Source organism: Paraburkholderia lacunae, assembly GCF_003353175.1.
GTDB lineage: Bacteria > Pseudomonadota > Gammaproteobacteria > Burkholderiales > Burkholderiaceae > Paraburkholderia > Paraburkholderia lacunae.
The window spans coordinates 110,667-166,819 of sequence record NZ_QHKS01000009.1; the positions used below are offsets into that span (position 1 = coordinate 110,667).

At 64.3% G+C, this 56,153-nt stretch carries 57 protein-coding genes (1 of these 57 only partly in view); 13 read left to right on the plus strand and 44 right to left on the minus strand.

All coding sequences use genetic code 11. The annotated features are described in order from the left end of the window. The 18 genes from fliQ to flgB form a co-directional block, all read right to left on the minus strand. Nucleotides 1-201 carry the 5' portion of a flagellar biosynthesis protein FliQ gene (fliQ, locus tag DLM46_RS15595; RefSeq protein WP_115101647.1) on the minus strand. It extends 69 nt beyond the left edge of the window, so only the first 201 of its 270 coding nucleotides appear in the window; it begins with the start codon at nucleotides 199-201; its stop codon lies beyond the left edge, outside the window. A 102-nt stretch (nucleotides 202-303) separates the two neighbouring features. Next, nucleotides 304-1,128 (minus strand): flagellar type III secretion system pore protein FliP, encoded by an 825-nt coding sequence (gene fliP, locus DLM46_RS15600; protein ID WP_115101648.1) that lies wholly within the window; start codon nucleotides 1,126-1,128, stop codon nucleotides 304-306. Continuing rightward, a complete protein-coding gene (gene fliO, locus DLM46_RS15605) occupies nucleotides 1,128-1,742 on the minus strand; it encodes a flagellar biosynthetic protein FliO (RefSeq protein WP_115101649.1) in 615 nt (204 codons plus the stop codon). The genes fliP and fliO overlap by 1 nt, the downstream gene beginning before the upstream one ends. After that, entirely contained in the window at nucleotides 1,739-2,197 is a 459-nt protein-coding gene (gene fliN, locus DLM46_RS15610; RefSeq protein ID WP_115101650.1) for a flagellar motor switch protein FliN, read from the minus strand. Before fliN ends, fliO begins: the two co-directional genes overlap by 4 nt. Continuing rightward, on the minus strand, nucleotides 2,190-3,188 hold the full coding sequence (fliM, locus tag DLM46_RS15615) for a flagellar motor switch protein FliM (RefSeq protein ID WP_115101651.1): 999 nt from the start codon (nucleotides 3,186-3,188) through the stop codon (nucleotides 2,190-2,192). The genes fliN and fliM overlap by 8 nt, the downstream gene beginning before the upstream one ends. Nucleotides 3,189-3,253: 65 nt before the next feature. Continuing rightward, nucleotides 3,254-3,760: a flagellar basal body-associated protein FliL gene (gene fliL, locus DLM46_RS15620; protein WP_115101652.1), complete on the minus strand. Its 507-nt coding sequence runs from the start codon at nucleotides 3,758-3,760 to the stop codon at nucleotides 3,254-3,256. A 213-nt stretch (nucleotides 3,761-3,973) separates the two neighbouring features. Then, nucleotides 3,974-5,206 (minus strand): flagellar hook-associated protein FlgL, encoded by a 1,233-nt coding sequence (gene flgL / locus DLM46_RS15625; protein WP_115101653.1) that lies wholly within the window; start codon nucleotides 5,204-5,206, stop codon nucleotides 3,974-3,976. A gap of 10 nt (nucleotides 5,207-5,216) precedes the next feature. Next, nucleotides 5,217-7,193, minus strand: coding sequence for a flagellar hook-associated protein FlgK (gene flgK / locus DLM46_RS15630; protein ID WP_115101654.1), 1,977 nt, complete (start codon nucleotides 7,191-7,193; stop codon nucleotides 5,217-5,219). 100 nt (nucleotides 7,194-7,293) lie between these two features. Continuing rightward, nucleotides 7,294-8,067: a flagellar brake protein gene (locus tag DLM46_RS15635; protein WP_208866282.1), complete on the minus strand. Its 774-nt coding sequence runs from the start codon at nucleotides 8,065-8,067 to the stop codon at nucleotides 7,294-7,296. A 552-nt stretch (nucleotides 8,068-8,619) separates the two neighbouring features. Then, nucleotides 8,620-9,618 carry a flagellar assembly peptidoglycan hydrolase FlgJ gene (gene flgJ, locus DLM46_RS15640; RefSeq protein WP_115101655.1) on the minus strand — a complete coding sequence of 333 codons (999 nt, stop codon included), beginning with the start codon at nucleotides 9,616-9,618 and terminating at the stop codon, nucleotides 8,620-8,622. Between the two features lie 12 nt (nucleotides 9,619-9,630). Next, entirely contained in the window at nucleotides 9,631-10,863 is a 1,233-nt protein-coding gene (locus tag DLM46_RS15645) for a flagellar basal body P-ring protein FlgI (protein ID WP_208866283.1), read from the minus strand. A gap of 2 nt (nucleotides 10,864-10,865) precedes the next feature. Beyond that, nucleotides 10,866-11,564, minus strand: a complete 699-nt coding sequence (flgH, locus tag DLM46_RS15650; RefSeq protein ID WP_115101656.1) for a flagellar basal body L-ring protein FlgH — start codon at nucleotides 11,562-11,564, stop codon at nucleotides 10,866-10,868. Nucleotides 11,565-11,594: 30 nt separating this feature from the next. Then, a complete protein-coding gene (flgG, locus tag DLM46_RS15655; RefSeq protein ID WP_115101657.1) occupies nucleotides 11,595-12,383 on the minus strand; it encodes a flagellar basal-body rod protein FlgG in 789 nt (262 codons plus the stop codon). Nucleotides 12,384-12,567: 184 nt separating this feature from the next. Next, entirely contained in the window at nucleotides 12,568-13,326 is a 759-nt protein-coding gene (flgF, locus tag DLM46_RS15660) for a flagellar basal-body rod protein FlgF (RefSeq protein ID WP_115101658.1), read from the minus strand. Nucleotides 13,327-13,346: 20 nt separating this feature from the next. Further along, nucleotides 13,347-14,858 carry a flagellar hook protein FlgE gene (locus tag DLM46_RS15665; RefSeq protein WP_115101659.1) on the minus strand — a complete coding sequence of 504 codons (1,512 nt, stop codon included), beginning with the start codon at nucleotides 14,856-14,858 and terminating at the stop codon, nucleotides 13,347-13,349. 43 nt (nucleotides 14,859-14,901) lie between these two features. Further along, on the minus strand, nucleotides 14,902-15,645 hold the full coding sequence (locus DLM46_RS15670; RefSeq protein WP_115101660.1) for a flagellar hook assembly protein FlgD: 744 nt from the start codon (nucleotides 15,643-15,645) through the stop codon (nucleotides 14,902-14,904). A 10-nt stretch (nucleotides 15,646-15,655) separates the two neighbouring features. Then, complete coding sequence (flgC, locus tag DLM46_RS15675; protein WP_115101661.1) at nucleotides 15,656-16,081, minus strand: flagellar basal body rod protein FlgC; 426 nt, start codon at nucleotides 16,079-16,081, stop codon at nucleotides 15,656-15,658. A 148-nt stretch (nucleotides 16,082-16,229) separates the two neighbouring features. After that, the gene (flgB, locus tag DLM46_RS15680; RefSeq protein ID WP_115101662.1) at nucleotides 16,230-16,724 is read right to left on the minus strand and encodes a flagellar basal body rod protein FlgB; all 495 of its coding nucleotides are present in this window, start codon (nucleotides 16,722-16,724) and stop codon (nucleotides 16,230-16,232) included. Nucleotides 16,725-16,940: 216 nt separating this feature from the next. Between flgB and flgA the strand changes: the two genes are divergently transcribed. The 5 genes from flgA to DLM46_RS15705 all read left to right on the plus strand — a co-directional run bounded on the left by flgA (nucleotide 16,941) and on the right by DLM46_RS15705 (nucleotide 20,383). Further along, a complete protein-coding gene (flgA, locus tag DLM46_RS15685) occupies nucleotides 16,941-18,380 on the plus strand; it encodes a flagellar basal body P-ring formation chaperone FlgA (RefSeq protein ID WP_115101663.1) in 1,440 nt (479 codons plus the stop codon). Between the two features lie 186 nt (nucleotides 18,381-18,566). Continuing rightward, the gene (flgM, locus tag DLM46_RS15690; RefSeq protein ID WP_115101664.1) at nucleotides 18,567-18,926 is read left to right on the plus strand and encodes a flagellar biosynthesis anti-sigma factor FlgM; all 360 of its coding nucleotides are present in this window, start codon (nucleotides 18,567-18,569) and stop codon (nucleotides 18,924-18,926) included. A 94-nt stretch (nucleotides 18,927-19,020) separates the two neighbouring features. After that, nucleotides 19,021-19,467, plus strand: a complete 447-nt coding sequence (locus DLM46_RS15695; RefSeq protein WP_115101665.1) for a flagella synthesis protein FlgN — start codon at nucleotides 19,021-19,023, stop codon at nucleotides 19,465-19,467. A gap of 326 nt (nucleotides 19,468-19,793) precedes the next feature. Further along, a complete protein-coding gene (locus DLM46_RS15700) occupies nucleotides 19,794-19,976 on the plus strand; it encodes a type II toxin-antitoxin system HicA family toxin (protein ID WP_115101666.1) in 183 nt (60 codons plus the stop codon). Beyond that, on the plus strand, nucleotides 19,973-20,383 hold the full coding sequence (locus DLM46_RS15705; protein WP_115101667.1) for a type II toxin-antitoxin system HicB family antitoxin: 411 nt from the start codon (nucleotides 19,973-19,975) through the stop codon (nucleotides 20,381-20,383). Before DLM46_RS15700 ends, DLM46_RS15705 begins: the two co-directional genes overlap by 4 nt. A gap of 64 nt (nucleotides 20,384-20,447) precedes the next feature. Here DLM46_RS15705 and DLM46_RS15710 read toward each other — a convergent pair whose 3' ends face one another. The 20 genes from DLM46_RS15710 to flhD form a co-directional block, all read right to left on the minus strand. Beyond that, the gene (locus DLM46_RS15710) at nucleotides 20,448-21,182 is read right to left on the minus strand and encodes an RNA polymerase sigma factor FliA (RefSeq protein WP_007179960.1); all 735 of its coding nucleotides are present in this window, start codon (nucleotides 21,180-21,182) and stop codon (nucleotides 20,448-20,450) included. 28 nt (nucleotides 21,183-21,210) lie between these two features. Next, nucleotides 21,211-22,080: a nucleotide-binding protein gene (locus DLM46_RS15715; protein WP_115101668.1), complete on the minus strand. Its 870-nt coding sequence runs from the start codon at nucleotides 22,078-22,080 to the stop codon at nucleotides 21,211-21,213. After that, nucleotides 22,073-24,043 (minus strand): flagellar biosynthesis GTPase FlhF, encoded by a 1,971-nt coding sequence (flhF, locus tag DLM46_RS15720; RefSeq protein WP_115101669.1) that lies wholly within the window; start codon nucleotides 24,041-24,043, stop codon nucleotides 22,073-22,075. Before flhF ends, DLM46_RS15715 begins: the two co-directional genes overlap by 8 nt. 341 nt (nucleotides 24,044-24,384) lie before the next feature. Further along, the gene (gene flhA, locus DLM46_RS15725; RefSeq protein WP_115101670.1) at nucleotides 24,385-26,487 is read right to left on the minus strand and encodes a flagellar biosynthesis protein FlhA; all 2,103 of its coding nucleotides are present in this window, start codon (nucleotides 26,485-26,487) and stop codon (nucleotides 24,385-24,387) included. Continuing rightward, nucleotides 26,484-27,695, minus strand: coding sequence for a flagellar biosynthesis protein FlhB (flhB, locus tag DLM46_RS15730; RefSeq protein WP_115101671.1), 1,212 nt, complete (start codon nucleotides 27,693-27,695; stop codon nucleotides 26,484-26,486). The genes flhA and flhB overlap by 4 nt, the downstream gene beginning before the upstream one ends. Before the next feature lie 456 nt (nucleotides 27,696-28,151). After that, nucleotides 28,152-29,444 carry a DUF3443 domain-containing protein gene (locus tag DLM46_RS15735; protein WP_115101672.1) on the minus strand — a complete coding sequence of 431 codons (1,293 nt, stop codon included), beginning with the start codon at nucleotides 29,442-29,444 and terminating at the stop codon, nucleotides 28,152-28,154. Between the two features lie 15 nt (nucleotides 29,445-29,459). Further along, nucleotides 29,460-30,002, minus strand: a complete 543-nt coding sequence (locus DLM46_RS15740; protein ID WP_115101808.1) for a DUF2844 domain-containing protein — start codon at nucleotides 30,000-30,002, stop codon at nucleotides 29,460-29,462. 269 nt (nucleotides 30,003-30,271) lie between these two features. Beyond that, nucleotides 30,272-30,982, minus strand: a complete 711-nt coding sequence (gene cheZ, locus DLM46_RS15745; protein WP_115101673.1) for a protein phosphatase CheZ — start codon at nucleotides 30,980-30,982, stop codon at nucleotides 30,272-30,274. A gap of 1 nt (nucleotide 30,983) precedes the next feature. Beyond that, nucleotides 30,984-31,379, minus strand: a complete 396-nt coding sequence (gene cheY / locus DLM46_RS15750; RefSeq protein WP_115101674.1) for a chemotaxis response regulator CheY — start codon at nucleotides 31,377-31,379, stop codon at nucleotides 30,984-30,986. A gap of 64 nt (nucleotides 31,380-31,443) precedes the next feature. Then, entirely contained in the window at nucleotides 31,444-32,532 is a 1,089-nt protein-coding gene (locus DLM46_RS15755; RefSeq protein ID WP_165847984.1) for a protein-glutamate methylesterase/protein-glutamine glutaminase, read from the minus strand. Between the two features lie 5 nt (nucleotides 32,533-32,537). Continuing rightward, nucleotides 32,538-33,368, minus strand: coding sequence for a chemoreceptor glutamine deamidase CheD (gene cheD, locus DLM46_RS15760; protein WP_115101676.1), 831 nt, complete (start codon nucleotides 33,366-33,368; stop codon nucleotides 32,538-32,540). Continuing rightward, a complete protein-coding gene (locus DLM46_RS15765) occupies nucleotides 33,365-34,318 on the minus strand; it encodes a CheR family methyltransferase (RefSeq protein WP_115101677.1) in 954 nt (317 codons plus the stop codon). The genes cheD and DLM46_RS15765 overlap by 4 nt, the downstream gene beginning before the upstream one ends. Nucleotides 34,319-34,521: 203 nt before the next feature. Further along, nucleotides 34,522-36,375 (minus strand): methyl-accepting chemotaxis protein, encoded by a 1,854-nt coding sequence (locus DLM46_RS15770; RefSeq protein WP_115101678.1) that lies wholly within the window; start codon nucleotides 36,373-36,375, stop codon nucleotides 34,522-34,524. Nucleotides 36,376-36,419: 44 nt separating this feature from the next. Continuing rightward, entirely contained in the window at nucleotides 36,420-36,956 is a 537-nt protein-coding gene (gene cheW / locus DLM46_RS15775; protein ID WP_115101679.1) for a chemotaxis protein CheW, read from the minus strand. Nucleotides 36,957-37,016: 60 nt separating this feature from the next. Further along, nucleotides 37,017-39,353 carry a chemotaxis protein CheA gene (gene cheA / locus DLM46_RS15780; protein ID WP_115101680.1) on the minus strand — a complete coding sequence of 779 codons (2,337 nt, stop codon included), beginning with the start codon at nucleotides 39,351-39,353 and terminating at the stop codon, nucleotides 37,017-37,019. A gap of 98 nt (nucleotides 39,354-39,451) precedes the next feature. Continuing rightward, nucleotides 39,452-39,829, minus strand: a complete 378-nt coding sequence (locus tag DLM46_RS15785; protein ID WP_115101681.1) for a response regulator — start codon at nucleotides 39,827-39,829, stop codon at nucleotides 39,452-39,454. A gap of 84 nt (nucleotides 39,830-39,913) precedes the next feature. Next, nucleotides 39,914-40,915, minus strand: coding sequence for a flagellar motor protein MotB (gene motB / locus DLM46_RS15790; RefSeq protein WP_115101682.1), 1,002 nt, complete (start codon nucleotides 40,913-40,915; stop codon nucleotides 39,914-39,916). A gap of 21 nt (nucleotides 40,916-40,936) precedes the next feature. Further along, nucleotides 40,937-41,797 carry a flagellar motor stator protein MotA gene (gene motA, locus DLM46_RS15795; protein ID WP_006050895.1) on the minus strand — a complete coding sequence of 287 codons (861 nt, stop codon included), beginning with the start codon at nucleotides 41,795-41,797 and terminating at the stop codon, nucleotides 40,937-40,939. 216 nt (nucleotides 41,798-42,013) lie between these two features. Continuing rightward, the gene (flhC, locus tag DLM46_RS15800) at nucleotides 42,014-42,574 is read right to left on the minus strand and encodes a flagellar transcriptional regulator FlhC (protein ID WP_115101683.1); all 561 of its coding nucleotides are present in this window, start codon (nucleotides 42,572-42,574) and stop codon (nucleotides 42,014-42,016) included. Nucleotides 42,575-42,623: 49 nt separating this feature from the next. Further along, nucleotides 42,624-42,944: a flagellar transcriptional regulator FlhD gene (gene flhD / locus DLM46_RS15805; protein ID WP_279635197.1), complete on the minus strand. Its 321-nt coding sequence runs from the start codon at nucleotides 42,942-42,944 to the stop codon at nucleotides 42,624-42,626. Nucleotides 42,945-43,696: 752 nt separating this feature from the next. Here flhD and DLM46_RS15810 point away from each other — a divergent pair. Beyond that, entirely contained in the window at nucleotides 43,697-44,761 is a 1,065-nt protein-coding gene (locus DLM46_RS15810; RefSeq protein WP_115101685.1) for a glycosyltransferase family 4 protein, read from the plus strand. A gap of 19 nt (nucleotides 44,762-44,780) precedes the next feature. Here DLM46_RS15810 and DLM46_RS39065 read toward each other — a convergent pair whose 3' ends face one another. Beyond that, the gene (locus DLM46_RS39065; RefSeq protein WP_133300345.1) at nucleotides 44,781-45,041 is read right to left on the minus strand and encodes a hypothetical protein; all 261 of its coding nucleotides are present in this window, start codon (nucleotides 45,039-45,041) and stop codon (nucleotides 44,781-44,783) included. Between the two features lie 28 nt (nucleotides 45,042-45,069). Next, on the minus strand, nucleotides 45,070-45,372 hold the full coding sequence (locus DLM46_RS15815; RefSeq protein ID WP_115101686.1) for an H-NS histone family protein: 303 nt from the start codon (nucleotides 45,370-45,372) through the stop codon (nucleotides 45,070-45,072). Between the two features lie 290 nt (nucleotides 45,373-45,662). Here DLM46_RS15815 and aqpZ point away from each other — a divergent pair, with 290 nt between their 5' ends. The 3 genes from aqpZ (at nucleotide 45,663) to DLM46_RS15835 (ending at nucleotide 47,945) form a co-directional block, all read left to right on the plus strand. After that, nucleotides 45,663-46,403, plus strand: a complete 741-nt coding sequence (aqpZ, locus tag DLM46_RS15825; protein WP_115101688.1) for an aquaporin Z — start codon at nucleotides 45,663-45,665, stop codon at nucleotides 46,401-46,403. A 144-nt stretch (nucleotides 46,404-46,547) separates the two neighbouring features. Further along, complete coding sequence (locus DLM46_RS15830) at nucleotides 46,548-47,243, plus strand: histidine phosphatase family protein (RefSeq protein WP_115101689.1); 696 nt, start codon at nucleotides 46,548-46,550, stop codon at nucleotides 47,241-47,243. Between the two features lie 378 nt (nucleotides 47,244-47,621). Next, nucleotides 47,622-47,945 (plus strand): PXPV repeat protein, encoded by a 324-nt coding sequence (locus DLM46_RS15835; protein ID WP_115101690.1) that lies wholly within the window; start codon nucleotides 47,622-47,624, stop codon nucleotides 47,943-47,945. Nucleotides 47,946-48,108: 163 nt separating this feature from the next. On the opposite strand, the gene DLM46_RS15840 is transcribed toward DLM46_RS15835, so the two are convergent. Beyond that, entirely contained in the window at nucleotides 48,109-48,930 is an 822-nt protein-coding gene (locus DLM46_RS15840) for a Cof-type HAD-IIB family hydrolase (RefSeq protein WP_115101691.1), read from the minus strand. An 80-nt stretch (nucleotides 48,931-49,010) separates the two neighbouring features. Next, nucleotides 49,011-49,898, minus strand: a complete 888-nt coding sequence (locus DLM46_RS15845) for a glucosamine kinase nucleotide-binding domain-containing protein (RefSeq protein WP_115101692.1) — start codon at nucleotides 49,896-49,898, stop codon at nucleotides 49,011-49,013. Between the two features lie 139 nt (nucleotides 49,899-50,037). Here DLM46_RS15845 and DLM46_RS15850 point away from each other — a divergent pair, with 139 nt between their 5' ends. Next, a complete protein-coding gene (locus DLM46_RS15850; protein WP_115101693.1) occupies nucleotides 50,038-50,634 on the plus strand; it encodes a DNA-3-methyladenine glycosylase I in 597 nt (198 codons plus the stop codon). A 173-nt stretch (nucleotides 50,635-50,807) separates the two neighbouring features. Here DLM46_RS15850 and rpsU read toward each other — a convergent pair whose 3' ends face one another. Continuing rightward, nucleotides 50,808-51,020 (minus strand): 30S ribosomal protein S21, encoded by a 213-nt coding sequence (gene rpsU, locus DLM46_RS15855; RefSeq protein ID WP_006050883.1) that lies wholly within the window; start codon nucleotides 51,018-51,020, stop codon nucleotides 50,808-50,810. Nucleotides 51,021-51,380: 360 nt separating this feature from the next. Next, nucleotides 51,381-52,322: an aldo/keto reductase gene (locus tag DLM46_RS15860; protein ID WP_115101694.1), complete on the minus strand. Its 942-nt coding sequence runs from the start codon at nucleotides 52,320-52,322 to the stop codon at nucleotides 51,381-51,383. Between the two features lie 268 nt (nucleotides 52,323-52,590). Between DLM46_RS15860 and DLM46_RS15865 the strand changes: the two genes are divergently transcribed. From DLM46_RS15865 to DLM46_RS15875, 3 genes are all read left to right on the plus strand, one after another. Further along, nucleotides 52,591-54,006, plus strand: coding sequence for a flagellin N-terminal helical domain-containing protein (locus tag DLM46_RS15865; protein WP_115101695.1), 1,416 nt, complete (start codon nucleotides 52,591-52,593; stop codon nucleotides 54,004-54,006). A 143-nt stretch (nucleotides 54,007-54,149) separates the two neighbouring features. Next, entirely contained in the window at nucleotides 54,150-55,664 is a 1,515-nt protein-coding gene (gene fliD / locus DLM46_RS15870) for a flagellar filament capping protein FliD (RefSeq protein ID WP_115101696.1), read from the plus strand. Between the two features lie 20 nt (nucleotides 55,665-55,684). After that, nucleotides 55,685-55,984, plus strand: a complete 300-nt coding sequence (locus DLM46_RS15875; protein ID WP_115101697.1) for a flagellar protein FliT — start codon at nucleotides 55,685-55,687, stop codon at nucleotides 55,982-55,984. Nucleotides 55,985-56,153 lie beyond the last annotated feature (169 nt).

The window sequence follows — 56,153 nt, forward strand, 5'->3', positions numbered from 1 at the left end:
CGGCCCGGCGATCACCATCGTGACGGCAATCGCGAGCAGCTTCGGAATGAACGAGAGCGTCGTCTCGTTGATCTGCGTGGCAGCCTGGAACAGGCTCACCACCAGACCGACAACCAGCGCGACCAGCAGCAGCGGTGCGGCGAGCAGCAGGCCGACATACATGGCCTGGTGCGCCAGCGTCATGACGGATTCGGAATTCATGATGGTTCGACCGGAAGCGTGAAAGGTTGGACGAAATCGCCAGGCGGGGCCGATGAGCGATGCCGATCGGCGGCGCCCAAACGAATCCAGTCAGCGCGGCGCTTAAACAAAGCTCTGCGCGAGCGAGCCGAGCAGCAACTGCCAGCCGTCGACGAGCACGAACAGCATCAGCTTGAACGGCAGCGAGATGGTGGCGGGCGACACCATCATCATCCCCATCGACATCAGCACGCTCGCCACCACCATGTCGATGATGAGGAACGGGATGAAAATCGTAAAGCCGATCTGGAAGCCTGTTTTCAATTCGCTGGTGACGAACGACGGCACCAGCAGTGACAGCGGCACGTCTTCCGGACCTTGCATCGGCGCGGCATGCGAGATGCGGGCGAAGAGGGCGAGATCGCTTTCGCGGGTCTGCCGCAGCATGAACGTCTTGAACGGCGCAAGGCCGCGCGACACCGCCTGCTCCATCGGCATCGAGCCGTCGGAGAACGGCTTGTAGCCTTCGGTATAGGCCTTGTCGAGCACCGGCGACATCACGAACAGCGTGAGAAACATCGCGAGGCCGACCAGCACCTGATTGGGCGGCGTGGTGGTCGTGCCGAGCGCCTGGCGCAACAACGACAGCACGATGATGATGCGCGTGAAGCTCGTCATCATCAGCACCATGGCCGGCAGGAACGACAGCATCGTGAGCAGCAGCATCGTCTGCACGCTCAGCGAGTACGTGGTGCCGCCGTTCGGGCCGGGGCTCGTGTTGAAGGCAGGCAGGCCGGCGGTTTGCGCGAACGACAGCGTCGGCAGCGCGAGCATCAGCGCCGGCAATGCAACAGGGGCGATACGGCGCAGCACGGGGACGATTGTCGAAGCGGCGGACGGCACGCGTGCGGCTTGCGCGTCACGCGCTGATTGAAGGCTGAACTGCATTACCGATCCCCGCTGCCTTGCCCGTTGAAGCTGTTGAAGCGTTTGCCCATTTCGCCTTTCAAAGCGTCGCGAAAGCGTTGGCCGAAGGTGCCGGGCAACGATGCGGCTGAGCCCGTTGCGGCAGGTTGCGTGCTTGTGGCCGGATCGATCGCGACTGAGCCGGCCGGCATCGTATGCAACAGACGCACATTGCCGGGCGCCGTGCCGAGCACGAGCCACGTATCGCCGATCTCGACCACCGCGACCCGCTCCTTGCCGCCGAGCGAAGCGCCGCCGATGGTCTTCACCAGAGCGCCGCGCTTCGCCGGCTGCCAGCCGAAGCGGCGCGCGAGCCACGCACAACCGAATACCAGACCGATCACGACCAGCAGGCCGACGATCGTTTGCAGCACTGCGCCGACGCCGAGCGCCGGAACGGCTGTGCCTGCACCGACACCCGACGCGATGTTCGCGGCGTTGTTGACCGCGTTCATGTCGGCCGCGTGCGCGGCGGATGATACGAAGGTCAGCGCGAGCACGGCCGCCGAAGCGCTCACGGTCCTCACCGCGAGCATTGCGCGATCGGGAACATGGCGCGACGCATCCCGCACGGCGCGACCGGCAATGCATCTCATCGATTCAGCTTCCGGATGCGCTCGGACGGCGTGATGATGTCGGTCAGGCGAATACCGAATTTGTCGTTGACGACCACGACTTCACCCTGTGCGATCAGGCAGCCGTTGACCAGCACGTCCATCGGTTCGCCGGCCATGCCGTCCAGTTCCACGACCGAACCTTGCGCGAGTTGCAGCAGGTTGCGGATCGCGATCTTGGTGCGGCCGAGTTCGACGGTCATCTGGACGGGGATGTCCAGGATCATGTCGATGTCGTTGCGCGTCGATGTCGGCTCGACCTTCGACAGCGGCTGGAACACGCCGGCTGTCGTGGCGCTGACTTCCGTGTTGTCGTTCTGCTCGGCGAGCGCGCTGGCCCAGTCGGCCATCGCCGCTTCGTCCTCGGCGGATTGCTCGGCAGCCAGCTGTTCGGCTTCCGGCAGTTCCGTCTCGGGCTTTGCTTTCAGGTCACTCATATCCACCTTCCTTCATCGATTCGGTTGCGCTGATCATTTTCTGGACCCGCAACGCGTACTGACCGTTGAAAATTCCGTAGCCGCATTCCATCACCGGCACGCCGTCGACCTTCGCCGTGATGTGTTCGGGGATGTTGATCGGCAGAACATCGCCTTTGCGCATGTTCAGGATCTGCTCGAACGTGACCGGTACCTGCGCGAGGTCGGCGGTCAGTTCCACTTCCGCGGCCTGCACCTGTTGCGACAGCACACGGACCCAGCGGCGGTCGACTTCGAGCGCCTCGCCCTGGATCGGCGACGACAGGATGTCGCGGATCGGTTCGATCATCGAATACGGCATGCAGATGTGCAGCGTGCCGCCCGTGGTGCCGAACTCGATCGAGAACTGCGTGACGATGACGATTTCGTTCGGCGTCGCGACGTTGGCGAATTGCGTGTGCATTTCCGAGCGCACGTATTCGAACTGCAGCGGGCGCACGCTTTTCCACGACATCGTGTAGTGCTCGAACGTGAGATTGAGCAGCTTCATGATGATGCGCTGCTCGGTCTGCGTGAAATCGCGGCCTTCGACGCGGGTATGGAAGCGCCCGTCGCCGCCGAACAGGTTGTCGACCACGAAGAACACCAGGTTCGGGTCGAACACGAACAGGGAGGTGCCGCGCAGCGGCTTCACGTGGACCAGGTTCAGGTTGGTCGGGATCGGCAGGTTGCGGGTGAACTCGCTGTATTTCTGGACTTTCACCGGGCCGACGGAGATTTCCGCCGAGCGCCGCATGAAGTTGAAGATGCCGACGCGCAACAGACGAGCGAAGCGATCGTTGATGATTTCGAGGCCCGGCATCCGGCCACGGACGATGCGTTCCTGCGTCGCGATGTTGTACGGGCGAACGCCCGAACGATCCGCGTGGTCGGCGACCGAGTCGGACTCGCCGGTTACGCCCTTGAGGAGGGCATCGACCTCCTCCTGGGACATGAACTCTTCGTGGCCCATTCCTTATTCCTCGTGCGTCCCGTGGCGGTTGATGATGGCAGCGCTAGATAACGTCACTGCGGACGTCACTGCACGACGAATTCGGTGAACAGGACGTCCTGCACGTGGGCCGGCGTGGCGCCCTTATCGGTGGGCTGTTCGATCAGCGTACGGAGTTCGGTGGCGAGGGCGCGTTTGCCTTCGAGCGGCGCCAGGTCGTCAGGATGCTTGTTCGACAGTGCGAGCAGGATGCGGCTGCGCACTTCCGGCATGTGCTCGGTGAGTTCCTGCTGGGTTTTCGGGTCGTTCAGCTTGAGGGTGAGACCGATACGCAGGAAGTGTTGCTGGCCGTCGTCCGACTGCAGGTTGACCGTCATCGATTCGAGCGGGAAGAAGAGCGGCGTTGCCGGTGGCGCCGGCGTGCTGGCGGTTTCCACTGATGCGGGGGCGGAGGCGCGTTTGGACATATAGAACCACACGCCCGCGCCGGCGGCCGCTGCGGCGAGGATCGCAATGAGGGCGATCAGGATGATTCGCTTCAACGGGCCCGGCGAGGCGGGCGCGGGTTGCTGGTTTGCGGTCGTGGATGCCATGAGGTTTGCTTTACTTGCCGTTAGTGCTGGTGATGATGATTGTTGTTGATTTGCCTGCGGCGCGATGGGTCGAAAAGAAGGGTTAATGCTGGCTATCTCTTGTTTTTGCCTTTCAGGCGGTCGGTTTTTTGCCTACGGCGCCGGCCACGCAAATAACAAGGGCGGAACCGGCTCACGCCGGTCCCGCCCCTGGTTCCTGCCCTGCTCGCCCGCCTAGTTCAGGTACTGGAACAGCGACATGTTCTGCACCTTCGCGAACGCCTGCTGCGCCGCTTGCAGCGAAGCCTGCGTCATCGTGTACTTGCTGATCGTCTTGGTCATGTCGGTCTGGGTCAGATTCGACAGATCGTTGGAGGTCTGCAGCGTGTTGGTCTGCGTGACCGTCTGCAACGCCTGCACTTCCTGCTCACGACCGCCGACCGCGGCCTGGGCCGTCACGACATTGTTCATCGTGTTTTCGAGCTGGGTCAGGCTGGTGACCATCGCGCTCTGGAAACTGGCAGTCGCGGCTGCACCCGACACCGGCGTTTGCAGCGTCGTGATCAGCTGGCTCAGGTTGGCGAATACGTCCGTGCTGCCTTGCGTGGCCGGCGTCACGGTGAAACTGTCGCCCGCGTTCGGCGCGCCGGTGATCGTCACCGATTGGCCGCCGAGCGCGATCGCGGAGCCCGATGTGAAAGCCTGCGGCGCGCCCACCGTGACCGCGCCGGTGGCCGGATCGGTCGAAGTCACCGTGTAGGTGGTCGCCGCGCCGGCGCCCGCGAAGGCGATCGAGTAGGTGTAGGCGTTGGCCGGGTTGGTCGGATTAGTCAGGCTGACGCCGCTGATCACGCCGGTGCCGCTGTTGCCCGCGGTCGCGGCGGGGACTGCGCTGGTGCCGATCGACGCCACGCTGCTGAAGATCGCGATGCCGTTGTCGGCGGTCTGAACGGTGTGCGAGTCGGTGATCTGCACGGCGCGGGTACCGGTGTCGCCCGAATAGGTCACGACGCCGGCGGAGTTGGTGGTGTACGGCTGCGCGGTGCTCTGAAAGCCGGCAAACAGGTAGTTGCCCTGCGAGTCGGTCGAGTTGCCGAGCGTCATCAACTGGCTGCGCAGGCTTTGCAGCTGCGTGGCGATCGAGCCGCGGTCGCCGTCGTTCAGCGAGCCGTCGCCGGCGCGCAGCACCAGCGTGTGAATGCTTTGCAGCGCGGAGGTGACGCTGCCGAGCGTGGAGTCTTCCTGTTGCAGCGACGTGAGCGCAGCGCCCTGGTTGCTCGTGTACTGCGACAGGATCGTCGCCGTCGCGCTCAACTGCACGGCCTGCGCCGCGCCGAGCGGATTGTCCGAGGGTGTGGAGAGGCTCACGCCGCTCGAAATCTCTGCGTACAGTTGCGACAGCTGAGCTTGCTGATCGCTCATCGTCGCCACGTTCATGTTGAAGTACTGCGTGCTGGAAATACGCATGTTCAACGCCTCACTGAATAATGCCGATCAACGTCTGGAACAGGGTCTGCGCGGTCTGGATGACCTTGCTGTTGGCCTGATAGAGCTGCTGATACTGAAGCAGGTTGGCTGCTTCCTCGTTGATGTTCACGCCCGAAACCGACTGCTGCGCGGTGGTGATCTGCGTCACCAGCGAGGCCTGGGCGGTGCTCGAAGTCTGAATCTGATTGGTCTGGTTGCCGATCTCGTTCACGTAGTTCGCGTACGCGCCCGTCAGCGTGACCGTGCCGCCCGCCATCACCTTCGCAGTGGACAGGTTCGACAGCGCCAGCGCATTGCGGCCGTCGTTGGTCGCGCCGGTGTTCGGGCCGATCGTGAACTTGTCGCCGGCAGCCGGCGAGCCGCTGATCGTCACCGACACGTTGTTCATCTGGCCGGCAGTCGCGTTATTGATCGTGAGCGTGGCGCCCGTGGCCGACGAATACGGCACCACGGTCGCCGTGCTGGCGATCGGGTAGGTGGTCGACGGCGAGCCCGCCACCGTGACCGTCGAACCCGCCGCGAAGCCGGACAGACCCGCGCCGGTGTACGACAGCGTGGTGGTCGCATTCGGCATCGTGTAGCCGGCCGACACCGTGCCCTGCGTGATCGTGCCGGTACCGGTGTTGGTCGACGCGGCCGCGCCCAGCACCGGCGCCGCGGCGGCGATCGCCGAAGCGGCGGTGGTCGCGGTGGCGAAGCTGTTCAGCGCGCCACGGGTCGGTTCGACCGTGAACGAATCGCCCGGGTTCATCGTGCCGGTGGTCGAGAACTGCAGGCCGTTGATCGGCGAGGCCAGACTGGTGGCCGCACCCACTACGGTGCCGGTCGAATTGTCAGTCAGCGTGTAAGCGGTGCCGTTGTAGGCGAGCGTGTAGTCGCCGGTGGTCGGCTGCGAGGCATTCGCGAACGACACGTTCAGCGACGCATTGCCGGTGTTCTGCGTGTTGGCGTAAACCGTCGCGCCGCCCACCGAGAACAGCGCGCCGCCCTGGCCGCCGCTCAGCGTCACGCCGAGCGCGTTCTGCGCGTTCACTTGCGAGGCGAAGCTCACGGCGATCGCGCCGAGTTGCGCTTCGCCCGGATCGAGCGTCTGGCTGCGGAACGCAAGCAGTCCGCCAAGCGTGCCGCCCGTGACCTTGCTGTCGGGCAGATCCTGCGGCGCAGCTGCCGGATTGGCGCCGGCCTGGCCGAGATATTGCACCGACAGTTCGCTGGTGTCGCCCGTCGAAGGCGCCGTGCCGAGGTTATAGCTGTTGCCGCCGCTCACCAGCGGCTGGCCGTTGCCCATGAACACGCTGTAGCTGCCGTTGGACTGCACCACCTGAACGCCGACCAGTTGCGACAGATTCGACACCGCGAGGTCGCGCTGATCCAGCAGCTGATTCGGCGGCTGGCCTTGCGTGCTGGCCGCGGAGATCTGGCCGTTCAACTGCGCGATCTGTTGCGTGTAGCTGTTGATCTGCGAAACGGTGTTCGAGAGCTGCGTGTTGACGCTCTGGCGCAGCGCATCGTATTGCTGGCCTGCGGCGTTGATCTGGTTCGCGAGCGTCTGCGCGCCGCTCATCGCGGTCTGGCGGGTGGCGAGGCTCGAAGCGTTGTTCGCGACGTTCTGCATGCCGGTGAAATAGCTCGTGATCGCGGTCGCGATGCCGGCGGTTGGGCTGCCGATCACATTGTTGAGCTGCGAAATCATCGAGTTGTAGGCCGACAGCGAGCTGCTCGACGACTGCGCGTTGTTCAGCTCAGTGGTCAGATACTGGCTGTACTGGCGCGTCACGGTCACGGTCGAAACGCCTTGCGGCAGATAGCCGGAGCCCGTGTACTGGCCGCCGGCTTCCGCGTAGACGGGCCGTTCGATCGTATAGCCCGCGGTCGACGCGTTGCTGATGTTCTGGCCGGTCGTCGTGAGTCCCCACTGGGCTGCGTTCAGTCCACTGAGGCCAAGATTGATGAGGGTGCTGGACATGCGTCATCCTGAAGGGCGACACCGGACACATGCCGCCGCGTTACTTGAACTTCCTGTTTAACGGCCCGCGCGGGGAAAAATTGAGGGCCGTTTCCGTTGCTCAGCGCACCAGCGAGCGACGCTTCATTTCGAGTTGCGTGATCAAGCGTTGCAGCGTGTTTTCCGCGCTGCCGGGCAGCGTCAGAAAACGGAAGCCGAGCTGATAGCGCTGCGTGCCGTTCGGCAACGCGGTCGAGCGATGCGACACCAGCTGCAGATCGAGCGACAGACGGCCGAGCGCGCCGAGCACCAGTTCGCAATCGTGCAGCCGGGTGCCCATCGGCAATTCGGCCACGCGTTCATCCGAAGTGCGCATGCCGACCCCGCCGAGCGACAGGTCGTGCACTTCGAAGCGGAACGTCTCGCCTTCAGGCAGGCGGCCGCTGCACATATACGGATCGAGAATCGGCGCATCGACGCGGAAATACTCGCGGCGCTGCACGTAGAACAGCACCTCGGGGAAGTCCGCCTCGAATGCGGGCAGTCCTTCATAGCGGGTTTCGCGCGGCGTGCCCGTGGCGAATTCGACCCGCACGCCGTCCGGCGACGCGTGGAACTGGCAACGCGGCGCCGCCAGCAAACCTCGGTTCTGGTCCGGCAACGCGCCCCAATCGAAAGTGAAAGTGCGTCCGCGCACATCGACCTCGAGCAGGCGCGTGACGATCTGGCCGCCCGCATATTGCGCGGTGAGGAAGTCGCCGCGATTGACGAGATTGCGCAACTGAACGCCGATCTCCAGCGTGTTGCGACGGCCGAAGTCGTGAGCGTCTTCGTCTGGCGCGGCGTGCGGCTGGCCGGGGGCTTCGGTCTGGCCGTGCGACTGGTTAGTATCCATGGGCTTGCCGGTATGCATGTTCTTGCGGGCGCGTGCCCAAGGCTTCTGCCGGGGCTTTCGCGCGGTCTTCATCGAGGCCGCGGCACGCGCATTCGACCGGACGTTACAGCATCTTCCGGTATCGGGTCTAACCTGATTAGCGGCAGCGTCCGGCCAAAATTTAGGGGCCGGTCATGAAAATATTTGCCGCAAACGTTAAAACACCGATACGCATCCGGTGCGAGCCGGGCGCATCCAATACGGGCAACGATCGTTCAGACAACGGATAAACCATGAATCAGCCGCGAAACAAGACACTCGATTTCCGATATTGCGGCTCGGCCGACCGCCCGGGGGCGATCGGCCTGTTCCGTCTTGTTATGCACCTGGCCCCGTCGCGTGCATGGATTTGATGCGGGGAAAATCAAACTGCATGAACCGGCGTTATTGAAGCGGCGCGCATTTCATCTCACCGCGTTCACTCGACCGCGCTCACCCAGCCGCGTCCGCGCAATTGCGCCCAACTGCGGCGCCCAACCGCGCGCCTCCGCCTGCTTCTGCATTAACGGCCGCTCAGGCCATTTTCTGCATGATCGACATCAGTTTTTTCGCGTAATGCGGATCGGTCGCGTAGCCCGCGCGCTGCATGCCGTTGGCAAAGCCGTTCACATCGTGCGAGGAATTGATGACCTGTGCATAACGCGGATTGCCTTTGAGCAGGTTCGCATAATCGGTCATCGCTTCCTCGTACGAGTCGTACGCGCGGAATTTCTCGACGGTGCGCTGCGGCTTGCCGTTCACATATTCGGTCGTGACGGTCGAAACGGTCTTGCCGGTCCAGTCCTTGGACGCCTTGATGCCGAACACGTTGTGACTGTTCGAGCCGTCGGCCTTTCTGATCTCGTTCTTGCCCCAGCCCGATTCGAGTGCGGCCTGGCCGATGATGAAGCGCGCCGGAATGCCGGTCGCGGCGCTGGCGGCCTGGGCAGGCGCTGCCAGCTTGTCGACGAACGCGTCGATTTTCGGCGAGCTGCCGTCGCCTTTGAGCGGCGGGGTCAGCGCGCTGTTGGCCGAGTAGCCCTTGCCCATCGCCAGCTGGCCGTTGGCCTGCGCATTGCCGTATGCCTTGGCGAGCGCGTTCAGCGCGGCGGTCTGGCCATCGTCGCCGCCGCTGCCGCCGCCGAGCGCATTGGCCATGCCGGCGAGGCCGCCCGCACCGCCTGCTGCGCCGCTCACCTGCATGCCCTGGTTGCGCATCATCTGCTTGAGCATCGCGTCGGCCACGCCGATGCCCTTCTGCGACAACTGCTGCGACAACTGCTGATCCATCATCGACGTGAAGGTGGCGCTGTCGTGCGAATCGAACGGGCCGTCCTGCGGCGTCGCATCGCGCATGCTCTTCAACATCATCTGCGTGAACACCGCGTCGAACTGCTGCGCGGCCATCTTCATGCCGGCCTGCGGCGAAGCCTTGGCCTGCGCGCTCAGCTTGCCGAAGCCCTGCACGTCGAGCGCAAAGCGTTGGGTCAGGTCGTTCGCCGCGTTAGCGGAGTTGGTCGTATCCGAATTCATCTTCTGTCTTCCTTAGATGATTTCCAGGTCGGCGCGCAAAGCGCCCGCCGCTTTCATGGCCTGCAGGATCGACATCAGATCCGCGGGCGTCGCACCCAATGCGTTGAGCGCCTTCACCACTTCGGCGAGGTTCGCACCGGCGGTCACGAGCTTCAACGCGCCGTTGTCCTGCTTCATCTGAATCTGCGACTGCTGGGCCTGCACCGTCTGGCCGTTCGAGAACGCGCCCGGCTGGCTCACCACCGGCTGCGTATTGATCACCACCGACAGATTACCGTGCGCCACCGCGCAGTTCTGCAGCGTGACCATCTGGTTCATCACGATCGAGCCGGTGCGCGCGTTCAGGATCACCTTCGCGGCGGCTTGCGCCGGCTTCACGTCGAGGTTCTGCAAGCGCGCCATGAAGGAGACCTGCTGTTCCGGATCGGGCGGCGCCTGCAATTGAATCGTGCGGCCGTCGAGCGCCATGGCGGTGCCGCCGCCGAACGCGTTGTTGATCGCCGACACCACACGCTGCGTGGTGTCGTAATCCATGTCGTTCAGTTCGAGCTGCATGACGCCCGCTTGCGACACCGAGGTCGGCACCGCGCGTTCGACGATCGCGCCGCCGGCGATGCGGCCCGCAGCCAGCGTGTTCACCTGCACCTTGCTGCCGTTCGCGCTCGCGCCGGCGCCGCCGACCGCGAGGTTGCCCTGGCCGAGCGCGTACACCTGGCCGTCGGCGCCCTTGAGCGGTGTGAGCAGCAGCGTGCCGCCGCGCAGGCTCTTGGCGTTGCCGAGCGACGACACGGTGATGTCGATTGCTTCGCCCGGACGCGCGAACGGCGGCAGCACCGCCGTCACCATCACCGCGGCAACGTTCTTGAGCTGGATGTTCGACAGCGACGATTGCGAGTTGCTCGAACCGGCGGCCTGGTTGTTGATCGAGATGCCGAGGTTCGCCAGCATGTTGGCGAGCGTCTGCGTGGTGAACGGCGTTTGCGTGGTCTGGTCGCCCGTGCCGTCGAGGCCGACCACGAGACCGTAGCCGATCAGCGGGTTGTCGCGCACGCCCTGAATCTGCACGAGGTCCTTCAGACGCTCGGCATGGGCGGGTGTCGCCGCCGGCAGCGCCGCGCAGGCGAGCGCGGCGAAAGCGAACGCGCGGCCGAGCTGGCCGGGGTGAATGTGCCGCACGAAGCGCGCGAAGCGTACGAAGCGCAAGAGACGCACGAGCAGGCCGGGGCGGGAGAAGACGCTGCGCATGATCACCACGGCGACACGTTGAGGAAGAAGCGCTGCAGCCAGCCCATGTTCTCGGCTTCGTTGAGATAGCCCTTCGCGGAGTACTCGATTTTCGCGTCCGCCACCTGGGTCGAGTACACGGCGTTCAGGCTGGAAATCGTGTTCGGATTCACCACGCCGGAGAAGCGCACGAATTCGTTACCCTGGTTGATCAGCATCTGCTTTTCGCCGCTGACCACCAGGTTGCCGTTCGGCAGCACGCCGGTCACCGTGACCGTGATCGTGCCGTTGAAGGTGTTCGAGGCGTTGGCGCCGCCGGTTCCGCTGAACACGTTCGCGCCGTTGGCACTCAGGTTGGCCTTGGCGAACAGGCCGCCGAGAAAGCCCGCGGTCGGCACGGCCATCGAGGTGCTGCCCGAGCGGTTGGCGTTGGCGCCGGACGACTTCGTCGCGTTGACGTTTTCCTGAATCACGATCGTCAGAATGTCGCCGACATTGCGCGGCCGCTGGTCTTCGAACAGCGGCCGGCCCGCATAGCCCGGGTTGAAGATCGAGCCTGGCGATTGCGCTTGCGGCGGAATCGGCGGCATGGCCGTCATCGGCTGCTGGGTGATGGGCTCTCTCGGCACGAGACCGCAACCGCCCAGCGCCGCGAGCAGCGTGAGCTGCACCAGCGCCTGAGCCGTGCGCGAATGAACCGGAGTACGTGTGAAGTGCGACATCTTGATTACCGCCTGTTAATTCCCGGCCGCTCAAACCTGCATCTGGCTGAGCGTCTGCAGCATCTGGTCGGAGGTCGTCACGGCCTTGCTGTTGATTTCATACGCGCGCTGCGTCTGGATCATGTTCACCAGCTCCTGCACCACGTTCACGTTCGAGGCTTCCACGTAACCCTGATTCAGCGTGCCGGAGCCGTTCAGGCCAGGTTGCGCGACGTTCGGCGCGCCCGACGAAGCCGTTTCGGCGAACAGGTTTTCGCCCTTCGCATCCAGACCGGTCGGGTTGATGAAGGTGGCGAGCTGCATCGTGCCGAGCTGCTGCGTGTTGCTCGATCCGGCGACGGTGATCGACACCACGCCGTCGCTGCCGATCGTCAGCGAAGTGGCATTGGCGGGGACCGTGATGGCCGGAATCACCTGGTAGCCGCTCGACGTGACGAGCTGGCCCTGCGCGTTGGTCTGGAACGAACCGTCGCGGGTGTAAGCGGTCGTGCCGTCGGGCATCTGCACCTGGAAGAAGCCCTGGCCGTTGATGGCGACGTCTTTCGAGTTGCCGGTTTGCTGCAGGTTGCCCTGGGTGTACAGACGCTCGGTGGCGACCTGTTGCACGCCGGTGCCGAGCTGGATGCCGGAGGGCAGTTCGGTTTGCTGCGTCGAGTTCGCGCCGGGCTGGCGGATGGTCTGATACAGCAGGTCCTCGAACACCGCGCGCGAGCCCTTGAAGCCGTTGGTGCTGACGTTCGCGAGGTTGTTCGAGATCACGTCCATCTGCGCCTGTTGCGCATTCATGCCGGTAGCGGCGATGTAGAGCGAGCGATTCACAATTTTTCTCCTGTATCGATGGGAGTTAGCGCTTTAGCGCTTACTCCCGTCCTATGCAACGCTGTCGATGGGGGTTGGCGCTTTAGCTGTCGACCAGAGTTCGCGCTTTAGCGCGTTACTCCGGTCCCATGCAAAGCACTTACTCCCATCCCATGCAACATGGTTGCTATGCCGGGGCGACCCGTTAGCTGAAACTGAGCAGCTGATTGGCGGACTGGTCGTTCTTGTCGGCGCTTTCCAGCATCTTGGTCTGCATCTGGAACTGGCGGGCGTTGGTGATCATCGAGACCATCGCGCTGACCGGATTCACATTGCTGCCTTCGAGCGAAGCCGGCGCCAGCGTGACGGCCGGGTCGGCGTCGGCGGGGTTGCCGTCGGCGGTGCGAAACAGGCCGTCGTTGCCGCGCGTCATGGTTTGCGGATTCGGATTCACCAGTTTCAGCTGATCGACCGTCACCACCGCCGTGGGCGGATCGCCCGGCGTGAGCGCGGTCACCGTGCCGTCCTTGCCGATCGTGATCTGCGCACCCGGCGGCACCGACACCGGACCGCCGTTGCCGAGCACCGTCTGATTCATCGCGTTCACCAGCTGGCCGTTCTGGTCGATGTGAAGATTGCCGGCGCGCGTGTAAGCCTCGGTGCCGTCGGCGGCCTGCACCGCCAGCCAGCCCGGCCCCTCGACCGCGACGTCGAGCGGGTTGCCCGTCTGCTGGATCGGCCCCGGCGTGTAGTCGGCGCCCGGCGTCGACGACAGCACGAAAGTGCGCGTGGTGTTGTCGTTGACCGAACTGCCGTCGCCGAACGACATCGGCACGGCGCGGAACGTCTCGAGCTGCGCGCGAAAGCCGGTGGTCGAGGCATTCGCGAGGTTGTTCGCAACGATGGCCTGCTGTTCGAGCGCTTGTGTGCTGCCCGACATCGCGGTGTAGATGAGCCGATCCATGATGGGTCAGTCCCGGTGGCTTACAGGTTGATCAGGGTCTGGTCGACCGCTTGCTGAGTCTTGATCGTCTGCGCGTTCGCCTGATAGTTGCGTTGCGCAGTGATCAGATTCACCAGTTGGCTCGTCAGGTCGACGTTCGAGTTTTCCACCGCGCCGCCTTGCAGCGTGCCGTGGTTGGTCGCGCCCGGCGCCGAAATCTGCGCGACACCCGATTGGGAGGTCTGCTGGTACTCGTTGTTACCGAGGTTCACGAGACCGTTCTGGTTCGAGAAGTTCGCGAGCACGATCTGGCCGAGCGCGGAGGTTTGCTGGTTCGAATAGTTGCCGGTCAGCGTGCCGTCCGCACCGATCGTGAAGCTCGTCAGCGTGCCGGCCGCGAAGCCGTCGGGCTGCAGCGAGTTCACGCCGTCCTTGCCGCCGTACTGCGTCGTGCCGCCGATGTTCAGCGTCAGGTTCTGCGGCGTCGACGAACCGTCTGTGTTCGGCACCGAGAAATTGAAGACGAACGGCGTGGCGGTCGCGACGCCGGCCGCGTCGGTCGTGCCGAGCAGCGTGCCCGACGAATTGAAATTCGCATGGCCGATCAGCGATGCCGTGCCGGTCGACGGGCCCGCGTACACGTCCCACGTCCCGGCCCCGGTCTTGGCGAAATACATGTTGACCTGCTGCGAGCCGCCGAGCGAGTCGTAGACCGTCGTGCTGGTCGAGTAGTTGTACGTCGTCGAGCTGTTCTGGTTGAACGCCACCGCGGTCGGCGCGACCGTGTAGCTGTCGTTGACTGCCGGCACGCCGGTGAACGTGATGGTCTCGCCGTTGCCGAGCTGGATCGCGGTGCCGGCCGTGTACGTCGCGGCGGCGGTCGTCGTGCCGAGGGTGTTGTCGGTGACCGTGTAGGTCGTCGGGGTCGGGAACGTGACGGTGAAGTTGTCGTTGTTCGTGCCCGAAGCCGTGTTCGTGATGGTCGCGCCGGTCGTCGTGAGCGTGCCGGCGTTGGTGGCGCCGGCCGTCACGGTCGGCGTGCCGAGCATCAGCGGATCCTGGGCGTTCAGGTTCAGGCCGGCAGTGATCTTGGTGGTGGCCTGCGGCGCGATGTTCGCGGTCGGCACCGAGAGCGGCACGGTTTGCGCGGTGTTGACAACGCCCGCGCTACTCGCGGCGTAGCCCATCAGTTGCAGGCCTTGCGCGTTGGTGATGAAACCGTTCTTGTCGAGCTGGAACACGCCGTTGCGCGAGTAGACCATCGAACCGTTGTTCGACAACTGGAAGAAGCCATTGCCGTTGATGGCGACGTCGAGTGCCTGATTGGTGCTGGTGATCGTGCCTTGCGCGAACTGCTGCTGCACTTCGGCGAGCTTTGTGCCGATGCCGACCTGGTTGTTCACCGCGGTCGCCACCGAGTTGGCGTACATGTCCGCGAATTGCGCTGCGCCGCTCTTGAAGCCAACCGTATTCGCGTTGGCAATGTTATTGCCGATCACGTCGAGATCGCTCGACGATGCCGACAAACCACTCAAACCTGTTTGGTAACCCATGACGGTCTCCGTATCTGGAAGGTCGTAACTGACTGAATCTGAATCAGAGGATGGCGGCGACGCTGGTCAGCCCCACGGTCGTGCCGTTCGACAGCACGAGGCCCGGCGTGCCGCTGCTCTGCGTGACGACGCTTTGCACCGTCGCGCCCGCGAGCGTCGTGGCGGTGGCCTGCTGGCCGTTGATGGTGCCGACCGCGCTGATCGTGTAGGTACCGTCGGGCAGCGTGTTGCCGGCCGAGTCGGTCGGCGTCCAGCTGCTCACCGGAATATTGCCGGCCGACTGCTTGCCGAGGTCGATCGTGTTGACGATGTTGCCCGCCGCGTTCTTCACGACCACCTGCAGGTCGCTCACCGAATTGGCGAGCTGCACGCCGAACGAGCTGGCCTTGCCGCTCGCGACCGTCACCGAACTGCCCGGCGCGAGCACCGTCGAGCCGATCAGCAGCGCGGCTTGCGACTGCTGGCCGGCCGTCAGTTGCGTCGACAACGAGGTGAGCGTCGTATTCAGCTGGCTGATGCCCGACACCGTGTTGATCTGCGCCAGCTGCGAGGTCATCTGCGAGCTGTCCATCGGATTGGTCGGGTCCTGATTCTTCATCTGCGCGACAAGCAGCTGCAGAAAGGTATTCTGCAGATCGGTGCCCGACGTGCCGCTCGACGAACTTGTGGAGCTGGTCGAGGTGGAGCTGGTCGAGCTCGAGGCACTCTTCTTCGTGCCGTTCATCGTATCGAGCAGCGTCTGCGACACGGTCGTGCCGGTGCCGCCGATGGTGGTGTTGGTGGTCAAGGAGCTCTCCTCAGGTTCCGATCGTGAGCGTTTTCAGCATCAGTGTCTTGGCGGTGTTCAGGGTCTCGACGTTGGCCTGGTACGAGCGCGAGGCCGAGATCATGTTGACCATTTCCTGCACCGGGTCGACATTGGGCAGCGTGACGTAACCGTCCGCGTTGGCGGCCGGGTTGCCCGGGTCGTAGGCGGTCTTCATCGGCGTCGGGTCGTCGACCACGCCGGTGACCTGCACGCCGCCGACCTGCTGGCCGGAGCCCGAGCGCGCGCCGCCGATCGGGTTCACCGCGAACACGACCTGCTTGGCCTTGTACGGCTGGCCGTCCGGACCCGTCGTGCTGTCCGCGTTGGCGAGATTGGACGCCGTCACGTTGAGCCGTTGCGACTGCGCCGACATCGCGGAGCCCGCAACACCGAAAATATTCATCAGGGATGGCATGTTTCCTGACCTCTCCTACCGGTTCGACCCGGCTTGCGTTAATCCCGTAGCGTTTCTTTCTGCGTTTCTTGCTGCGCTTCTTCCAGCGTTGCTGCCCCGGCTGCCCTGACTGCCCCGCAGCCGCCTTTGAGCCGTTCCTGCAACCGAATTACGAGCCCGACGTGATCGCCGCCAGCATCGTTTTGATCTGGCTCGACAGCACCGTCATGCCCGATTCGAAATGCAGCGTGTTGTCGGCGAACTGCACACGCTCGGTATCGATATCGACCGTGTTGCCGTCGAGCGCGGGTTGCGTCGGAATGCGGTATTGCAGATTGCCGTAGTCGTCGGGCGCACCGCCGGTCGGCGTGAGCGTCGTCTTGCCGGACATGTGGCCCGGCGCGGTCGAGGCCATCGACATGCCGCTCGTCACCCCGGCAGGCTGCGTCATCGCCAGCGTCGAAGCGTTCGGTGCACCCTGGCCGGCTCCGCCACCGCTCTTCTTCAGCGCGCCCGCGAGCGACGAAGCGAAATCGACGTCGCGCGCCTTGTACCCGGGGGTATCGGCATTGGCGATATTCGAAGACAACAGCTCCTGACGGTAAGCGCGTACGTCGAGCGCCTGGCGGCCAAAGGCGAATTCGGCATCGAGTTTGTCCAGCATAGAAATCTCCGGAGAACGTTCCCGAGGTTCCCGTGAGCGCCTCGCGTGAGGACGGCCTCGGCCGGGAAGACCTTTTTGCATGAGGTCCATCTTAGGGGCCGAACGCAAGCGGCAATCGGACGAATAACCGGGAAAGGGGGCTTCTATTCAACGTTTGCGCAATGGGTGCGCTGACTAGAATGCATTACGTACTGATGCATTTGATGGAGAAACGCGATGGGCCTGCCCGCTTTCGATCTGACGCACCGCGCACGCCGCGCGGCGGCGGCGCATCGCGCGGCGGCGGGCGCGCTGCGGCTTGCTGGGCGGGTTTTGGTGAGCGCGGCACTGTGCGTCATGGCCGGCGCCGTTCTGTTGCCGGGCGCCGCGCAGGCCGAAGATGCCGGTGGCCCGATCGTGATTCCCGGCCCGGGTGAGAAGAATCCGGCCGCACTCGCCGATCTGGCCGAGCACATGCAGGCGGCGCCTGCCAAACGCGCGGGCTCTGCCGCCACGCTGGCCACGGCCACTGCGCGGTCGCTGACACCGGGCCCGGTCGCACGCGATGCAGATCAATTCACGCGCGCCGCCAATACGAGCGGCTCGATCGTCATTCCGGGCGCGGGCGAAGCGCCTGCCGCGCCGGCGATGATCCGCACCCGCTTCAAGCCCGACGCGAACGGTGTCGTGACGATTCCCGCGCCGGTCAATGCCAATGCGGCGGCGAGTTCACCCTCGAATGGCGCTGCCGGCACATCCGCTGCGAGCGGCTTCGATACGCTCGCGTCGCGCGGCGAGCCACCGCAGCTAGGCGCGAACGGCAAACCGGTCGCGACGACGGCAGTGCCCGCACGGGTATCGGCCCCAACCGCTGCGGCGATGCCCGCGCCGCCCGCCATCATTGCCCGCACACCGCCGATGCGCCCGGTGGCGCCGGCCGTCGCGCAACAGAATCTGGGCGCCGCGGGGGCGATGCAGCCCGTGACGCAACCCGTAACACAGCCCGTAACACAGCCCGCGACACCGCCCGTGGCTCAAGCCGCTCCGCTGCCTGGCCAGCAGGATCCCGAAGCGATCCGCAGCGCCGCCCTCGCCTTTCTTCAACAGCAAGCCGCCGGCCTGCCCGGCAAGGTCGACATCACCGTCGCACCGGCGTTTCCGCGGGGTCTCGCAGCCTGCACGATGCTCGATCCGTTCATGCCGAGCGGCGCGCGCCTGTGGGGCCGCACGACCGTCGGCGTGCGCTGCGCGGGCGAACGGCCGTGGACCCTCTATCTGCAGGCGCGCATCTCGATACGCGCCACCTACTATCTGGCCGCCCGCGCGATGTCGCCTGGCGAAGTGCTCACCACCGCCGACCTCGTCGCCCGCGACGGCGACCTGACCGGCTTGCCGCAGGCGATCGTCACGGACCCGTCGCAGGCGGTCGGCTCGGTCACGCTCACGCGCGTCGCCGGCGGCATGCCGCTGCGCCGCGACATGCTGAAAAGCGCGTCGGCGGTGTCGGTCGGACAGACCGTGCGGGTGGTCGCGGCCGGCGAAGGCTTTGCGATCTCGGCCGAAGGCAGCGCGCTGAACAACGCGTCGCCGGGTCAGCAGGTACGGGTGAAGACGGCCAACGGCCAGATCATCTCCGGCATCGTCAAGGACGGTTCGACGGTGGAGATTCAGCTGTGAAGCGGCTCGGCGGGATGCCGGCCGACGCTGTGGATGCAGCGGCAATGGCGGGCTTCGCGGGCGGGAGGTCCGTGCGGCTCGTGGGGCCGGATCGCCCCGACCGACAAGGCAAGACCTCGAACGATTGCGCTAAAGTTTTGATCAACGGTTGCCGTTATCAGAATCAAATCGTTCAGGAAGCCAATCGTGAAAGTCGATTCCACAACCAATTCGAATCTGCCGACGTTGAAAGACGCCCTGTCCCGCTCGCAGCAAAGCGACGCGACGACGGCCGCGACCAGCAACGCGCAGAGTGCGGGCACGGCCTCGCAAAGCACCACCAGCAGCGGTTCCGGCGATGCCAGCGTCAGCCTGTCGGGTCTGTCGCAGCATCTGCGCAGCCTCGCGGCGTCCGGTTCGGCCGATATCGACACGGCGCATGTCGAATCGATCAAGCAGGCCATCAAGGATGGTTCGCTGACGATGGATTCCGGCAAGATCGCCGATGGCGTGCTCAATACGGCGCGCGACCTGTTGCAAAGCAAAACCTCGTCGACCGGCAACTGATCGGCGCATCGAAGTACGGTGAATTGCCGGGCGGCATTCGACCAACCCGGCTCGTGAATCACCCGCGGGCCGTCGTGTTCAGCGAGTTGTTGAGATGAAAGACGCCCTGCTTGCCACCCTGATCGAAGAATATTCGGCCGTCGAGGCGTTCGCCTCGATTCTGGTGCTCGAAACCAAGGCCTTGACCGCCTTGTCGCCGCTGGAACTGTTGCCGCCGATCGTCGAGAAAAAAACCGAACTGATCGGCATGCTCGCCAGGCTCGAAAACGAGCGGGACGCGCAACTGGCCGAACTCGGCTTTCCGGCCGGCTGGCCCGGCATGGAACTCGCAGCCAGCACCGACGCGCGGCTCGCGGCGCAATGGTCGCTGCTGCAAAAAGCCGCCGATCGCGCGCGGCGCTTCAATACGAGTAACGGCGAGCTGATCCGCGTGCGGATGGACTACAACCAGCGTGCGCTGAAGGCGCTGCAAGTGGCCGTGCCGCAGAAGACCGGCTTCTACGGACCGGACGGACGGATTCCGGCGCGTCCCACGGCGTAACGACTGTCCGAGGACTGGCGCGTTTCGGGCGCCGCTCCGGCTGAGTCGATTCTGTTGAACCGAGTTGTGTCGAACGAAGGGCTCGCTTTTGACGAGCCCTTTTTGTTTTTCTGACGCCCGCACCAGGCCATTCAAGGCCGTCTCCATTACGCGTTGGCCATCCGGCCAGCTAGCGCGGATTTGTCCGCCGCGTTGAAATCACCGGTTCCCCCCACTGAGGTTCTTCGCCGCCCTGGGCAGCTTCAACGCTGCCCAGGCCGAGCAGGCGGCGAAGCACATTCACTAGCGAGGTTGTGTAATCGTGTGTATAGTTCGAGGAGTGCAATATGAACAGTGCCGAGGTCGTCAAACTGATTCAAGCGGATGGCTGGCGGCTGATCCGGACATCGGGCAGCCACCATCATTTCCGGCACGCGGTAAAAGCCGGTCTCGTGACCATCCCGCATCCGAAAAAGGATCTTCCGCCCGGCACACTGAACAGCATTTTGAAACAGGCAGGCCTGAAATGAAGAACCTGATTTTCCCGATCGCGATCGAACCCGGTGACGAGCACCATGCGTTCGGCGTGGTGGTGCCCGACGTTCCGGGTTGTCACGCAGCGGGCGATACGCTCGAGGAAGCCTACGCGAATGCGAAGGAAGCGATCGAAGCGCATCTCGATACGCTGCTCGACGAAGGGTTGCCGATCCCCGAACGGCTGACGCTCGAGGAGCATCGGCGCAATCCGGACTATGCGGGCTTTACGTGGGGTTTCGTGACCACCCGGAATATCCCGGCGCTGAAGAAAGCCGTGCGCATCAATATCTCGCTGCCCGAGGCGCTGGTCCACGACATCGACGCTTACGCACAGGCGCGCGGCATGTCGCGCTCGGCGTTTCTCGCGCTGGCCGCGGAGCATGAGATGGCGGATGCCTGAGTGAGCGGATGCCTGAGCTGACGTAGGCTGGTGCGCCGCCGGCCGACCCTCGACTCTTCAAAACTCAAGTTGCCTCGGCATTCGCCCAGGCCATCTCCCGCAGCCGCGTGCGCAGGCGTGCCACCGCCTGGCTATGCAGCTGGCACACGCGCGATTCGCTGACCTCCATCACCGCGCCGATTTCGCGCAGGTTCATGCCGCGTTCGTAATACAGCGACATCAGCAGCTTCTCGCGCTCCGGCAGGCGGTCGATCGCCTCAACCAGCGCCGAACGCAGGCTGTCGTCGAGCAGCGCCGAGAGCGGGTCCGAATGATCGACGCAGTAACGGTCGAGAAACGGCTCGTCGTCCGCGGAACGGTCGAAGTCCTCGTAGTAGATCAGCTGGCTGCCGTGCAGGTCCTGCAACATCGACTGATACTCGTCGAGCGGCATTTGCAGATGCTCGGCGATCTCGGTCTCGCTCGCCGAGCGGCCCAGGTTCTGTTCGACCTTGTGCACGGCGGTTTCGACTTCGCGCGAGGTGCGCCGCAAGCTGCGCGGCAGCCAGTCGTTGCTGCGCAATTCGTCGAGCATCGCGCCGCGAATCCGCTGGCTGGCGTAGGTCTCGAACTGCGCGCCCTGGTCTTCCTTGTAGCGGCTCGCGGCGTCCAGCAGTCCGATCATGCCGGCCTGAATCAGATCGTCGAGATCGACGCTCGCCGGCATCTTGGCGACGAGCTGCAAGCCGAGGCGACGCACGAGCGGTGCGTACTTCGTCAGAACGTCGGCTTGGGAAATCTTTCCCTGAGCGTTATACATCGTGCTCCCCTTGTCCCCGTGCCGCCTCTCAGGCGTGCTGCGCAGACGGTTGGTCGGCGTGTTGCGCCGCTGTAACTGTCGCAGGCGCCAACCAGGGCGCTCGCGACGACATCGCTGGCCGCATCGGCCAGTACTGCAATTCAGCGGCAAGGTGCCGGAAGTCCCGCGCAGCCGGCGTCGACGGAAACGCATCGACGACGCAACGCGACAACTCCAGGGCTCGCGCCATCCGCGCATCGGCGGCAATGCAACCGGCGTCTTCCAGCGCCACCGTCAGATAGCGCCCGGCCACGCCGGCCAGGTTGGCAAACGCGGTATGCGCGTCGTCCACGCTCTGCACGTGGTTCACCAGCACGCGAAACTGCGCGGTGGCGTGCGCGTAGTGCAGACGTTTCATGCACGCGTACGCGTCGGTGATCGCCTGCGCGGCCACGCGCGTGACGATCATCAGCTCGTGCGCCTGCATCGCGAGCGGCGACAGACGGCCTTGCGGATCGAGTTCCGCGTCGATCAGCACGATGTCGGCAGAGCCGTTCAGCACCACGCCGAACTGCGCGGCCGTCAGGCCTGCGCTGCTCTGGCGCGTTGCGGCCAGCATCGAGAAGCCGAGCGCATGCCGCGCGGCGGCGGCGTCGAGCGTCATCTCGCCGCGCATCACGGCCGCAAAATTGCCCTCGCCGCGCACGCCGCCGAGCATCGCGCTCACTGAGTTCCCGTCGAGGCATTCGTCGATCACGAGCACGTCCTTGCCCTGCTGCGCGAGCGCCGCGGCGAGGTTCACCACGGTCGTCGTACGGCCGACGCCGACCGAGCCGCCCGTCACCGCAATCACGCGCGAGCCGCTCTTCGCCAGCAACCGCCGCAGTCCTTCTGCCTGATCCGAGATGAATTTATCCAAAGCGGACCTCGTGCAGTTCAGCCGTCGACCGCGCGGAAAGTGCCGACAGCAACGCCGGAATATCGTCGTCGTGCGGCACGAACGGCGAGTTGTCGCGGGGAATGCAGAACGCACTCTTGATCAGGAATTTCCTTGTCGCCACGTACAGGTTCTCCGGCACCTTCTGGCCGGTCGACACGTAATGCACCGGCAGCTTGTAGCGGATCACCGTGTCGAGCACGCCGCCGAGATTGGTGGCCTCGTCGAGCTTGGTCAGGATGCAGCCTGCGAGCGGCTGCTGATCCGGCGCGCGCTGGTAGGCCTGCACGACTTCGTTGAGCGTGTCGCCGTGGCTGGTCGCGTTCAGCAGCAACAGGCGCTGCACCGGCTGGCCGGCGCGGCACAGCATCGCGATCTGGTCGGACACGAGGCGGTCGCGCTGGCTCATGCCGATCGTGTCGATCAGCACGATGTGCTTGTTGCGCAATTCCGAGAGCGCGAGCTGCAGATCGGCGCTGTCTTTCACCGCGTGGACCGACACGCCGAGGATCTTGCCGAAGATGCGCAGTTGTTCGTGGCCGCCGATCCGGTAGCTGTCGGTGGTGAGCAACGCCACCTTGCTGGCGCCGAAACGCATCACGCAACGCGCGGCGAGCTTGGCGGTAGTGGTCGTCTTGCCGACGCCCGTCGGGCCCATCAGCGCGAAGACTCCGCCGCGCTCCATCAGCGCGTCTTCGTCTTCCATCACCGGCAGGTTCGATTCGAGCACCGAGCGGATCCACTCCATGCCGCCTTCCATGTCTTCGATGTTCTCCGGCAGGTTGTCGACCATCATCTGCACGAGCTGCGCGGAGAAGCCGGCGGCGAACAGACGCTTGGTCAGCGCGGCGCGCGCCGGGTTGCGGCGCTGGCGATCGCCCCACAGCAAACCGGCGAAGTGCTCTTCCATCATCCCGCGCATCGACGCGAGTTCGTTCATCACGGTTTCTTTGACGACCTGCTCCATGCGCGCCTTGACCGCTTCGGCGACCGCGGCGGGCGCGCGGGCCTCGTCGCCGGCGGGCGACGGCGGCGCGACCTTTTGCGCGGCGCGGCGCGCTGCGACTTGCGCAGCTTCGCGCGCCCATTCGGGCGTGTCGGCGGTGTCGGGCGCGTTGCCGGCTTGCGCTGCGGCCTTGCCCGGCTCGACCGCGGCGCCGAGGCCCTTGGCCATCGCGGCGGCGGGCGTCATCGCTGCGGGGCGCGCGCTGTAGGCGCCTTTTTGTTGCTGTTGCTGTTGCTGCTCGGCGGCGATGCGGCGGGCGTGATCGATCAGCCAGGGATTCGATTCGGCCATCGTGCGCGGCGCTTCAGCGGCGGCTGGCAGCGCAGCGGGTGCGGCCGGCACGCCGGCGGCCTTGAGCAGATCGGCGCGGATGTCTTCGGTGAGACGGGTCGCCGCGGCGCGGGCGCTGGGCTCGGCAATGGTGATCGGCTGTGCCGAAGCAGGCATGGCCGGCGCCGTCGGCGCGGCTTTCGGCACAGCGGCGTTCTTCGATGCCGCAACCGGCGCATCGCCCGCGGCGTTGTTCGAAGCGGTGTTCGAAGCGGTGTTCGAAGCGGTGTTCGAGGCGGGGTTCGAAGCGGGGTTCGAGGCGGTATGTGCGGCCATGGTCTCAGCGCCGGCTTCCGGGCTGGCGCCGAACACCGATGCGAACACATCGGGCATACCGCTCGCATACGGATTCGCCGACATGGCGCGCGGCGCCGTCAGCAAAGGCTGTCCAGCCGCTGCATTCATCGGCGCGAGCTGCGGCGCACCTGCTCCGGCGCGCGGAGCCTTAGGCGCGATGGCGGCCAGCTCGCTGTCGGCCAGCGCGACGATTTCGACGCTGCCGTCGCCCATCGTGCGATTGGACAACACGACCGCATCGGAGCCCAAGGCTTCGCGTACGAGACGCAGTGCATCCCGACTGGTAGCACCGACAAATTTACGAATGTTCAAGCTGGACCCCCGATGAGGTAAACGGACTGACGGACCGGCAACACACCGCTTCCCATTGAGATCAATTATTGCGAAAGCCGTCGCGCGACCATCGATGGATAAAGACGGGTAAAGGCGGGCAATTCGGGCGATGGACGTGCGGCCGGCGCCACGCGAAAGCCGGTTTTAAACAGGCCTTTCGGAACCGCCCGGTAACCGTTTTGAGCTCGGGGGGTGTCCGCCTCCGTATGCCGCAGTCCGCGCACGGCGAGAGAAAACGCGAGCCGGAAAGAAAACCGGCGCTCGAATGAGCGCCGGCAAGAGGTATCGACCCGGTGAGCAGCGGCGTTCAACCGCGCCGTTCAGCTATGCGCGCCGATCAGATTCACGACCTTGACGTTGCGCGTATCCGGCACTTCCGCATACGACAGCACCTTCAGCTGCGGCAGACTGCGGCGCAGGAAACGCGCGAGCATCGGCCGCAACGCGTGCTGCACCAGCAGCACCGGCGCGAGCCCGAGGTTCTGCTGACGCGTCATCGCCTTCTGCGTTTCGGTCATCAGCGTATGCGCGAGCCCGGGCTCCAGACCCGGATTGGCGCCGGTCGACAGCGCCTGCGACAACACCCGTTCCAGATTCGAATCGAGGCCCATCACCTGCATGTCGCCGGCGCCCGGGAACCACTGCTGCGTGATCGCGCGGCCCAGCGCGAGACGCACGGCGGCGGTGAGATCGTGCGCGTCGGTGAGCTTCGGCGCGTGTTCGGACAAGGCTTCGAGAATCGTGCGCAGGTCGCGGATCGGCACGCCCTCTTCCAGCAGGTTTTGCAGCACCTTTTGCAGCGTGGTGAGCGGCAGGCTCTTCGGCACCAGATCGTCGACCAGCGACGGCGTATCTTTCTGCATCCGCTCGATCAGCGCCTGCACTTCGCGGCGGCCGAGCAATTCGGATGCGTGCGTGACCACGAGGTGATTCAGGTGCGTCGCCACCACGGTGCTCGAATCGACCACCGTGTAGCCGTACACCTGCGCCTGTTCGCGCAGATTCGTGTCGATCCAGATGGCCGGCAGACCGAACGCCGGGTCTTGTGTCGGCGTGCCCGGCAGCGCGGCGGAAACCTGCCCCGGATTGATCGCCAGCCACTGTCCCGGATACGCTTCGCCGACGCCGACTTCGACACCCTTCAGCGCAATCCGGTAACCGTTCGGCCGCAGTTCGAGGTTGTCGCGGATATGGATCACCGGCGGCAGGAAGCCGATTTCCTGCGCGAACTTCTTGCGGATGCTCTTGATCCGCTTGAGCAGTTCGCCGTCGGAGTTCTTGTCGACGAGCGGGATCAGCCGGTAGCCCACTTCGAGGCCGAGCGTGTCGATCATCGTCACGTCGTCCCAGCTGGCTTCGGTGTTTTCCACCGGGGTCATCGCGGCCGGCGCGACGTCGATCAGGGCAGTGCTGCTCTTGCGTTCCTCGGCGCGCTTTTTCATCGTGCGACCGAGCTGAATCAGGCCGCCGCCGAGAATCAGAAACGCGAAGTGCGGCATGCCCGGAATCAGACCCATCAGCACGAGAATGCAGCCGGTGATCATCAGCACGCGCGGATTCGTGAATAGCTGGCCGGTCAGCTGCGTGCCGATGTCTTCGTTGGTAGCGACGCGCGAGACGATCACACCGGCCGCCGTCGAAATCACCAGCGACGGAATCTGCGCGACGAGCCCGTCACCGATGGTCAGCAGCGTGTAGGTCTTGCCTGCCGACGCGAAGTCCATGCCGTGCTGCACCATCCCGACGATCAGGCCGCCCAGGATGTTGATCACCATGATCAGCAGACCGGCGATCGCGTCGCCGCGCACGAACTTGCTCGCGCCGTCCATCGACCCGTAGAACTCGGCTTCCTGGGCGACTTCGAGACGCCGCTTGCGGGCCTGTTCTTCGTTGATGAGGCCGGCGTTCAGGTCGGCGTCGATCGCCATCTGCTTGCCGGGCATCGCATCGAGCGTGAAGCGCGCGGACACTTCCGCGATCCGCCCCGCGCCCTTGGTGATCACCATGAAGTTGATCACCATCAGGATGACGAAGACGACGATACCGACCGCGAAGTTGCCGCCCACGAGGAAGTGGCCGAACGACTCGATCACCTGGCCGGCGGCGTCCGGGCCGGTGTGGCCTTCGAGCAGCACGATCCGCGTGGACGCCACGTTCAGCGACAGGCGCAGCAGCGTCGAGAACAGCAGCACGCTCGGGAAGGCCGCGAAGTCGAGCGGCTTCATCGTGTACATGCTGACGAGCAGCACCATCACCGAAAGCGCGATGTTGAAGGTGAACAGCATATCCAGCAAAAACGGCGGCAACGGCAAGATCATCATGCCGAGGATCATGCAGATCAGCACCGGCCCGGCGAGGGCGCGCAAATTGGTGCTGCTCAAGGCATCGGGCCGTCGGGACAGGAATCCGGCGCGAGCGTTCATGCGGAGGCTCCTGAAGCGTCTTCGTTAGCGTTGTTGAGCGTGTCGGCGGCTTCCTGATCGGCTTCATCATCCGATACGCCGCCCTTGTCGAGTTCAGCCGGCACGTCGAGTTCGGTCGGTGCGACCGGCGCGACGCCGCCTTCGGTGTTAAAGCGCCGCAACTGATAGACCCACGCGAGCACCTCGGCGACCGCGCCATACAGCGGGCCGGGAATCTCACGGTCCAGTTCGACGTTGTGATACAGCGCGCGCGCCAGCGGCGGCGCTTCGAGCAGCGGCACATTGTTTTCCGCGGCGATTTCGCGAATCCGCGCGGCCACCAGGTTCACGCCCTTGGCGACGACCTTCGGCGCGCGCATCTCGCCGTCGGCGTATTGCAGCGCGACCGCGAAGTGCGTCGGGTTGGTCACCACCACGTCGGCCTTCGGCACCTTCGTCATCATGCGACGGCGGGCAATCGCCCGCTGCTGCTGGCGAATCCGGCCTTTGACATGCGGATCGCCTTCGCTTTCGCGATGTTCGCGCTTCACTTCTTCCTTCGTCATGCGCAGTTTCTTGTGGAACTGCCACAGCTGATACGGCACATCCAGCGCCGCCACGACGAACATGCCCGCCACCGTCATGCCGCAGCACACGGCGATCAGATGCATGGCGTTGGCAAGCGCAATCTGCACGGGCTGGGTGGCCAGCGCGAGAATCTCCTCGCGGCGATTCCAGATCGCCGTGCCGCCGATGATGCCCACCACGAGGGTTTTCGCGAGCGACAAGCCGAGCTGGATCGGCCCGTTGATCGAGAACATCTTGCCGAGGCCGGCGATCGGGTTGAGCCGGTCGAACTTGGGCTCGAATCCTTTGGCGGACAACTGCCAGCCGCCCAGCGCCATCGGTGCGAGCAAGGCGGCCAGCCCGGTAAAGGCGAGAACCGGCAACAACGCGTACAGCCCTTCGCGGCTTGCCGCGCCCGCGCCGATCATCATGCGGCGCGTTTCGAATACGCTGGCGTGATCGAACGTGAAGGCCGCGCGCAACATGTTCATCAAATGCTCGCCGATGCTGCCTGACATGGCCCACACGCCGAAAAAGCCTGCCGCCAGCAGCGCAAACGTCGACAGCTCCCGCGAACGCACGATCTGCCCTTCCTCGCGCGCCTTCTGCAGGCGCCGGGGAGTGGCTGATTCGGTTTTTTCGAGGTCGCTGTCCTCTGCCACTAAAGCTCTCCAATCGGTCGAGGCGCGATGCCTGGTTCCAGTGAGAGCGATTATTCCCGTTGGGCGCAACCGACGATCGGCGGATAAGCGCAGGGAAAGGGGGGCATTTCGGGGGATGGGACAGGCGGCAAACCACCGCGGGGCTTGCTGGAGGCGCGCTGGCGGCCTGGATGGACCGGCAGCGCGGGGTCGCCGGCGGACGGTCGATAGCGAGGGGCCGCGAGCGGAGGGTCGCGCCGGAGGACGCTCGATAGTAAGGGGTCGGCAGCGCAGGGCCGCTGGAGGACGGTCGATAGCGAGGGGCCACCAGCGCAGGGCCTCAGGCGGACGGTCGATAGCGAGGGGCCGTCGGCAGACTGCAGCTAGCGGGGGGGCCGCCGGCGGAGGATGCGTGGCGGGCACCCGCGCGGCTTGCACGCAAGTACCCGGCCGGTTGTCATCCTTGCGTCATACGCATCAAAACGCGACGTAAGGCGCCTGGCCGCCCGGCGTCTGATCGATGCCGAAGTACACATAACGGCCGTAGAAGAACGGCAAGCCGAGGTCGAAGCTGCTGCTGCCGCTGAGCTGCCCGGCCAGGTCGTTGAACGCGTAGTTGCTGCCGCTGCCGAACAGGGTGGCCGCGCTCAGGATGCCGATATTGGCGGTCGTTTTCGCGCCGTTCAGCCCGACCAGGCTGATCGAGCGCGTTTGCGCCGACGACGGGCAGTAAAAGCCCGCGTAGGTGCTGCCGCACTGCGCGAGGGAACTGTCGGAGAAGAAGTAGGCGTTCGAGCCCGAGTCGAGAAACGCCTGCACCGTCGTGCCGTTGAAGACACTGTTGTTCAGATCGCCCCAGGCATTGGTGGTGAAGGTCTGCGCGGCGGCCAGCGCATTGTTAGACTGCGTGCCGATACCGAACACCAGCGTACCGGTCGCCGACGACGCGCCGGTGTTCCCCACCGGCGGCATCTGCACGATCACGCCGTTGTTGTCGGTGGCGAACTTGGCGACCGGATTGGTGACCTGCTGCGCCGTCGGCACGGCGGTGCGCGTGCAGGACGTGCCGCTCGGGCAGGCGAAGTAGTTGCTGTTGTTGGCGGCCGTCGACGCGTTCGCGCAGGTGGCGCCGCAATCGTTGGGCGCCGTGCCGATGCCGAGAATGCCGTTGGCGCCGAGAGCGCTGGCCGTGTTTTGCGCCACGCCGGTGCAGCCCGCCGGCACCGTGCTCGACGCCATGTCGCCGATGATCTGCACCGGAATGCTCGTCGTGGTCGTCTCGCCGCCGATCGTCACGCTTGCGGTACGCACCGAGCCCCACGTATAGCCGTCGGCGAAAGTCGCGCACTCGGCGAGCGCGCCGCCTGCCACCTGAGTTACCTGCAAGGAGCCCAGCACCGAGCTCAGCTGCGAGCTCACCACGCGCAAGCCGAACGAACCGGTGTCGACCTGGATGTTGTCGACGGTCTGGCAATTGGTGGTCGAGCCGGGCGCGCACACCGTTACGCTAACCGTAGGAATGTTGATGACGCCTTTCACGCCGAAGCCGACCGTAATCGCCACCGTGTTCGCCGCATTCGCGGCGATCGGCTGCTGAGTCGGGCTCGCCGGCAGCGAGCCGCCGTTCAGCACGGACGACGAGCTGGAGCTCGAACTGGAACTGTCGCCGCCGCCACCACCACCGCAAGCGGCCAGAACCGACACCAGCGCCACCGCCGCGACGGACTGGGTCCAGGCTTTGAGCTTTATCGCAATCTGCATGGTTCGCATCGTTCGTCTCCGCCCTTACTGGATGTCGGAACCGCTGACGCCTGAGGGCAGCGCCTGCGGCAACCACGCCTGACCGTTGAACGCGCCCATGTGGCCGCCGGAATGGACCACGAGGCTGCTCTGCTCGACCGCCACCGGGCCGCGTCCGCCGCGCGCCGCGCGCACAGCCTTCAGGCCGGCGACATATTGCGGAAAGTAGCTGCCGAGCAGATCGCTCAGATCCGGCATTTGCGGGCCGCGCCACGCGAGGCCGAACACCGTGCCGTCCGCCGCCAGGTATTCGCGCACGACAGTGCCGCTGCCGAGCGTGGTTTCACGCACGGTGTAGGACGCAGAGGCGGTAGTGGAGGAAGCGGCGCTGGATGCGGAATGCATCACGCTTTGCGCAGCCGCTGCTGCGCTGCTGGCGGGCTGCATGGTGCGGGAAGAAACCGACGCATCCCCGGGCGGAGTCATCGGCGCGCCGCCCAGTCCCGCATGAGCGGACTGCACGGCCAACAGCAAACAGGGCAAGGCAAGCGCTGTAACCCACCCAGCGCGGCGGATATGACTCGACATGACGAGGCTCCTCCCGAGCGGCTGTTGCTCGGTCCGCACACCGTGCGAACCGGCCACAAGTCTGCAGATCATACGGCACCGTCGCGGCCGCACAATGGAGGTATTCCTCACCGTGTGGCCGCCCGACGCCGTTGCGCGCCGGAAGGCCGTGCCGCTGCTTGAGGTCGTAGTATGCCTGCGGTTACGTCCCGGTAGGAAGCAGGCCGCGCAAGCGCGCGGCTTGTTATGTATACAGCATCGGCCTGCCGCCTTTGACGGCCGACCGTGCGTCAGAAGCCAAGGCTCGCCAGCAGATCGTCGACCTGCGACTGGTCCTGCACCACGTCCGTTTTGCCTTCCGGATTGATCTGCGGACCGTTCAGCAGATGTTCGGGGCTGCCGGTCGACGACGGCTCGGCCGCCAGCGCCGCCGCGGTCGCCGCGAACTGCTCGCGCCGCTCGAGCGCGATGTTCTCGACCAGCACGCCGAGCAATTGCTGCTCGATCAGGTACACGACGTCCGTGATCTTCTTGATGACCTGGCCGGTCAGATCCTGGAAGTCCTGCGCCAGCATGATTTCCATCAGCTGCGAATTGGTCGCGGTGGTGGCTTCCGGCACGCCGCGCAGGAACGCGCGCGTGTCGTTCATCAGCGCGCGCACTTCTTCGCGCTCGATCGGCGCCGCGTACCATTTTTCCCAGCGCGCATCGAGCTCACCCGCATCCTTCTGCAACTGCTCCTGGATCGGCTTGGCGATGTCGATCGAGGACAGGACGCGCTCGGCGGCCTGCTCGGTCATGTTCGCGATGTACTTCAGGCGGTCGCGAGCATCGGGTACGGCTTCCGCCGCGCGCTCGACATGCTTGTCGAGCCCCAGCTCACGCATCGAGTCGCGCAGCGTGCGCGTCAACTGGCCGATGCGGGCGAGGATGCGGTCGGACGCGAAGTCGCCGCTGTCGTTGCCCGCTTCGGCGCCTTGCGCGTTGGTCGGCAGATTCACATCAGCTCCCGGTCTTGGCCATCTTCTCGAGAATCTTGTTGAGCTTCTCGTCGAGCGTCGCGGCCGTGAACGGCTTGACGACATAACCGCTCGCGCCGGCCTGAGCCGCCGCGATGATGTTTTCCTTCTTCGACTCGGCCGTCACCATCAGCACCGGCAGATGCGCGAGGCTGGCGTCGGCGCGGATTTCCTTGAGCATGGCCAGACCGTCGAGGTTCGGCATGTTCCAGTCGGAGATCACGAACTCATAGGCGCCGCTGCGCAAGCGCGCGAGACCGGCCGCGCCGTCTTCGGCTTCGTCGACGTTGCTGTAGCCCAGCTCTTTGAGCAGGTTGCGGACAATCCGGCGCATCGTCGGAAAATCGTCAACCACCAGAAATTTCATTCCCTTATCCATTTCATTCCCTTTGCTTGATCCATGATGCGGCGCATGTCCGCCTGTTCAACCTACCCCGCGCGCATCATACCCGCTGAACGCGATCGCCCATCGACGACAGACGCGCCATCACGCGCCGGCTCATTTCCGGCAGCGAGGCGATCTCGTCGGCGGCGCCCAGCGCGATCGCTTCGCGCGGCATGCCGAAGACGATACAGCTCGCCTCGTCCTGCGCGAGGGTATACGCCCCCGCCTTTTTCATGTCCAGCAGGCCGGCGGCGCCGTCGCGCCCCATCCCGGTCAGGATCACCCCGACCGCATTCTTGCCCGCGTGCTGCGCGGCCGAACGGAACAGCACGTCGACCGACGGACGATGCCGGTTGACCGGCGGCTCGTCGGAGAGATGCGCAATATAGTTCGCGCCGCTGCGGGCCAGCAACAGGTGAGCGTGGCCGGGCGCGATATACGCATGTCCGGGCAGCACGCGTTCGCCGTGCTCTGCCTCTTTAACGGTAATCCGGCACAAACCATTGAGGCGTTGCGCAAAAGATTTTGTGAAACCCGGCGGCATATGCTGCGCGATCAGCACGGCGGGTGCATCCGGCGGCAGCGGCAGCAGCACCTCGCGGATCGCTTCGGTGCCGCCCGTCGACGCGCCGACGATGATCAGCTTCTCAGTACTGAGAAGCGGATTGTTGAAGAGCGGCGCGGCGGCGGCAGGCGCCTGCGCGGCGTGGGCCGCCGCATGCTGCGCCGGCGCGGCCTGGCGCACCCGCGCGCGGGCTGCGGCGCGAATCTTGTCGGCGAGCTTTTCCGCGTAGTCGAGCATGCCGTCGCGAATGCCGACCTTCGGCTTGGTGACGAAATCGACCGCGCCCAGTTCCAGCGCGCGCAGCGTGATTTCGTTGCCGCGCTCGGTCAGCGACGACACCATCACGACCGGCATCGGCCGCAGACGCATCAGCTTCTCGAGGAAGTCGAGGCCGTCCATGCGCGGCATTTCGACGTCGAGCGTCAGCACGTCCGGATTGTGTTGCTTGATGAGATCGCGCGCGACCAGCGGGTCGGGTGCGGTCGCCACGACGGTCATGTCCGGCTGGCCATTGATGATTTCCGTCATCAGGCTGCGGATCAGCGCCGAATCGTCGACGCACAATACTTTGATCTTTTGCACAGCGCTCACGCCTCCTCTGCGGTTCTGGCGTTGTTTGAATTAAGGGGACGCGGGCTCGCGCCAAATAGTTCGATGCGCGGCTTCGCTGCGCCCGCGGTCGCACCGCTTCCCGCAAATGTTGCGGGGTTGCCAGTGGGGTTGCCGGCGGGGTTGCCAGCGGCGCCACCGGCTTTCGAGCCGAACAGTTCGACCTTCGGCCTTGCCGCGACCGGCGTCGAAAACAGCTCGACCCGCTTGCGCGCCGCCGCGAGCCGCTCGGCGCGCGCTTCGGCGCTTTGCCGCATCAGCGCCTGTTCGCGTTCGGCGACGCCGGCTTCCTGCTGCAGGCGGAGTTTCTTCACCATTACCTGGCCGGTACGCGGCATGAAGGCGACTTTGCGCGGGTGCGAGCCCTGCAGGTCCTCGGCGACGATGCGGATCTTTTCGAGCGCGAGGTAGCGGCGCACGAATTCCGAATTGCGGTCGCCGATGTTCATGGTCGTCATGCCGGCCAGCACCGCGCCGCCGCCGAACACCTTGGCTTCGAAGCGCTCGCGCCGGCCACCCGCCTTGATGAGCTCGTTGATCAGCACTTCCATCGCGTACGCGCCGTAGCGCATCGAATCCGAAGCGGCTTGCGCGACGTCGGCGCCGTCGTCGGGCAGCATGAAGTGATTCATGCCGCCGATGCCCGCCGTGCGGTCCTGGATGCAGGCCGCGACGCACGAACCCAGCACGGTGACCAGCACCATGTCTTCGCTGGTCGTATAGAACTCGTTCGGCAACAGCTTCACGCCGGGGCGTTGGAAGTGGTTGTCGAAGTACAGATTGGTGGCGATCGGCAGGGCGCTGCTCATACCGTCACCCCGCCAGCCGGCGTGCTGCTGGAGTGGCCCGCCGGGCGGGACGGCGTGCGGGCGGCGCCGGCGGCGTCGCGTGTCAGTTCATAAACGGTCTGGCCGCGCAGCTTGAACGCCTGCGTCACGTACGTGAAGTTTTCCGAGTGGCCGGCAAACAGCAGACCGCCCGATTTCACCAACGGCTCGAAGCGCGCGAGTACTTGCGCCTGGGTCGGCTTGTCGAAATAGATCATCACGTTGCGGCAGAAGATCGCGTCGAACTGCGAGCGCAGCTGGTAATCGCGGTCGGTCAGGTTCAGCTGCTCGAAGCGCACCATCGCGCGCACTTCCGGGCGCACCTTCACCATGCCGGCGTGCGCGCCGGTGCCTTTCAGGAAGAAGCGCTTGAGCCGCTCCGGCGACAGATGCTTGACCTGGTCGAACTGGTACATGCCGGCTTCGGCTTTTGCCAGCACCTGCGTGTCGATGTCGGTGGCGAGCACGCTCGCCTGGCGCGCGCCGCTGTCGCCGAGGGCTTCGATCAGCGTCATCGCGATCGAATACGGCTCTTCACCGGTCGATGCCGCCGAGCACCACACCGAAACCGGCTGCGGCCGGCGCGGCACGAACTCGGCGAGGATCGGAAAGTGGTGCGCTTCGCGAAAGAATGCGGTCAGGTTGGTGGTCAGCGCGTTAGTGAACGCCTCCCACTCGGCCGGATCGTTTTCCGCTTCGAGCAGATCGAGATACTGCCTGAAGGTCTCGATGCCGCGCGCGCGCAAGCGGCGCGCCAGACGGCTGTACGCCATGTCGCGCTTGTGATCCGACAGCGAGATGCCCGCGCTGCGATGAATCAGTTCGCGGATACGAGCGAAATCCGCCGACGTGAATTCGAAATCCCGTCCTTGTTCGACGGATCTGGCCGGTTCTGCCCGCTCGGGACGTTGTTGTGCGCGCGTTGCCATCATGAAAGTTCCTGCCTGCGATACGAGCCATTCCGCTTTCCGCCGGAGGTGCGGCCTCCGGCCAAAGGGATTGTGTTCGCGGGGTCGCGCCCGCCCGCGAGTTCCGCCCACCTGCAGTCGGCCCGCGACACGCCATCGAGGCGTGCTTCGATGATTCGCCCCTCAGGAAGCGAGATGCCGAATGACTGCATGTCTTCTTCTGTTTCCTAGAACGTTTCCCAGTCCGCATCCGAACCCGCCTTGGCCGCGCTTGCAGCGGCCGGGCGTGCTGCGGATTCGGACGCGGCTCGCGCCGTCTTGGCCTTAAGCGCCGGCTCGACGCGTGCGGCACCTGCATCATGGGCGGCCGGAGCCTGCGCCGCGCTGCTGCTTGCCGGGTGCACCGCCGGGTTTGCCACCGCGTGTGGCGAAGCCTTGGCTACCGGGGCCGCCTTGACACCCGCGCTGCGCGCCGTGTGTGGACGCGCTGCCGCCGCTACGCTGTGCGTTGCCACGCGAGCCGGCCCGCCGGCCACTTTCCAGCCATTCACCACGGCTTGCAGTTGACGCGTCTGGTCTTCGAGCGATGCCGCCGCAGCCGCCGCCTGTTCGACCAGCGCGGCGTTCTGCTGCGTGACTTCGTCCATCTGCACGACCGCGCGATTCACCTGTTCGATACCGCCCGACTGCTCTTCGGAAGCCGCGCTGATTTCGCCCATGATGTCGGTCACGCGGCGCACGGCCTGCACGATCTCGTCCATCGTGGTGCCGGCGCGGCCGACCAGCGTCGAGCCGCTTTGCACCTTGTCGACCGAGTCGCCGATCAGTTCCTTGATTTCCTTCGCGGCGCTGGCGCTGCGCTGCGCGAGGCTGCGCACTTCGCCGGCGACCACCGCGAAACCGCGGCCCTGTTCGCCCGCCCGCGCGGCTTCGACCGCCGCGTTCAGCGCGAGAATATTGGTCTGAAAGGCAATCCCTTCGATCACGCCGATGATGTCGACGACCTTGTTCGAACTGGTCGCGATGTCCTGCATCGTCGTCACAACCTGGCTCACCACGTCGCCGCCGCGGGTCGCGATATCGGACGCGTTCACGGCCAGCTGGCTCGCCTGACGCGCGTTCTCGGCGTTCTGCCGCACGGTGCCGGTCAGCTGCTCCATGCTCGACGCGGTTTCCTGCAACGAAGCGGCTTGCTGTTCGGTGCGCTGCGACAGATCGGTGTTGCCCATCGCGATTTCACGCGCGCCGGTGTCGATCGATTCGGTGCTGCCGTGAACCGCCTTCACCATCGTCGCCAGGCTTTCCTGCATCTGCTTGATGCCGCTGAACAGCCGGCCGATTTCGTTGCGGCTGAACACTTCGATCGTCTCGGACAGGTCGCCCGAAGCGATCCGCTCGAAGCAGGCGGTGGCGTCGGCGAGCGGCTGCACGATCAGGCCGCGCAGCGCGAAGCGGATGCCCACCACGAGCAGCAAGGCCAGCGCGGTGATGGCGATGATCAGCGTCGTCATCAGCGAGATGTTCGATTGCGCGCTCGCCTGCTGGTCCACCGCGTGCTGCTGAAGTCCCTTGACGACGGCGGACGCGGCGTTGTCGTACGCAAGGAACATCGGGCTGATCTTCGTATCGGCGATCGCGTGATAGGCCGCCAGATCGTTCGCGCGCAATGCGGCGAACTCCTGGTCGACGCCGTCTCGCGTCACGGCCGCGCGGCGCGTCGCCAGTTCGTCGAGCTGCGCCTGCTCGGCGCCGTTCTTGGGCGCGTCGAGATACGCCTGCCAGCTCTGGTTGCCGATGCCGTAGAGTTCCTGCGCACGATCGAGCGCCTTCTTCGCCTTCTCGGTGTCGCCGGCGGTGTTCAACGAGATGAAGCGGTCCAGCGTCACGCGCGTGCGCAACAGGTACGCCGACGCCTCGTCGAGCGCGTGAATCGCCACCAGATCGCCGCGTGCAATGCGATCGAGCGACTGGCTGGCGCGGTTCAGCGCCGTCAGTCCGAGCGCGCCGACCGCCACGGTCAGCGCAACCAGAATGATCCCCACCATCGTCAGCGACGTGCGAATCGACCACCTGCTCAGCATCTCAATGCTCCCTTGTTCCAGTCTCTCGTTCGTGCCGTCAGCGCTTAGCCGGCGAGCGTTTCGATCAGCGCCATTTCACGGCTGGTCATCAGCTTCTCGATGTCCATCAGGATCAGCATGCGGCCGTCGACGGTGCCCAGCCCCGTGAGATATTCGGTCGTCAGCGTGGCGCCGAATTCCGGCGCCGGCATGATCTGGTCGGTGGCGAGCGTCAGCACGTCCGACACGCCGTCCACCACCATCCCGACCACGCGATGCGCGACGTTCAGGATGATCACCACCGTCTGATGGTCGTACTCGACGCGGCCCAGATGGAACTTGATGCGCATGTCGACGATCGGCACGATGATGCCGCGCAGATTGATCACGCCCTTGATGAACTCAGGCGCATTGGCGATGCGCGTGACGTTGTCGTAGCCGCGGATTTCCTGCACCTTGAGGATGTCGATGCCGTACTCTTCGGCGCCGAGCGTGAAGACGAGGAATTCCTGCCCGCCGGCGTCGGCCTGCTGCGCGTCGCGGCGGCCATTCGTACCGCTCGCGTTCGCGACGCTCGAATTGATGGATTGGACTTCTGCCACGTTAGCCCCCAAACGGTTGGGATGAAATGAGTTGAGTAAGTGTTACGGGTGTTATGACTGTCACGCAAGGCTCATCGCGCCGTGCGCGTTGCGCGTCTCGCGGTTCAGCGCCGCCACGTCCACGATCAGCGCGACACTGCCGTCGCCGAGAATGGTTGCGGCGGAAATGCCGTGCACCTTGCGATAGTTCGTTTCCAGATTCTTCACGACCACCTGCTGCTGCCCCACCAGCTCGTCGATCAGCATCGCAAAGCGGCGCCCCTCGGTTTGCATGATGGTGACGATGCCCTGGGTCGGTTCGCGCTTCGCGTCTTCGACCGAGAACACTTCGTGCAGCGCGACGAGCGGCAGATATTCGCCGCGCACGCGCACCACGCGTTCGCCGTTGGCCACCGTGTAGATGTCCTCGGCTTGCGGCTGCAGCGACTCCATCACGAAGTTCAGCGGCAGAATGAAGATCTCGTTGCCGACCTTCACCGACATGCCGTCGAGAATCGCCAGCGTGAGCGGCAAGACGATCCGCGTCGTGCTGCCCTTGCCCGCATGCGAGGTGATCTCGACGTGACCACCCATCGACTGGATGTTGCGCTTCACCACGTCCATGCCGACGCCGCGGCCGGAGACGTCCGTGACCTGCTCCGCCGTCGAGAAGCCCGGCAGGAAGATCAGGTTCCAGACCTCTTCGTCGGTCATGCTTTCGCTGACCTGCATGCCCTGCTTGGCCGCCTTCGCGAGAATCTTGTCGCGGCGCAGACCGGCGCCGTCGTCGCTCACTTCGATGACGATGTTGCCGCCGTGATGCGCCGCCGAGAGCACCAGCTGGCCGGTTGAATCTTTGCCTGCCGCGCGCCGCGCTTCCACGGTTTCGATGCCGTGGTCGAGACTGTTGCGCACGAGGTGAGTCAACGGATCGATGATCCGTTCGATGAGGCTCTTGTCGAGTTCGGTCGCCTGACCGAAGGTGACGAGTTCGACCTCCTTGCCGAGTTTCGCCGCCAGATCGCGCACGAGACGCGGGAAGCGGCTGAACACGTAATCCATCGGCATCATGCGGATCGACATCACCGCTTCCTGCAGATCGCGCGCGTTGCGCTCGAGCTGCGCCATGCCGTTGAAGAGCCGATCGTGCAGGGCCGGGTCGAACGTGCTGGTGGTCTCGGCCAACATCGCCTGGGTGATCACCAGTTCGCCGACCAGGTTGATCAGCTGATCGACTTTTTCGACGCCGACGCGAATCGAGCTGCCTTCCGCGCCGCCCGCTGCCGCGGCCGGACGCGCCTTGCGGTCCTGTTCGGCAGGAGCGGCTGCGGTGGGTGCCGGTGCGGTAGGTGCCGGTGCGGTGGTCGCTGCCGGCGGCGGCGCTGCTGGCGTGCTCGCCGCGCTAACCGCAGCAGCGCTGGGCGCTGCCGCAGCGCCGGCTGCCGCGGCATCCGCGCGCGGCGCCGGCGCATCGAACAGACCATGCGTGGCGGCGTTGGCGGGCGCAGCGACGCTGGCCGCCGGTGCTGCCGGTACTTCGTGTGCTGCTTGCGCCGACGTCGACGGCTCAGCGTCCGGCGTTCCAGGTTCGCCTTGCTGAGTGTCGCCGGTCGGCGCGGCACCGCGGCCGATCGAGATCTGGCTTTCGTCGATCACGAAACAGCACACGGCAATGATGTCGTCGGAGGTCACATCGGTCGCGAGCCACAGCGTCAGATCGCCGCCGCTCTTGACCTGCCCGACAATGTTCCCCAGGTTGCCGAGCTCTTCGGCCAGCAGTTCCTGGTCCTTCTCACCTACGCCCCGTAGCGTAATTTTCAGATGGGGGCCGGCGCCAGCGCTTGCCTCGCCGCTTCCCGCGGCCTGGCCGGTCTGCGCCGGTTCGCCGTCAACCAATTCGCCCGCCGCCTGCACCGCCTGTTCGACGACGTGCTCCGGCGGAGTGCCGCCTTGTACTGCCTGTGCTGCCACTGCGGCCGGTGCTGCGACGGCCGCCGGCGCCGCTTCAGCCGGCGCGCCGCCGAGGCGGCTTTCCGCGTGCAACTGTTCGAGCTTCGCGCAGATCGCCTTGGCGACCACCGCATCCGGTTCGGCGCTCGCGCGGTAATCGGCGAGCTGGCCCGACAACACGTCCTTGGTTTCGAGGAACGTGTCGATCATGTCCTTGCGCAGCACGAGTTCGTTATTGCGCGCGCGGTCGAGCAGCGATTCGAGAATGTGGGTGGTTTCCGTCAGCGCGGTAAAGCCGAACGTCGCCGCGCCGCCCTTGATCGAATGCGCCGCGCGGAAAATCGCCGCGAGGTCTTCGGGGTCCGGGTGCGCGATATCCAGATTGAGCAGCAGCTGCTCCATCTGCGCGAGCAGTTCGTCCGCTTCGTCGAAGAACGTCTGATAGAACTGAGTGATGTCGAGTGTCATGCCTGGTTCACCGCGAGAGTTCCTGTCTAGGCTTGGGCTGCCGTGCCGCCGCGTCGATAGCTTCGATAACTTGTGTCAAGGTGGCGCTCATTTGTCGTTCATGCCTGGTCCGGCTCGGCCAGCACCGCCACCAGTTCGGTCAACATGTCGGGGTCGAGCGGCTTTTCGATCCAGCCGGTCGCCCCCGCAGCCCGTGCCGCCTCCTTGAACGGCTCGCCCGATTCCGTCGTCAGGACGAGGATGGGCGTGGCCTGGTAGGCCGGGTTGCCGCGCAGCTCGGCGATCAGATCGAGGCCGGTCTTGCCCGGCATATGCTGGTCGGTCAGCACGAGGTCGAACGGCATGGCGAGCGCGTTTTCGAGCCCTTCGTTGCCGTCCGCCGCGAGCGTCACTTCATAGCCCGCCGACGTCAGCGTGGCGGCGAGAATTTGCCGCATCGATGCCGAATCGTCGATTGCCAGAATGTGCCTGATCATGAAAACCTCGCTGCACTTACGCTATGAATCGCCGGGCCGTCCGCGCCGCTCGGGCGCGTGAACCGGCCAGGCGATCGCTGTCTGTTACTGGGCCGCCGTTGCCGGCGCCTTCGGCGCAACCGTCACCGGTTGCACAAGCTTTTGCAGCAGCGGCTTGGAGCCGGCTGCGTCGTCCGACAAGGTGGTGGTGGTGGAGTCGTCATGGTCAAGCGCCTCCTCCGACTTCCTGTTCAACACGATGATGCTGATGCGGCGGTTTTCCGGATCCATCGGGTCCGCCTTGTTCAGGTTCTGCGTCGACGCGAGGCCGAGCACACGCATCACCTTCGCTTCGTCCATGCCGCCGGCGATCAGCTCGCGGCGCGACGCATTGGCGCGGTCCGCGGACAGTTCCCAGTTGCTGTAGCCCTTCTCGCCACCCGCGTATTGCACCGCGTCGGTGTGACCCTGCACGATGATGCGGTTCGGCACGTCGTTCAGCGTGTGGCCGATTTCGCGCAGGATGTCGCGCATGTACGGCTCCACCACATCTCTCGCGGTCGCGAACATCGGCCGCTTCTGCGAGTCGACGATTTCGATGCGCAAGCCGGTCAGCGTCGAATCGATACGGATCTGCTGCTTGAACTGGCGCAGCACCGGATTCGCCTCGATCGCGGCCATCAGCTTGACCTGCAGATCGTGCAGGCGGACCTGCTCGCGCCGCTCCAGCTCGCCCTTCAACTGCTTCATCGACTCGTCGTCGGCATGCGAGACGGTGCGCTCGGCGCGGCTGTTGGTGCCGTCCGTCGAGCGCGTCACGCCTTGCGAGTCGGTCGAGATGTCGCGGCCGCCGCCCTTCAGAATGCTCGAATCCTCGGCGCTGCGATCGCCGCCCCACAGCGTGATCTTCAACGGCTGGTTGAAGTAATCGGCGATGCCCTTCAATTGCACGGTGGAGGCCGAACTCAGCAGCCACATCAGCAGGAAGAACGCCATCATCGCGGTCATGAAGTCCGCATACGCGAGCTTCCACGCGCCGCCGTGGTGGCCCTTCTTGGCCGGTGCGGAGCGCTTGACGACAATGGCGCGGTCTTTGTCCTTGCTCATCGAATCGGTTCCCGGCGCCCGTTACTTGGCTTTCACGCGACGCACGTGCTCTTCCAGCTCGGCGAACGACGGGCGTTCGGTCGAGAAGAGCACCTTGCGGCCGAATTCGACGGCGATGGCCGGCGCGTAGCCGTTCAGGCTCGCGAGAATCGTCACCTTGATGCACTGGAACATCTTGGTCGACTCGGTCACGCGCTGTTCGGCGACGCTTGCGAGCGGCCCGATCAGCCCGTACGAAAGCAGAATGCCGAGGAAGGTGCCGACCAGCGCCTGGGCGATCATCTCGCCGAGAACCGCGGGCGGCTTGTCGGCGGAGGCCATGGTGTGCACCACGCCCATCACCGCGGCGACGATCCCGAACGCCGGCATCGCGTCGCCGACCTTGTTCAGGGCGTGCGCCGGCGCTTCGCCTTCCTGGTGATGCGTCTCGATCTCCTCGTCCATCAGGCTTTCGATCTCGAACGCGTTCATGTTGCCGCCCACCATCAAACGCAGGTAGTCGGTCAGAAACTCGATGATGTGATGGTCGGCGAGGATCTTCGGGTATTGGGTGAAGATCGGGCTCTTCGACGGGTCGTCGATATCGGCTTCCAGCGTCAGCGTGCCTTCCTTGCGCGCCTTGGCCAGCAGGACGTAGAGGAGCGCCATCAGCTCCATATAGACGTCCTTGTTGTACTTCGCGCCCTTGAAGAGGGTCGGAATGACGCGCAGCGTTGCCTTGATCGTCTTCATCCCGTTGCCGAGAATGAATGCGCCAACGCCGGCGCCGACGATCATCAGCACTTCGACGGGCTGCAACAGCGCGCCGAGATGGCCGCCTTCCAGCGCATAACCGCCGAAGACAGACAACAGCGTCACGAGTGTTCCCACGAAAATCAGCACTGCCGAGCCCTCACAAAGAAGCGACGGTGACCGTCGTTAATCTGGTTTACGGCAACGGGGCAGAAAACTTTGACGGAAATGCGGCGTGTCGCGACGGTGTAAACCAGAGGCGCGTCAAACCGGAGCGGCGCCGCGCGATCGGGCTGAGAAGCGCACCGGGCGGGACTACGCTTGCTGGACGGGGGTTGGCGCCGGCCTCGCGGCCGGCGCGCTCGCTCAAACCGCGAGGGCGGCGAGACTCTCGCGGGCCCGGGCGTCGGCGAATTTCTTTGTCTTACCGGCGCGCGAGGGCGGCTGGCACAGCCCGCAGACGAACGCGTGCTGCGGATCGTGCGCATGCGCGACGAAGTGACCGCCGCAACGGCAGCAGGGGGTCATCTGCAGCATCCTGGAGTCGAAAAAGCGCACCAGCGTCCAGGCGCGCGTGAGGCTGAGCACAGGCTCGTCGTCGTGCAACTGGACGTGTTCCAGATAGAGCCGGTAGCTCTTCACAATCGACTGGATCGTCAGGCAGCCGCCGTGGTCGGCCATGAAGCGGTAGATGTTGTAGAACAGCGAGGAGTGAAAGTTCGGCTGCCAGGTCATGAACCAGTCGGTCGAAAACGGCAGCATGCCCTTGGGCGGCGACACCCCTTTCAGTTCCTTGTACAGCTTGATCAGCCGGTCGCGCGACAGACTGGTTTCTGCTTCCAGCAGTTGCAGGCGCGCGCCGAGCTCAATCAGCTCGATTGCCAGAGTGATTTCCCTGACTTCGAGCACCACGCTTTTATAAGCCATCCGTTTGCCTGTCCCGCGTCCTGGGTGTTGATTGAGGTACAACCTGCCATCAGCCGAGTTGCTCGACTGGCTGGCTGGCCATCAGGATCGCGGAATGCGCCTGTGCCACGGCGCTGTGTTTGCCTTTATCGGCTAGAGCGGACAGAACCGCATGGTCATCGAAACGGAAACGGCACAACACCTGATTGGACGCCGCCAGCTTGACGGTCTGCGCCAACGACAAACTGGCGAGCACATCGGCTAACTGGTCCGAAATCCCCATGCGGAACATGCCCATCGGCTTGTCTTCGCGCAAAAGGCGCTGCGCGAGCAGGAGATAAGACAGGTTTACTTCTCTGATCTCATTGAGCATTTCGCTTGTCGCGCTCATGATTCCCCCGGGGTGTATCTGGCTGGTCAGGCCGTTACGGAAACGTTTGCTCGAACGCGCGCACTTAAACCGCGCGAACCGGCTCGTTTCTGGTCTTGCCAGCATTGTCTCGAAAGGGGGAGCGGACGAAAATCGGACAGACACCCTGCCCGTTTGACGGATTAATCCGTGATTGATGTAGGAATTTTTCCTACAAGAGGCCGATCCGAAAGGACAAGGAGATGACGAAGAAGCGCGTACCTGGCAAATTATGACGTGCTTTGGATGGACGTGCTTTGGATGTTTCTTCGCAAGGCGCGAACCAAATGGTGAGTCCGCAAGGATGCATGGCTCGCACCGTACAACGGTGAGTAAGAATTATAAGAGATTTTCACTTCTGTGCAACGCGCCTCGTGCACGCACCGCTTTCCCGCCCGCCGGACCCAGTTCCGTCGCTTCCCGAGGCGTCTGTGAAACGCTTGTGAAGCACTTGTGAAGCGCCTGGTTACCCGGCCCGTCTCGCTTCCCGGCCATCGAGACGACTATCCCGCCGACCCGTTACGCATCATGTTTCGCGCTGTAACAACATTAAGCGTTTGAAAAATAACTCGAATTGGCGCGATCAATCCCGATAATGAGCCTCAGGGATTTCCCGATGCAGTTTCGGAGCAACCCCGGGCGGCGGCTTACCGCGCCCAACCGTCCGCCTGGCATTCGCTCCTCGCTCCATTCGAGCGTCGTCGTGCGAAGCCGTTCTGAATAGGAGAAAACGCATGCGAATCGCGCAAATTGCACCGTTGTACGAAGCCGTCCCGCCGAAATTTTACGGTGGCACCGAACGTGTCGTGTCTTACCTGACCGAAGCGCTGGTCGACCTCGGCCACGACGTGACGCTGTTCGCAAGCGGCGATTCGGTCACGTCCGCGAACCTCGACGCCTGCTGGCCGCGAGCACTGCGCCTCGACCCCACGATTCGCGACGCGCTGGCGCCGCATGTCCTGATGATGGAAAAAGTGCGCAAGGTCGCGCATGAGTTCGACGTGCTGCATTTCCATCTCGACTACATGCCGTTCCCGCTGTTCACGACGATGGACACGCCGTTCGTGACCACGCTGCACGGCCGCCTGGACCTGCCGGAGCTTCAGCCGGTGTTCGACGCCTTCTCGCACGTGCCGGTGGTGTCGATTTCCGACTCGCAGCGCGTGCCGCTGCCGCAGGCGAACTGGCTGAACACGATCTATCACGGCCTGCCGGACCAGTTGCTCACGCCGCAAACGCACAAGAAGCCGGAATATCTGGCGTTCCTCGGCCGGATCTGTCCTGAGAAACGCGTCGATACAGCTATCAGGATCGCTGCGCAAAGCGGTCTGCCGCTGAAGATCGCCGCCAAGGTGGACAAGGTCGACCAGGAATACTTCAAGACGGAAATCGAGCCGCTGCTGTCGCAGGCGCACGTGGAATTCGTCGGCGAAATCAACGAGGCGCAGAAACCCGAGTTTCTGTCGGGCGCCAAGGCGCTGTTGTTCCCGATCGACTGGTCGGAGCCGTTCGGCCTCGTGATGATCGAATCGATGGCCTGCGGCACGCCGGTGATCGCGTTCAACCGCGGCTCGGTGCCGGAAGTGATCGACCACGGCGTGACCGGCTATATCGTCGAAGACGTGCAGGGCGCGGTGGCCGCGCTCCAACGTCTGGACGAGCTGTCGCGCACCGAGATCCGGGCGCAGTTCGAGCGCCGCTTCAGCTCGAAAACGATGGCGCGGAATTATGTCGACGGCTATTCGGCGCTGATCGAAGCCGCTCGCCGGCCGATGCTGCGCCAGGTCGCAGTGGGCTGATTGACGCGCGATAGACGTGCTAAGCGGCGGAGACTCTTTTTGCACTCCGCCGCTTAGGCCCGCTTCTGGCGCTTTCCGATTGCACGACTCCCATGTCTTTGATGAGCATGATTGCCATGTGAATCGTTTGCGCGAACGGATTTGTCAGAGTTAACCCGCTTCTTCTACGCAAAAAGCCGCCCTCGAAGGCGGCTTTTTTAATGGCTGCGTGGATGCGCTTCCATGCAGGAATTACCGCGAAGCCAATAAACGGCCAGGTGAAGCGCCAATCAACCTTCAAGTGGCTTTCGGGACCAGCCGTTCCTCGTTCAAGCCGCGCCGATCAAAAAGCGTTCGCGATTCTTGCCGGCAATCCACTTCGGCGGCTTGCCGCGTCCGCTCCATGTATTGCCCGACTTCGGGTCCTGATACTTGGCCGGCAGCGGCGCCTTCTTGGGCGGGCGTCCGCGTTTGGCGGCGACCGCGAAGCCGAGGTCTTGCGCACTTAGACCATATTCGGCGATCTTTTGGCGGATGTCGGCGATCACGTTGTCGATTTCAGTACGCCGGGCTTCTTCCGCTTGTGCCTGCAATTTGGCGATCTGCGCCTTGAGGTCTGCATATTGAGACATCTCGGTTCTCCCTTTTTCTAGAACTCATTCGCTCGCAGACTAGCTGTAATTATAAAAATTCGCAATGGATAATAATACCGATTTAGGCAGATATCCTCTGATAATTATTAAGCGTCGATGAATTGTCAAATAGCGTCTTTATCGTGAAATACAAGCAAAGCCGACGCCGCATTGACAATCTCTGACATTCGATTTGCCGGTCTTTGCCTAAAATTGCGCGCTCGAAGGTATGCATCTGTGCCTGGTCATGCATGCTGTCCGGAGCGTCAATCTTTTTAGGATTACCAATCATGAAGCTGTCAAAGCGCCTCGCTGCCGAGCTGTTCGGCACCTTCTGGCTCGTGCTCGGGGGTTGCGGCGGCGCCGTTCTGGCCGCCAATTTCGCCGGCCCGGTCCACGGGCTCGGCATCGGCTTCGTGGGCGTCTCGCTCGCCTTCGGCCTGACCGTCCTGACGATGGCTTACACGATCGGCCACATCTCCGGCTGTCACCTGAATCCGGCGGTGAGCGTCGGCCTAACCGTTGCCGGCCGCTTTCCGGCGCGCGATCTGGTGCCGTACATCGTCGCGCAGGTAATCGGCGCGGTGCTGGGAGCGCTGGTGCTCTCGTTGATCGCATCCGGCAAGCCGGGTTTCGACCTCGTCGCCAGCGGTTTCGCCAGCAACGGCTATGGCGAACGCTCGCCGAGTCATTACTCGCTCGCCGCCGGGTTCATTTGCGAATTGGTGATGACCGGCTTCTTCCTGCTCGTCATCCTCGGTGCAACCGATAAGCGCGCGCCGGCCGGTTTCGCGCCGATCGCTATCGGCCTGTGCCTCACGCTGATTCATCTGATCTCGATTCCGGTCACGAACACGTCGGTCAACCCGGCGCGCTCTACCGGGCCGGCTTTATTCGTCGGCAGCGCGGCGCTGGATCAGCTGTGGATGTTCTGGGTCGCGCCGATCATTGGCGCAGTGATCGCAGGCGTGCTGTATCCGCTGCTCGCCGAAAGCCCTCGCGCCGATTCGAAGGAATTGGCTCTCGATTGACAAGCACGCGCGCCGGTCATTGCAATGAAGCGGGCGCTACGGCGCCCGCTCCGTTCTGGTGCGAATGAAGCGAGCCGCTCAATGGCCGCGAACCGCCGCTGCTAGAATCGTGCGACTTTCCCCCGGCTCGCACAGGTGCTACCAATGAACCGTTTCCGCGGATTCCTGCATGGCGTCGCGCTTTCCATCGGCGGCATGTGTATCGGCGCATTGGCGCTGCCGGCCGCGCACGCAGCCGACGGCAATCGGGAAACGCTCGTGTTCGTACGCCACGGCGAGAAACCTGCGCAGGGCTTCGGCCAACTCAATTGCCAGGGGCTCAATCGCGCACTTGCGCTGCCGGCGGTGATCGCGGCCAAGTTCGGCAAGCCCGACGCGATCTACGCCCCCGACCCCAGCCAGCAAAAGGACGACAGCGGACATTCTTATTACTATGTTCGGCCCCTGGCGACCATCGAGCCGACCGCCATCCAGTTCCAGATGCCGGTGCAAACGCCGTACGGTTTTGCTCAGATCGACCAGCTCGGCACGACGCTCGTCAATCCCGCCAATCGCGACAAGCTGATTGTCGTTGCGTGGGAACACAAGCTGATCGTGAAGTTGCTGCGCCAGATGCTGAGCGCGCACGGCGGGAATGCCGCCGACGTTCCCGATTGGCGAAGCGACGACTTCGACAGTATTTATGTCGTCCGCCTCGACTGGCAAAACGGCACGCCGCGCGCCAGCTTCAAACATGACCGCGAGGGACTGGACGACCGCGCCGCCGATTGTCCGTGTGCGGCGCTGCCGGGCGCGCCGTCGGCGGCCGCCTCGGGCGCGTCCGCGGGTACGGCAGATTAATCGGGCAATACAGATGTAAGGTGCGATTACGAGCGCCGGAGGCTGGTTTGCGCCACACCTTGCAGCGGATCGTCGCCGGCACGTCTGAATGGGCCGCTTGTTGGGCCGTTTGTTGGGCCGTTTGTTGGGCCGTTTGTTGGGCCGCTTGATGGGCCGCTTGATGGGCCGCTCGGTGGGCCGTTTGGTGGGCCCTTAGCTGCCTATCGCCAGGCTTTCAGAGAGAAGCGGCACTTGTGCGACGTGTCTGAAAAACGTTCACAAGCCCCCAGCGCCTTGCGACGATGCTTGCAGTCCGTAACATCTCGTCGCAGTAACGAGCGGCCGCGTTGCGTAGATTGAACCTGTGCGACAACACGTCGACCTCACAGGAGAAACAACATGAAACGCATCGTCACTCATTTGCTGGTTGCTGCAGGCCTCGCGGCGGGCGCATGCGGTGTGGCGCAAGCGCATACGGATCTGAGTATCGGCCTGTCGCTCGGCGCGCCGGTTTATGCGCAGCCCGCGCCTGTCTATGTTGCACCGGAGCCGGTGTACTACGGTCATGCCGGCTGGGATCGCGGCGACTACTACCGGGGCGACTACTACCGGGGCGACTATCGGCATGATCGCGGCTGGGACCGCAACGACCGCCACTGGGGCCACGACGACCGTCGCGACCGTGGCGACGACGGTGATCGCCGCGGCGGATGGCACGGCTAATCCGGCTAGTCGCAGCGGACGGCGCTGGGTAGCGCGCAGTTAGCGCTCACGCAGCGCTCACGTGTCGATTCACCAGCCTCGAGCCGCCCGCAACACGGTCGTCAGCCAAAGCCGCAACCGCACTGGCCCGCTTCCGCGAACGCGGATTCGGGCCTGTCCCGTTTCAGGACGTCAGCTCGTCGTTGAGCAAGAAGAGTTTGCGCAAATGATGCGCGACGCCTGCTTCGAAGTTATTGCCGATTCGCGGCACGTTCGGCAAGCGCGTGATGAGGTCGGGATTGGCGTTGTTCATCATGAACGGGTGGCCGGCGGTTTCCAGCAGGTCGATATCGTTCATGTTGTCGCCAAACGCCACGCAGCGCGACGCATCGACACCCAGGCGTTCGAGCACGATCTGTAGCGCGCGTCCTTTCGAGACGTTCGACGTCATCACTTCCAGGCAATCCGGCAACGAATAGGTGACATAGAGTGCGTCGCCGAATTCGCGCGCCAGGTTTGCCGCGATCTGCGCAAGATCGGCGGGCTCACCGATGTACAGGACTTTGGCAATGTCCGTGCCGTCGTGCCCGGGCAGATCGGTCACCTCATAGGTGAAGCCGGAATCCTGATGAAACTTCAACAGGTCCGGCGCATCGCGGTCGATCAGCCACGCCTGGTCGGCGAACAGGTTGACGATCACGCGGCCATGCTCGCCGGCGATTTCCGGCTGCACCAGACGCTGCACGATGGCCGGAGGCAGATCGTCCGCATGGATCACCGTGTTGTCCGGCGCGTGGATACGTGCACCGTTCGACGTAATCAGATATGGGCTGATGCCCAGCAAGTCGCGTATGCCCGCCACGTCGCAGTAATGGCGGCCGGTGGCGATGATGAAGTGCAAGCCATCGCTTTCCAGCTTGCGTACGGTGGCGATCGTGAACGGGTCCACCTGGTGATCGGCGTTGAGCAGCGTGCCGTCGAGGTCCGTGGCGATGACTTTATACATAGTGTGAGCAGCCGGGCAGCGTCAAAGAACGTATTTTACCGTTGCCCGCCGCATCCGCAGGGTGCTCGCCGGCCAGCCCGCTATTGCGTGCCGGCGATGCGCGCGGCTTCGCGTTGCGCGAGCTGCAATCCGCCGTGCGCCGAATCGGCCAGCGGCTCACGCAAGCGGGCCTGATAGACCTGCGGCACATACTCGCGCAACGCCGCGCCGAGGCCGCCGCACAGCGCGACCGGCAGGCTCGCCGAAGGATCGAGCGCCGCGATCATCTTGCCCACTTCCACGCCGGCCTCTCCGAGCAAACGCGCCGCAAACGGATGCGTGCGATGCGCGATGACAATTGGCGCGAGCCGCGCATAGGCGGTCTGGTTCGCCTCGCAAAGCCACACGACGAGAGCGTCGCGGTCGTGCGCGCCGGTGTGCGTTAGAAGCGCCTGCGCCAGATCGTCGTAGGGCGCCCGTCCATCGAGCGCCTGCTGCGCGTACGCGATGACCCGCAGGCCGAGCCAGGCGCCGCTCGCTTCGTCGCCCGACGGATAACCGTAGCCGCTGGCGATGCGGCATACGCCGTCGCCGTCGAGCGCCGCGGCCACGCTGCCGGTGCCGAGCGCGACGATCACGCCGTGCGCACCGCCGTGCGCGCCGAGCAGCGTGGTGTAGGCATCGCTTTCAACGGCGAGTCCGGCCACCCCAGGCGCCAGCGCGCGAAATGCCGCCAGCCAGTCGCGATTGTTCACACCTGCGAGCCCGCAACCGAGCACACAACGCGACCAGTCCAACGCTATGCGAGCGCGTGCAAACGCTTCGCCGCAGCCCGCCTGAATGGCCTGCCATGCGCGTTCGACGCCAAGGCCCAAGCCCGACGGCCCACTCGCCGCCTGTGCCAGTTCGCGGCCTTGTGCGTCGCCGAGCACGACGCGCGTGCCGCTGCCGCCGCCGTCAATGCCGAGCAGAAAGAAATCTGTAGTCATTGAATCAAGTGAGTTCAGGTGGTGATAACGCATAGCGTGGCAGGTCGGCTTCACTTCGGCAATCGGCCGAATGGCCGGCTTGCGGCGCGCACGCGTTCCGCTATGCTGGCAGGCGACATGACAACGCAGGAGCGCGACCGTGACACAGCGATGCAACTGGGTATCGAGCGAAGCGCTCGCACACTACCACGACACCGAATGGGGCGTGCCCTCGCGCGATGACCAGCATCTGTTCGAGATGCTGGTGCTGGAAGGCGCCCAGGCCGGTCTGTCATGGTCGACGATTCTCAACAAGCGGGCCGGCTACCGCCGCGCATTCGCCGACTTCGACATCGACAAAGTAGCGCGCTTCACGGTGAGGCATGTCGATGCGCTTGTGCTGGACGACAGTATCGTGCGTCACCGCGGCAAGATCGAAGCCGCGATCGGTAACGCACGCGCCGTGCAGCAGATTCAGGCCGAGCACGGCTCGCTGGCCAACTTCGTGTGGTCGTTCGTCGATCAGACGCCGATCCAGAACGATTGGGCGTCGTACAAGCAGGCGCCGGCATCGACGGAGATCTCGGACGCGCTCAGCAAGGCGCTGAAGCGCTACGGCTGCAAATTCGTCGGCACGACGATCTGCTACGCGTTCATGCAGGCGGTCGGCATGGTCAACGATCACGAAGCGAGTTGCATGTGCCGCGCGCGATGCGCGGCGCTCGGCAAGAAGGGACGCAATCGCAAAGCCGGCTGAGACGGCAACGTGGATGCCTTGATTTCACCCTGATCACAGCCTGGTGGGCGGCCTGCTAACGGGTCAGGCACCCCTCCGCACGTCCAATTCGTGCCTCACCCCCCAAAAAGCAAAACGGCGATGTGGCTTCTTTCGAAGCTCACACCGCCGTTTTGCCGTGCGAAAAAGCGTGCTTAGTGCAGCTTTTTCGGCAGCATCTGGCTGCGCAGGCGCTTGTGCAGGCGCTTCACAGCCGCTGCCTTCTTGCGCTTACGTGCCGTGGTCGGCTTTTCGTACGATTGGCGCTCACGCAGTTCAGCGATCAGGCCGTTCTTTTCGATTGCGCGACGAAAGCGGCGAATCGCCACTTCGAACGGCTCGTTTTCCTTCAGAAGAATCGTCGTCATGTAATTCCTAACTCAATCACTTGATACGGGTTTTAATTGCGTGGCGGGAAACCGCTCACGCGCCGGCCCTCCGGTCGTTTCGATTCATGGCCAGTAACAGGCAAACGCGGGAAGAACCCGGCCAAACCACAAATGAAACGAGAGGCAAAGCGGCCACGGAGGCCGGAAAAGAGAGGTGGAGAGTTCACCGCGGAACGCGGACAGACGTAATGCAAATGCCGCGTCTGCTGCCGTTTCGCCAACCTTTCACCAATGAAAAACATTGACGAAACAGGCAAAGATCTCAATTCACTCCCGATGATATCAGGAAACTCACCATCCTACCAGGGGTTTAGCGACTGCGCCAGGTCAGTCACATGATCAGGCGCTCGCCTCATCCAGTTCGCGGATATCGGCACCGGTCAGCATCAGATGGACAGCCGCGGCGAGGCTGTCGAGCTGCTCGACCGAGGTGGCGCTGGCAATTGGGGCCGTAACGCTCGGCCGCGCGATCAGCCAGGCCAGTGCGATCGTGGCTGGCGTGCTGCCGTGCCGCTCGGCGACCCGGTCGAGCGCGCCCAGAATCCGCAAGCCGCGCTCGTTCAGGTACTTCTCGACCCGGCTGCCGCGCACCTTGCCAGCCAGATCCGCAGGCGAGCGGTACTTGCCGGACAGAAAGCCGCTTGCAAGACTGTAGTACACCACCACACCGAGCCGATTGGCGAGTGCTACCGGCTCGACTTCGCTTTCATATCCCGCGCGGTCGTACAGGTTGTATTCCGGCTGCAGCAGTTGATATTCGGGCAGGCCGTGCTGGCGGGCCACGGCGAGCGCTTCCTCCACCCGTGCGCCGCTGTAGTTCGATGCGCCGATCACCCTCACCTTGCCCGCATCGATCAGCTTTTGATAGGCGCCGAGCGTCTCGGTCAGCGGCGTATCAGTGTCGTCGTCGTGGGAAAAATAGACGTCGAGGTAATCGGTTTGCAAGCGCCGCAGCGAATCTTCGGCAGCCGCCTGGATGTTAGCGGCCGACAAGCCCTGGCGCTGCGGATGTTTGGAGACCTTAGTGGCGAGCACAATCTTGTCGCGCTTGCCGCTTCGCCGAAGCCATTTGCCGATGATCGTTTCCGACTCGCCGCCCTGGTTGCCCGGCACCCATGCGGAATAGACATCGGCGGTATCGATGAAATCGAGACCGGCATCGACGAAGGCATCCAGAATCGAAAACGAGGTCGCTTCATCGGCGGTCCAGCCGAATACATTGCCGCCGAACATAAGCGGCGCGACCTCCAATCCGGAACGTCCAATCCTACGCTTTTGCATGATTTCTCCATGGTTTGGTACGAGAGAAAAAGAGAATACGCCGTCTTTTCATGACCTGCAGTGCCTCTGCCGAACCAGGCTGCATGCGGCTTCCAGAGGCGCATTGCCCCAGCCGGCCCGAAAAGCAATCGAGTTGCGATTGAACAAAGTCTCTCAAGTTTTTTTAAGCCGGGCCGTCATCCTTCACTGAGGCGGCCAGCAATGAACGGGTGCTTTCCGCCGATCTCAACGTAGCGTATGGGCTCAAGGCTTATTTAGGAGATTTTCCATGCTCGGAATTAATAGCAACATCAACTCGCTGGTTGCACAGCAAAATCTTAGCGGCTCGCAAAGCGCCCTTTCGCAAGCCATCACGCGCCTGTCGTCGGGCAAGCGCATCAACAGCGCGGCTGACGATGCGGCAGGTCTGGCCATCGCGACCGGCATGCAAACGCAGGTCAACGGCCTGAACCAGGGCGTGTCGAACGCGAACGACGGCGTGTCGATGGTGCAAACGGCGTCGAGCGGTCTCTCACAGATCACGTCGAGCCTGCAACGTATCCGCCAACTGGCTGTGCAGGCATCGAGCGGCTCGCTGACGTCGGCCAACCAGGCTGCGCTGCAACAGGAAGTGTCGCAGCAGATCGCTGAAGTGAACCGTATCGCATCGCAAACGACGTACAACGGCAAGAACATCCTCGACGGCTCGGCCGGCGTGGTCAACTTCCAGGTCGGCGCGAACGTCGGCCAGTCGATGAGCCTGAACCTGTCGACCAGCCTGTCGGCAGCGTCGCTTGGCGGCGGCTTCGCACAATCGGGCAACGTGCTCGGCACGTTCACCGGCCTCAGCCTGACCTCGAGCGGTGCGGCAACGGCAGCGGGCGCGACGCCGGCGATCACGCAGATCAACGTGCTGGCCAACGGTACGGGCGGCTTCACGTACACCGACCAGAACAATCAGGTGATCTCGACGGGCGCGGCAGCCGCGCTGTTCACGACCGCCGCAGGCGCCGGTGGCGCATTGACGCTGTCCGCAGTCGCAGCCAGCGCGCTCGACCCGGCCACGCAGATCACGGCCATTTCGGCCGCCAACACCAATGCACCGGCGGCTTCGGGCGTCGTCCTCGGCACGATTCAGGGCATCAACGTCTCCGCCACGAACGGCGCCAGCGTCGCCCCGGGCACCGCCGGTTCGATCACGTCGATCACCGTCAAGTCGAACGGCAGCGGCGGTTACACGTTCTCCGACCAGAACGGCAACGCCCTGGCGGCGGCAGCTCAGGCTGCGCTGTTCACGACCGGTGCAGGCGCGGGTACGAACGGCCAGACGCTCACGTGGGCCGCAGCACCGACCAGCCAGTTCGCCAACGTCGACAACAACAACCAGCTCTCCACGGTGGCGAACGTCAATGTCAGCTCGGTCACCAGCGCGAACCAGGCGATCGAATCGATCGACAACGCGCTGAGCACGGTGAACAACATTCAGGCTCAACTGGGTGCTGTGCAGAACCGCTTCACCGCAATCGCCACGGGCCAGCAAGCTCAGTCGACCGACCTGTCGCAAGCACAATCGCAAATCCAGGACGCCAACTTCGCACAGGAAACGGCTAACCTGAGCAAGGCGCAAGTGCTGCAACAAGCTGGCATTTCGGTTCTGGCGCAGGCAAACTCGCTGCCGCAGCAAGTCCTGAAGCTCCTGCAATAAGGCTTCACGCTGTAACCGCGTACGCACTGCGCGCCATGCGCCGCGCGTACGCGGCAGTTTCGATTCAACGGGAGGCTTGCCTCCCGCAGTGCATTTGAAAACGACGCAAGCCCAACAGATTCACCGACGCACGGAGCAACCGCATGTCAACGATCTCGACCGCCACCTCGTCTACCGCGAGTACGACCGCGAGCGCCAACACCGCGCTTCAGCAAGCCGCTCAGTCCGTCATCAGCGGCTCGACCGGTAACTCGTCGCTGGATGTGTCGTCGCTCGTGACGGCGCTCGTCAACGCAAAGACAGCCGGCCAGTCCACGGCCCTCACCACGCAGAAAACCGCGGACAACACGCAACTGTCGGCAATCGGCACGCTGAAAGCGGCGCTGACCGCGTTGCAAGCCGGTCTGACGTCGCTGTCGGACGGCACGATGCTCTCCAAGTTCAGTGCAACGGCAAGCGGCTCCGGAATCACCGCAACGGCCGGCACAGGCGCGGTGGCGGGCACCTATTCGGTCAACGTGACACAGATCGCGACGGCGCAATCGCTGACGTCCGGCGCGTTTAGCGCAACGCAGACGCTCGGCACCGGCACGCTGACAGTGTCGGTCGGCGGCAAGTCGATGAGCGTCGCGGTCAATTCGACCAACAACACGCTGAGCGGCATTGCCGCAGCGATCAATTCCGCGAGCGGCAACCCGGGCGTGACTGCCACGATCGTCACCGGCACCGGCGGCGCCCACCTCGTATTGAACTCGACGACGACAGGCGCCGCGAACACAATCAGCGTGTCGGTCGGCAACCTGAGCGGCGACAACGGACTGTCCAGCCTCGGCGTGACATCGACCGCCGGCACGGGCAGCGGCGCCTCGACCATCACGTCCTCCGGCAGCATCGCCTGGACGCAAAGCACGGCCGCCCAGGATGCGGCGTTCACGATCGGCAGCGTCGCCGCGACCAGCTCGAGCAATACGGTCACGAGCGCGATCGCCGGGGTGACGCTCAACCTGGCGTCCGCGGCAGTCGGCACCACGCAGACGGTGACCGTGGCGCAGGACACCACCTCGCAAGCGAGCGCGATCACGAACTTCGTCAGCCTCTACAACACGCTCGTGACGACGATGGGCACGCTGACTTCGTTTGACAGCTCGCAGTCGTCGAGCGCGCAAGGGCCGCTGCTGGGCGACCCGACGTTGAACACGATCAAGAACGCGCTCAGCACGATCGTCAGCGGCGGTGTCGGCACCGGAACGTCGAGCACCAACCTCGCTTCGATCGGCATCACGCTGCAAGCGGACGGCACGCTGCAAACGGACTCGACAGCGCTGAACAGCGCCCTGCAGAACGATTCCTCGACGGTTGCGTCGCTGTTCAATTCCAAGAACGGCGTCGCGGCACAGCTGAACAACAGCATCACGTCGTTCGTCCAGACGGGTGGTGTCATCGATACGCGCACGACTGCGCTCAACGACGACCTGAAGAGCATCGCCGCCCAGCAGACCACGCTGACCAACTACACCACGCAGTTGACGAACCAGTATCAGGCTCAGTTCACCGCCTTGAACACGCTGATGGCGACGATGAACAACAACTCCCAGTACCTGACGCAGTTGTTCGGCGGCACGAACAGCCAGGGCTCCCTGTCCGCCAACAAGGCCTGATCGACGAGGCATGACCCGACGTGAACCAAACCACACTGATTGAACGCCTGCTGTCGCTCACCCACGCCATCCAGGACGCGGCGGCGCTGGCCGACTGGCCCGAGGCCGCGCGCCTGACCGAGGAACGCTCGCCGCTGCTCGTATCGCTGAGCGCGGATCAGGATCCGGCCGCGCTCGAAATGATCCGCCTGATCCAGGCGATCGACGCATCCGTTCTCGCCAATGCGCAAACAACCCAGGTCGAATTGCAAGCCGAGTACCGCGCGGCGATAACACGCGCGAACGCGGCCGGCCAGTATCAGCAGGTCGCGCAATTCTGAATACAGCAGGGGGCCTGCACGATCCCCCTGTCGGAACGGATAACCAGAACAACGCGCTGAAGTCAGGGCGCGCTCGTTCACCTCAGGCCCGCCTCGCGCGGGCTTTTTTTTGCGCGCCGAACCCGGCCGCCTGCACCGCCGATACCCCTTCCGCGGCCTGCCGCAAAGG

What these genes read in the sequence shown, in the direction of transcription:
- fliP (WP_115101648.1), bottom strand. Translation starts at nt 1,128, where the DNA reads ATGCAGTTCAGCCTTCAATCAGCGCGTGACGCGCAAGCCGCACGCGTG.
- fliO (WP_115101649.1), bottom strand. Translation starts at nt 1,742, where the DNA reads ATGAGATGCATTGCCGGTCGCGCCGTGCGGGATGCGTCGCGCCATGTT.
- fliN (WP_115101650.1), bottom strand. Translation starts at nt 2,197, where the DNA reads ATGAGTGACCTGAAAGCAAAGCCCGAGACGGAACTGCCGGAAGCCGAA.
- fliM (WP_115101651.1), bottom strand. Translation starts at nt 3,188, where the DNA reads ATGGGCCACGAAGAGTTCATGTCCCAGGAGGAGGTCGATGCCCTCCTC.
- fliL (WP_115101652.1), bottom strand. Translation starts at nt 3,760, where the DNA reads ATGGCATCCACGACCGCAAACCAGCAACCCGCGCCCGCCTCGCCGGGC.
- flgL (WP_115101653.1), bottom strand. Translation starts at nt 5,206, where the DNA reads ATGCGTATTTCCAGCACGCAGTACTTCAACATGAACGTGGCGACGATG.
- flgK (WP_115101654.1), bottom strand. Translation starts at nt 7,193, where the DNA reads ATGTCCAGCACCCTCATCAATCTTGGCCTCAGTGGACTGAACGCAGCC.
- DLM46_RS15635 (WP_208866282.1), bottom strand. Translation starts at nt 8,067, where the DNA reads ATGGATACTAACCAGTCGCACGGCCAGACCGAAGCCCCCGGCCAGCCG.
- flgJ (WP_115101655.1), bottom strand. Translation starts at nt 9,618, where the DNA reads ATGAATTCGGATACGACCAACTCCGCTAACGCGGCGAACGACCTGACC.
- DLM46_RS15645 (WP_208866283.1), bottom strand. Translation starts at nt 10,863, where the DNA reads ATGCGCAGCGTCTTCTCCCGCCCCGGCCTGCTCGTGCGTCTCTTGCGC.
- flgH (WP_115101656.1), bottom strand. Translation starts at nt 11,564, where the DNA reads ATGTCGCACTTCACACGTACTCCGGTTCATTCGCGCACGGCTCAGGCG.
- flgF (WP_115101658.1), bottom strand. Translation starts at nt 13,326, where the DNA reads ATGGATCGGCTCATCTACACCGCGATGTCGGGCAGCACACAAGCGCTC.
- DLM46_RS15665 (WP_115101659.1), bottom strand. Translation starts at nt 14,858, where the DNA reads ATGGGTTACCAAACAGGTTTGAGTGGTTTGTCGGCATCGTCGAGCGAT.
- flgC (WP_115101661.1), bottom strand. Translation starts at nt 16,081, where the DNA reads ATGCCATCCCTGATGAATATTTTCGGTGTTGCGGGCTCCGCGATGTCG.
- flgB (WP_115101662.1), bottom strand. Translation starts at nt 16,724, where the DNA reads ATGCTGGACAAACTCGATGCCGAATTCGCCTTTGGCCGCCAGGCGCTC.
- flgA (WP_115101663.1), top strand. Translation starts at nt 16,941, where the DNA reads ATGGGCCTGCCCGCTTTCGATCTGACGCACCGCGCACGCCGCGCGGCG.
- DLM46_RS15695 (WP_115101665.1), top strand. Translation starts at nt 19,021, where the DNA reads ATGAAAGACGCCCTGCTTGCCACCCTGATCGAAGAATATTCGGCCGTC.
- DLM46_RS15700 (WP_115101666.1), top strand. Translation starts at nt 19,794, where the DNA reads ATGAACAGTGCCGAGGTCGTCAAACTGATTCAAGCGGATGGCTGGCGG.
- DLM46_RS15705 (WP_115101667.1), top strand. Translation starts at nt 19,973, where the DNA reads ATGAAGAACCTGATTTTCCCGATCGCGATCGAACCCGGTGACGAGCAC.
- DLM46_RS15710 (WP_007179960.1), bottom strand. Translation starts at nt 21,182, where the DNA reads ATGTATAACGCTCAGGGAAAGATTTCCCAAGCCGACGTTCTGACGAAG.
- flhA (WP_115101670.1), bottom strand. Translation starts at nt 26,487, where the DNA reads ATGAACGCTCGCGCCGGATTCCTGTCCCGACGGCCCGATGCCTTGAGC.
- DLM46_RS15735 (WP_115101672.1), bottom strand. Translation starts at nt 29,444, where the DNA reads ATGCGAACCATGCAGATTGCGATAAAGCTCAAAGCCTGGACCCAGTCC.
- DLM46_RS15740 (WP_115101808.1), bottom strand. Translation starts at nt 30,002, where the DNA reads ATGTCGAGTCATATCCGCCGCGCTGGGTGGGTTACAGCGCTTGCCTTG.
- cheY (WP_115101674.1), bottom strand. Translation starts at nt 31,379, where the DNA reads ATGGATAAGGGAATGAAATTTCTGGTGGTTGACGATTTTCCGACGATG.
- cheD (WP_115101676.1), bottom strand. Translation starts at nt 33,368, where the DNA reads ATGAGCAGCGCCCTGCCGATCGCCACCAATCTGTACTTCGACAACCAC.
- DLM46_RS15765 (WP_115101677.1), bottom strand. Translation starts at nt 34,318, where the DNA reads ATGATGGCAACGCGCGCACAACAACGTCCCGAGCGGGCAGAACCGGCC.
- DLM46_RS15770 (WP_115101678.1), bottom strand. Translation starts at nt 36,375, where the DNA reads ATGCTGAGCAGGTGGTCGATTCGCACGTCGCTGACGATGGTGGGGATC.
- cheA (WP_115101680.1), bottom strand. Translation starts at nt 39,353, where the DNA reads ATGACACTCGACATCACTCAGTTCTATCAGACGTTCTTCGACGAAGCG.
- DLM46_RS15785 (WP_115101681.1), bottom strand. Translation starts at nt 39,829, where the DNA reads ATGATCAGGCACATTCTGGCAATCGACGATTCGGCATCGATGCGGCAA.
- motB (WP_115101682.1), bottom strand. Translation starts at nt 40,915, where the DNA reads ATGAGCAAGGACAAAGACCGCGCCATTGTCGTCAAGCGCTCCGCACCG.
- flhC (WP_115101683.1), bottom strand. Translation starts at nt 42,574, where the DNA reads ATGGCTTATAAAAGCGTGGTGCTCGAAGTCAGGGAAATCACTCTGGCA.
- flhD (WP_279635197.1), bottom strand. Translation starts at nt 42,944, where the DNA reads ATGAGCGCGACAAGCGAAATGCTCAATGAGATCAGAGAAGTAAACCTG.
- DLM46_RS15810 (WP_115101685.1), top strand. Translation starts at nt 43,697, where the DNA reads ATGCGAATCGCGCAAATTGCACCGTTGTACGAAGCCGTCCCGCCGAAA.
- DLM46_RS15815 (WP_115101686.1), bottom strand. Translation starts at nt 45,372, where the DNA reads ATGTCTCAATATGCAGACCTCAAGGCGCAGATCGCCAAATTGCAGGCA.
- aqpZ (WP_115101688.1), top strand. Translation starts at nt 45,663, where the DNA reads ATGAAGCTGTCAAAGCGCCTCGCTGCCGAGCTGTTCGGCACCTTCTGG.
- DLM46_RS15830 (WP_115101689.1), top strand. Translation starts at nt 46,548, where the DNA reads ATGAACCGTTTCCGCGGATTCCTGCATGGCGTCGCGCTTTCCATCGGC.
- DLM46_RS15835 (WP_115101690.1), top strand. Translation starts at nt 47,622, where the DNA reads ATGAAACGCATCGTCACTCATTTGCTGGTTGCTGCAGGCCTCGCGGCG.
- DLM46_RS15840 (WP_115101691.1), bottom strand. Translation starts at nt 48,930, where the DNA reads ATGTATAAAGTCATCGCCACGGACCTCGACGGCACGCTGCTCAACGCC.
- DLM46_RS15845 (WP_115101692.1), bottom strand. Translation starts at nt 49,898, where the DNA reads ATGACTACAGATTTCTTTCTGCTCGGCATTGACGGCGGCGGCAGCGGC.
- rpsU (WP_006050883.1), bottom strand. Translation starts at nt 51,020, where the DNA reads ATGACGACGATTCTTCTGAAGGAAAACGAGCCGTTCGAAGTGGCGATT.
- DLM46_RS15860 (WP_115101694.1), bottom strand. Translation starts at nt 52,322, where the DNA reads ATGCAAAAGCGTAGGATTGGACGTTCCGGATTGGAGGTCGCGCCGCTT.
- DLM46_RS15865 (WP_115101695.1), top strand. Translation starts at nt 52,591, where the DNA reads ATGCTCGGAATTAATAGCAACATCAACTCGCTGGTTGCACAGCAAAAT.
- fliD (WP_115101696.1), top strand. Translation starts at nt 54,150, where the DNA reads ATGTCAACGATCTCGACCGCCACCTCGTCTACCGCGAGTACGACCGCG.